A 49,914-nucleotide genomic window follows, 5' to 3' on the forward strand; every position below is an offset into this window, starting at 1 on the left:
GCCCGTGAAACCGACCCCCGGCAGCTCGCCTACGTCATGTTCACCTCCGGCTCCACCGGAACCCCCAAGGGCGTCGCCGTCACCCACCACAACGTGGTGGCGTTGGCGGCCGACCGTCGCTTCGCCGGGCACGACCGGGTGCTGTCGCACTCCGCGTTCGCCTTCGACGCCTCGACCTACGAGGTGTGGGTGCCGCTGCTCAACGGCGGGACGGTGGTCGTCGCCCCGCCCGGCGTACTCGACGCGCCCACCCTCGAACGGATGCTCCACGAGGAACGCGTCACCGGGGTGTTCCTGACCACCGGACTGTTCAACGTCCTGGCCGAGGACTCACCCGAGGTGCTGGCGGCCGTACCCGGACTGTGGACGGGAGGTGAGGCGGCCTCCCCCGCGGCGGTCGAACGTGTGCTGGACGCGGGCGGCGTCGTCACCAACGTCTACGGCCCGACCGAGACGACGACGTTCGCGCTGTCCCACCGGACGGCGAAGACGCCCGCGGGCACCGTCCCGATCGGCGGGCCGCTCGACAACACGCGCGCCTACGTCCTGGACGCCGCGCTGCGGCCCGTTCCCGCCGGGGTGCCGGGGGAGCTGTACGTCGCCGGAGACCACCTGGCCCGCGGCTACCTCGGCAGGCCCGGCCTCACCGCAGAACGCTTCGTCGCCGACCCCTACGGCCCGCCCGGCACCCGCATGTACCGCACCGGCGACCTGGTACGGCGCCGCGCCGACGGGAACGTCGAGTTCGTCGGCCGGGCCGACGGGCAGGTGAAGATCCGTGGATTCCGGGTGGAGCCCGGGGAGATCGACGCCGTCCTCCTGCGTCACCCCGACGTCGTCCAGAGCGTGACCCTGCTACGCGAGGACAACCCCGGCGACAAACGCCTCGTCACCTACCTCACCACCCGGAACCCCGTCGACCCCGGCCACCTGCTCCAACACGCCCGGCGAACCCTGCCCGCCTACATGGTCCCCACCGCCCTCGTCATCCTCGACACCCTCCCCCTCAACCACAACGGCAAAGTCGACCGCGACGCCCTGCCCGCCCCCGTGCGGGGGGAGGCGGCCGAGGAGAAACAGGGGCCGAGGACCGAGGCCGAGGAGCTGGTCGCGGAGGTCTGGGCCGAGGTGCTCGGGGTCGAGCGGATCGGCGTGCGCGACGACTTCTTCGCCCTCGGCGGCAACTCGCTGCTGGCCATCCGGGTCGCCGCCAGGATCAGGGCGGCCGTGGACCTGGAGATACCGGTCAACGCGGTCTTCACCGACCCCACGGTCGAACGGCTGGCCGACACCGTCGAGGCGCTGCTCATCAACGACATAGAAGGAAGAACCGCCTGATGACCGACCAGCTGTCGGAGCGTGCCGGCGCCCTCACCGCCGACAAACGCGCCCTGCTGTCACAGCGACTGCGCGGGCGGGCGGGGAGCGCGACCGTCCTGCCCCGTCCTCCGGGGACCGAACCGCCGCCGTCCAGCGGGCAGGAGCGGCTGTGGTTCATGGAGCAGCTCGCCCCGGGGAACGTCGCCTACACGCTTCCCGTCGCCATGCGCCTGAAGGGGGAGCTGGACGTCGCGCTGCTCGCCGAGGCTTTGACCGCGCTGGTGGCCGGGCACGAGGCGTTGCGGATGCGTTTCCCCGCCACCCAGGACGGGCGGCCGAGGGTCGTCGTCGACGAGCCGTGGCCCGTCACGCTTGAGGTCACCGAGGCGGAGGACGTGGAGCGGGCGGCCGAGATCCTCGGCGCGGAGGCGGCCCGGCCGTTCGACCTGACGAGCGACGCGCCGCTGCGGACGTCGCTGGTCCGCGTCGGGCCCGGCGACCACGTGCTCATGCTCCTCGTCCACCACATCGTGAGCGACGGCCGGTCGCTGGAGATCATGACGGGTGAGCTGCTCGCCCTGTACGGCGGGCTGCGTGAGGGCACCCCCGGTCCGCCGCCGGGCCCGGCCCTGCAGTTCGGCGACTTCGCCGTCTGGGAGCGGGAGCGGCTGGCCGGGCCCGCGGCCGAGGCCGACGGCGCCTTCTGGCGCGCGGAACTGGCCGGGCTGCCCGACCTGGAGCTGCCGACCGACCGTCCCCGGCCTCCCGAGCAGCGGTTCGAGGGCGCGGCCCACTCCTTCACCTGGGACGCCGAGCTGACCGAGACCGTACGCGAGCTGGGCAGGGCGCACTCCGTCACGCTCTACATGACCCTGCTGGCGGCCTACCACGCGGTGCTCGCCCGGCACGCGGGCCAGGACGACTTCGCGATCGGCTCGCCGGTGGCCGGACGGCCCTACCGGGAGCTTGAGGGGGTGGTCGGCGCCTTCGTCAACATGGTGACCCTGCGCGGCCGTACCGGGACGGACCCGACCGTGGCCGAGCACCTGCGCGAGACCAGGCAGACCGTGCTGGGCGCGCTGGCGCACCAGGACTACCCCTTCCACCGGCTGGTCAACGACCTGCGGGTCGAGCGGGACCCCGGCCGGTCCGCGGTCTTCCAGGCGACGTTCACGCTGGTCGACCGGGCGGTCCGTGAGACGACCGTCGCGGGGCTTGAGGTGAGCCCGTTCGACCTGCGGCTGCGCGCCACCCAGTTCGACCTGGCGCTGTACGTCAGCGAGACCCCCGAGGGGCTGAGCGGTTTCATCACCTACCGGACCGACCTGTTCGAGGCCGTGACCGTCGAGCGTGTCGAACACTCGATGCGGCGCTTCCTGCGGCAGGCCGCGGCCGATCCCGCGCTGCGCCTGTCCGAGGTGGACCTGCTCGGCGAGCGGGAGCGGCGCACGCTGCTCGGCGAGTGGGCGGGCACCCGTACCTGGCGGCCGCAGCATCGCACGCTCGGCGAGATGGCCGAGGCGCAGGCGGCGCGGACCCCGGACGCGCTCGCCCTCGTCGCCGGGGAACGGTCGCTGACCTTCGCCGAACTGCACAGCCGGGCCAACCGGCTGGCCAGGCGGCTGCGGGAGCTCGGTACCGGCCCCGAAACGCGGGTGGCGATCTGTCTCGACGAGACCGTGGAGGCCGCCGTCGCGATCCTCGCGGTGCTCAAGGCGGGCGGCGCCTACCTGCCGCTCGACCCCGAGCAGCCGCGTGAACGGATGGACCTTCTGCTCGCCGACGCCTCGGCCGTGCTGCTGGTCACCGACTCGGCGCTGCGCGAGCGGGCGAGCGGTTTCACCGGCCCGGTCGTCGAAATGGACCGGCTGGACGGCCCGGGCGACGACACGCCGCTCGAACCGGTGGCGGGCCCCGGCGACCTCGCCTACGTGATCTACACCTCCGGCACGACCGGGCGGCCCAAGGGGGTCGGCGTCCAGCACCGGCACATCGTGACCTACCTGGAGTACATCCGCCAGGAGTACGACATCGTGCCCGGCGCCACCTTCGGCCTGCTCCAGTCGCTCGCCTTCGACTTCAGCATGCTGATGTTCCACCTGCCGCTCACCGGCGGCGGAACCCTGCACCAGCTGCCCCGCCGCGGTTCCGGGCCCGAACTGGCCGAGGCCGTGCGGGGCCTCGACTATCTGAAGATGACGCCCTCCCACCTGGCCGCGCTCGGCGCGGAGGTCGAGCCGGAACGGCTGCTGCCGCGCCGGGCGCTCATCCTGGCGGGTGAGGCGTCCCCTGCCGCCTGGGTCCGTGACCTGGCCTCCCGCGCGGGCTGCGCGATCTTCAACAGCTACGGCCCGACCGAGACGGTCGTCGCGGTGACCGGCGAGCGGGTGGACCCGTCGGCCCTGTCCGGCGGTACGGCCTGGCCCGTCGGCCGCCCCTTCCCCGACGCCCGCGTCTACGTGCTCGACCGGGCGCTGCGCCCGGTGCCGCCGGGGGCCGCCGGTGAGCTCTACGTCGGCGGCGACACCCTGGCCAGGGGTTATCTCGGCAGGCCGGGCCTCACCGCGGAACGCTTCGTCGCCGACCCGTACGGCGAGCCGGGCGCGCGCATGTACCGCACCGGCGACCTCGTCCGGTGGCTCCCCGGAGGGCGCCTCGACTTCCTCGGCCGGGCCGACCACCAGATGAAGATCCGCGGCTACCGGGTCGAGCCCGGCGAGGTCGAGGCGGCGCTTGGCGTCCTGCCCGGCGTCGTCCAGGGTGTGGCCGGGCTGCGCGGCGACCGTCTCGTCGCGTGGCTCGAACGGGAACCGGACGCGCCGGAGACCGGCGCCGCCGAACTGCGGGCGTTCCTGCTCGACCGGCTCCCCGAGTACATGGTCCCCGGCCGGTTCGTCTGGCTCGACCGGCTCCCGCTCCAGGCGCACGGCAAGGTGGACCGCGCGGCGCTGCCCGACCCGGAGCCGGAACGGCCCGACCTGCGGCCCGGCTACACCGCCCCGGCCGATCCGACGGAGGAGGCCGTCGCCGCCATCTGGGCGGGAGTCCTCGACCTCGAACGGGTCGGCACCGGCGACGACTTCTTCGAACTCGGCGGCCACTCGTTGCTGGCCACCCAGGTCGTGGCCAGGATGCGCAAGGCCTTCCCGGAGAGCAGGCCGCCGATCGGCGTGCTGGAGATGTTCACCCACCCCACGGTCGCCGCCCTCGCCACGCTCGTCACCGAACGCCGGGCCGGGGCCGCCGCGCCGCGCCGCGTCCTGGCCGAGCTGACCCGCCCGGTCGCCCCCGAGGACCGGGTCGGCTCCGTCATCTGCGTGCCGTACGGCGGCGCGAACGCGGTCGTCTACCAGACGCTCGCCGACGCGATGCCCGCCGGTTACTCCCTCTACGCGGTCGCCGCGCCGGGGCGCGAGCCGGGCGAGGAGGGGCAGCTGCCCTTCGAGGAGGTGGCCAGGCTCTGCGCCGAGGAGATCGCCGAACGCGTCCGGGGCCCCGTCGTGATCTACGGGCACTGCGCGCCCGGCAGCGCCCTGGCCATCGAGCTGGCCCGCCACGTCGAGGCGTCCGGCCGTGAGCTCGACGCCCTCTACCTGGGCGGCATCTTCCCCTTCGCCAAGCCGAGGGGCCGTCTCCTCGGCCCGCTCAGCAGCCTCATCAACGACCGGCTGCAGGGCACCAGGAGGGTCGCGGCCGAACTGCGCGCCATCGGCGGCGACGTGTCCGGACTCGACGAGGAGCAGGTGGCCTTCACCGTCGAGCTGATGCGTGAGGACGGCCGGATGGCCGAGGAGTACTACACGCGGATCCTGGCCGCCGAGCAGCCGCGGCTGCGGGCGCCGGTCATCTCGGTCGTCGGCGAACGCGACCCGGGCACCGAGTTCTACCAGGAGCGCTTCAAGGAGTGGTGCTTCGTGTCCGAGTCGGCCTCGCTGGTCGTCATCGACGAGGCGGGCCACTTCTTCCCCAAGTACCGCGCCGGTGAGCTGGCCCAGATCCTGACGGGCACCCACACCGCCGACGAGGCCTGGCGCCGGGAGCACTCGCGGGAGGCGGGCGGCACCTGGTGGCTGCAGGACTCCGTGACGCGGCGGGCCACCGTACGGCGGGAGCGGGAGCCGGACGTGCGCCGCTTCCTGGCCGTCGCGCTCGGGCAGCTGGTCTCGCTGACCGGGTCGGCGCTGACCGAGTTCGCGGTGCCAATCTGGATCTACACGGTCACCGGGTCCCTGGTCCACTTCGGGCTCATCGCCCTGCTCGCCCTGGTGCCGGGAATCTGCGTCGCGCCGCTGGCGGGCGCCGTGGTCGACCGTCACGACCGGCGGCGGGTGATGATCGCCGGTGATCTGTGCTCGGGGCTGGCCCAGGCGGCGATGCTCGCCCTGCTGCTCACCGGCGGGCTCACGGTCGCCCCGCTGTACGTGCTGATAGCGGTCGTCTCGGTCTCCGCGACCTTCCAGCGGCTCGCCTACCAGGCGTCGATCCCGCAGCTGGTGCCGAAACGCTACCTCGGGCACGCCAACGGCATCGTGCAGCTGGCGATCGGCACCGCCCAGTTCCTCGTCCCGCTCGTCGCGGTCGGCCTGCTGGCCGCCATCGGCCTTGAGGGCATCCTGACCATCCAGGTGGCGGCCTACGTCTTCGCCGTCGTCGTGGTGCTGTTCGTCAGGTTCCCCACCACGCTGGGGCTGCGCCGCCGTGAGCCGATGTCCGCGGAGATCGCCAACGGTTTCCGGTTCTCGCTGGGGCACCGGAGCTTCCGGGCCATGCTCGCCCTCTTCGCCGGGGTGAACCTGTTCCTGGCGCCCATGTTCGTCATGGTCTCGCCGCTCGTGCTGTCCTTCTCCTCGCTGACCGCCGCCGGTGCCATGGCGGTCGCGGCCGGAGCGGGCGCGGTCGTCGGCGGCGTCACCATGAGCCTGTGGGGCGGCCCGACCCACCGCAGGCTGCGCGGCGTGATCCTCACCACGACGCTGATGGCGGTCTCGGGACTGCTGATCGGGCTGCGGCCCAACCTCTGGCTGATCGGAGCCGGGGCCTTCGGCATGTCCTACGCGCTGGCGCTGATCAACGGCGTCATCATGACGATCATCCAGGTGAAGGTGCCCTACCGCTTCCAGGGGCGCGTCATCGCGGTCAACACCATGATCGCCGCGGCGACCACACCGATCGGCTTCGGCGTCATCGCCCCGCTCGCCGCCCCCCTCCTCGACCCGCTGCTCGCCGCGGGCGGCCCGCTCGCCGGCACCCTCGGCGTGGTGATCGGCACCGGGCCGGGACGCGGCATCGGACTGCTCTACCTGCTGTGCGGGCTCGGCATCGCCCTGCTGACGGTCGCGGGCCTCCGGATCAGGACCCTGGCGCGTTTCGACGACGACGTGCCCGACGCCAGGCCCGACGACCTCGTCGGCATCGAAGAACTCGAAAGGACGCGCGCATCGTGAACACCACCATCGCCTGGGAGGTCGAGGACGGCCGCCCCGCCGCGGCCGACGCCCAGGGGGCCGGTCTGAGGGAGACCTGCGAGTGGCTGCGGGAGAACCGTCAGGCCCTCAGGGCGGGCCTGGACGTCCACGGCGCCCTCTACCTGCGGGGGCTGCCGCTCACGGGGGTCGAGGACTTCGCCGAGGTGCGTGACGCCCTGGTCTCCAGGCCCGCCGGGTATGTGGAGAAGGCCACCCCGCGCAGCCACTTCGGCAAGGACGTCTACTCCTCGACGGACCTGCCGCCGTCCCAGGCGATCCGCCCGCACAACGAGAACAGCTACGCGCTCAGCTTCCCCGGGCTGCTGATGTTCGGCTGCCTGGTCGCCCCCGACCAGGGTGGCGCGACCCCGGTGACCGACGTGCGCAAGGTGCTCGGGGACATCCCGGCGCCGCTCGCCGACCGGTTCCGCGCGCACGGCTGGTCCCTGGTGCGCAACTACGGCGACCACATCAGCCTCGGCTGGCGCACCGCCTTCGGCACCGAGGACAGGGACGAGGTCGCCGCGTACTGCGCGGCCAACCACATCGCCCACGAGTGGCTGGACGGCGACAGGCTGCGTACGACGCAGCGCCGCTCGGCGACCATCCGCCACCCGGGGACCGGGGAGGAGGTGTGGTTCAACCACACGGTCTTCTGGAACGAGTGGGCGCTCGACCCGGAGGTGCGTGAGGTGTTCCTTGAGGACCTCGGACACGACAACCTGCCCTTCAACACGGCCTACGGCGACGGCGAGCCGATCTCCAGGCAGGACGTGGAGACGATCGACGAGGCCTACCGGCGGGCGACGGTCAGGGAGACGTGGCGGCCGGGTGACGTCCTGATCGTGGACAACATCCTGTCGGCGCACGCCCGTGAGGCGTTCCGGGGCGGCCGCAGGATCGTGGTCGCGATGGGTGACCCGGTCGCCCTGGACGACTGCGCGCCGACGGTCCCGCCGCTGGGCGGCTTCGCGGCCCCGGCGGCCGGACCGGCGAAGAGGCGCCGCTGGTTCGGCCGCCGTTCCTGACTCCTCGGGAGGGGACCGGTCAGGCGCCGTCCTCCAGGTCCCCCTCCGATGCGAGGTAGACCTCCCGCAGCTCGCGCAGGACGTCCGGGTCGGGGTGTTCCCACATGCCCCGGCCCGCCGCCTCAAGCAGGCGTTCGGCGATGCCGTGCAACGCCCACGGGTTGGACTCGGACAGGAACGCCCGGTTCTCCGGGTCGAGCACGTAGGTCGCGGCGAGCTTGTCGTACATCCAGTCGGCCACGACCCCGGTGGTGGCGTCGTAGCCGAACAGGTAGTCGACGGTCGCGGCCAGCTCGAAGGCGCCCTTGTAGCCGTGCCTGCGCATGGCGGCCAGCCAGCGCGGGTTGACCACCCGGGCGCGGAAGATCCTGGAGGTCTCCTCGGACAGGGTCCTGGTGCGGACCGCGTCGGGGCGGGTGCTGTCGCCGACGTAGGCGGCGGGGGCCCTGCCGGTGAGCGCCCTGACGGTGGCGACCATGCCGCCGTGGTACTGGAAGTAGTCGTCGGAGTCGGCGATGTCGTGCTCGCGGGTGTCGACGTTCTTGGCCGCGACCGCGATCCGCCGGTAGGCGGCCTCCATGTCCTGCCTGGCCGGGACCCCCTCGACACCTCTTCCGTAGGCGAAGCCGCCCCACACGGCGTACACCTCGGCCAGGTCGGCGTCGTCGCGCCAGTTGCGGCTGTCGATCAGCGGCAGCAGCCCGGCGCCGTACGCCCCGGGACGGGAGCCGAAGATGCGCATGGTCGCCCTGCGCTCGTCGCCGTGCTCACGGGTGTCGGCCAGCACGTGCGCCCTGACGTAGTTGTCCTCGTCCGGTTCGTCCAGCCCGGCGGCCAGCCGTACGGCGTCGTCGAGCAGGGCGACCACGTGCGGGAAGGCGTCCCTGAAGAAGCCGCTGATGCGGACGGTCACGTCGATCCTGGGCCTGCCCAGTTCCCCGGCGGGGATCGCCTCAAGGCCGGTGACCCGCCGCGACGCCTCGTCCCACACCGGGCGCACGCCCAGCAGCGCCAGCACCTCGGCCACGTCGTCCCCTGCGGTGCGCATGGCGCTGGTGCCCCACACCGACAGGCCGACCGAGCGCGGCCAGTCGCCGTGCTCGGAGCGGTAGCGTTCGAGGAGTGATTCGGCCATCGCCTGCCCGGTCTCCCAGGCCAGCCTGCTCGGCACGGCCTTCGGGTCGACCGAGTAGAAGTTACGGCCGGTCGGCAGCACGTTGACCAGCCCGCGCAGCGGCGACCCGCTCGGTCCCGCCGGGACGTAGCCGCCGTCGAGGGCGTGCAGGATCGCGCCGATCTCGTCCACGGTGCGCGCCAGCCTGGGGACGACCTCCTCGGCCGCGAACCGCAGGACACGCCCGACCTGCTCCCGGTCGCCGCCCGTCACGGACGCGGCGACCTCGGCCGCGGCGGCCGGGTCCCAGCCGCGTTCCTCCATCGCCTCGACCAGTGACCTGGCCTCGGCCTCCGCCTCGTCGACGCCCAGGCGCCCGGCGGTGCCGTCCTCACGCAGGCCGAGCGCCTCGCGCAGGCCGGGCAGCGCCATGCCGCCCGCCCACATCTGGCGGGCGCGCAGGATGGCCAGCACCAGGTCGACGCGGACGGCGCCCTGCGGGGCCGCGCCGAGCACGTGCAGGCCGTCGCGGATCTGGACGTCCTTGACCTCGCACAGCCAGCCGTCCACGTGCAGCAGGAAGTCGTCGAACTCGGCGTCGTGCGGACGGTCCTCGATGCCGAGGTCGTGGTCGAGCCTGGCGGCCTGGATCAGCGTCCAGATCTGCGCCCGGATCGCGGGCAGCTTGGCCGGGTCCATCGCGGCGATGGAGGCGTGCTCGTCGAGGAGCTGTTCAAGCCTGGCCATGTCGCCGTAGATGTCGGCGCGGGCCATCGGCGGGACGAGGTGGTCGACCAGCGTGGCGTGGGCGCGGCGCTTGGCCTGGGTGCCCTCGCCGGGGTCGTTGACCAGGAACGGGTAGATCAGCGGCAGGTCCCCGAGGGCGGCGTCGGGGCCGCAGGAGGCCGACAGGCCCGCCGACTTGCCGGGCAGCCACTCCAGGTTGCCGTGCTTGCCGACGTGCACCACGGCGTGCGCGCCGAAGCCGTCGGACAGCCAGCGGTAGGCGGCCAGGTAGTGGTGGCTGGGCGGCAGGTCGGGGTCGTGGTAGATGGCGATGGGGTTCTCGCCGAACCCCCGGGGCGGCTGCACCATGACGACGACGTTGCCCGCGCGCAGCGCGGCCAGCACGATCTCACCGTCCGGATCGGCGGAGGTGTCGACGAACAGTTCACCGGGCGGAGGTCCCCAGTGCTCCTCGACCGAGGCCCGCAGGTCCTCGGGCAGCGTGGCGAACCACGCGGCGTACCGGGAGGCCTTGATCCGCACCGGGTTGCCCGCGAGCCGTTCCTCGGTGAGCCAATCAAGGTCCTGGCCTCCGGCGGCGATGAGGGCGTGGATCAGCGCGTCGCCGTCCTGCCCGGTGACGCCGGGCAGTTCGTCCTCGGCGCCGATGTCGTAGCCGTGCTCGCGCATCGCGGCAAGCAGCCGCACCAGGCTCGCCGGGGTGTCGAGGCCGACGGCGTTGCCGATCCTGGAGTGCTTGGTCGGGTAGGCCGACAGCATCAGCACGATCCGCCGCTCGGCGGGCGGGACGTGCCGCAGGACGGCGTGCCGTACGGCGATGCCCGCCACGCGGGAGGCCCGCTCGGGGTCGGCGACGTAGACGGTCAGGCCGTCCCCGTCGATCTCCTTGAAGGAGAACGGCACCGTGATGATCCGCCCGTCGAACTCGGGGATCGCCACCTGGGTCGCCGCGTCGAGCGGGGAGAGGCCGTCGTCGTTGGCCTCCCAGGCGGCCCTGCCGCCGGTCAGGCACAGGCCCTGCAGGATCGGCACGTCGAGTTCGGCGAGCGCGCCGACGTCCCAGGCCTCGTCGTCGCCGCCCGCGGACGCGGTGGCCGGGCGGGTACCGCCCGCGGCCAGCACGGTCACCACCAGGGCGTCGACCGTGCCCAGGGTGTCGAGCAGGCCCTGCTCGGCGCTGCGCAGGGAGGCGCAGTAGACGGGCAGCGCGCGGGCGCCCGCGTCCTCGATCGCGGCGCAGAGCGTCTCGACGAAGGCGGTGTTGCCCGCGACGTGGTGGGCGCGGTAGTAGAGCACGCCGACGACCGGGCCCTCCTCGCGGCGCGCCCGGCGTTCGAGCACGCCCCAGGCGGGCGTCGGGGCGGGCGGGGCGAAGCCGTGGCCGGTCAGCAGCAGCGTGTCCGACAGGAAGCGGCCCAGTTCGGCGAGGTTGGCGGCCCCGCCGTGGGCGAGGTAGGCGTGCGCCTCGGCGCACACCCCGCCGGGCACGGTCGACAGTTCCATCAGCTCGGCGTCCGGCGCCTGCTCGCCGCCGAGCACGACGACGGGCAGCGGCCCGGCGAGCAGGGCGTCCAGGCCCTCCTCCCAGGCGCGGCGCCCGCCGAGCAGCCGTACGACGACCAGGTCGGCGCCCTCGACGAGGGGAGGCAGGTCCCCCGCGGTGAGCCTGGCGGGATTGCCGAGCCGGTAGTCCGCGCCGCTGGCGCGGGCGCTGAGCAGGTCGGTGTCGGAGGTGGAGAGCAGGAGGATCATTCGCCACGCTCCCCGGCGGGGAGCGGCGCGGCCGTGAACGGCGGTGCGGGCTTGCGGCTGGGGAACGGCGAACAGCGCACAGGGCTTTCCTCCCTCGGGGTCCTCGCCCCGGGTCGTCGTCGGCTACGACGGCTGGAGTCTCCTGGCTCCCGGATCGATGCTCCCCCCGGCCTTCCCGCCCGTTGCCGGACCGTGGCTGGATGGGGTTCGCTCCCCGGTTACAGTGGCGGGACCGCGCCGGATTCACACCGGCTTCCTCCCTTTTGCCGTCGCCAACGATGAGACTACGGCAGCGAGGTCCCCGCAAGAAACTGGAGTTACCATCCTCAGCGTGTCAAAAGGTCACTTCTCCGGACGATCTCATCCCGACGCGTGCCCGGGGGCGCTCCAGGTGCATTCCGCGGCCGACGGCGGCCTGGCGCGCGTCAGGGTGCCCGGAGGGCGCCTGACGGCCCCGCAGCTGCGCGAGCTGGCCTCGGCCGCCGAGACCTGCGGCAACGGCGTCGTCGAGCTGACCTCCCGGGCGAACGTCCAGGTGCGCGGACTGGGCGCCGGGGACGACTTCGCGGCCCGCATGGCACAGGCGGGGCTGCTGCCCTCGGCCACCCACGAACGGGTCCGCAACGTCCTGGCCTCACCGCTGAGCGGCCTCGACGGCCGGGGGATTCTCGACGTGGGACCGCTGACCCGTGAGCTCGACCTGCGCCTGTGCGGCACGCCCGCGCTCGCCGGCCTGCCGGGGCGGTTCCTGTTCGCGCTCGACGACGGCCGGGGCGACGTGGCCTGGCTCGGGGCGGACGCCGCGATCCTGCCGACCGGCCCCGGCGAGGTGGCGTTGCTGCTGGCCGAGACCGACAGCGGCCTGCGGATGCCGCCGGAGTCGGCGGTCGCCGCGCTGCTGACCGCCGCCGAGGCGTTCCTGGCCGAGCCCGGGGTGCGGGAGGGCCGTGTGTGGCGGATCGGCGAACTGCCCGGCTGCGCGGAGCGCGTCGCCGCCCGGGTCGCGGCCGCCCTGGAGACGACCTCCGCCCCCGTACGGCGGGCCCCCGTCCCGGCGCCCTCCCACGGTCCCGTCGGGGCCGTCGAACAGCCCTCAGGCCTGAACACGCTCGGCGTCACGGTGCCGCTGGGGCGGCTGACCTCCGCCCAGGCCGCCCTGCTGGCCAGCCTGGCCGTCGAGGAGGTACGGCTGACGCCGTGGCGCGGCGTCGTCCTGCCCGGCCTGTCCCCGGCCGCTCTCTCCGAGGTCGCCGGGCGGCTCGTCGCCGCCGGGCTGGTCCTCGACCCGGCCTCGCCGTGGACGGGCGTGACGGCCTGCGCGGGACGGCCCGGCTGCGCGAAGTCACTGGCCGACGTGCGGGCCGACGCCGCCCGCTGGATCGCGGCCGAGAGCGACCCGCCCTCGGCCGTCCCCGCCCGCCCCGGTACGCTCCCGGTGCACTGGGCGGGCTGCGAACGACGTTGCGGCCGCCCGCGAGGACGGGCCGTCGACGTGGTCGCGACCACGACCGGCTACCGGGTCCTCCTGGAGGACAGCGGCTTGGACAGCGGCCCGGAAAGCGGCCTGAACTGCGCGGACACCGAGGAGACCACGGCCGCCGTGGCGGCTCTGAGAGGGGAAACGTGACCGACTACGTCCGGGACGGCGCGGAGATCTACCGGCGTTCCTTCGCCACCATCCGCGCCGAGAGCGACCTGGACGGCCTGCCGCCGGATGTCGCCCAGGTGGCGGTCCGCATGATCCACGCCTGCGGGATGGTGGACCTGGTCGCCGACCTCGGCTGGTCGCCGGGCGTGGTCGCCTCGGCCAGGGCGGCCCTGCGCGCGGGGGCGCCCGTGCTGTGCGACGCGATGATGGTCGCCTCGGGGGTGACCCGGCGCCGCCTGCCCGCGGGCAACGAGGTGCTCTGCACGCTGGGTGAGCCCGGCGTGCCCGAGCTGGCCGTACGGCTCGGCACCACCCGCAGCGCGGCCGCCCTCGAACTGTGGCGCGACCGTCTCGAAGGGGCGGTCGTCGCGATCGGCAACGCGCCGACCGCGCTGTTCAGGCTGCTGGAGATGGTCGAGGAGGGGGCGGGACGGCCCGCCGCCGTGCTCGGCGTGCCGGTGGGTTTCATCGGCGCCGCCGAGTCGAAGCAGGCGCTCGCCGGGCATCCGGCGGGTCTGGAGTACCTGGTCGTGCACGGGCGCCGGGGTGGGAGTGCGATGGCCGCCGCCGCGGTCAACGCGATCGCGAGTGAGGTCGAGTGAACGACACGTCAGCGGGACGGCTCAGGGGCGTCGGGCTCGGCCCGGGAGACCCGGAACTGGTGACCGTCAAGGCGGCCAGGCTCATCGGGGAGGCGGACGTCATCGCCTACCACAGCGCCCGCCACGGCAGGAGCATCGCCCGCTCGGTGGCGGCGCCGTACCTGCGGGAGGGGCAGATCGAGGAGGCGCTGATCTACCCGCTCACCACGGAGACCACCGACCACCCCGGCGGCTACCAGGGCGCCATCGACGACTTCTACGCCGACTGCGCGCTGCGGCTGGCCGCCCACCTGGACGCGGGCCGCGACGTGGTCGTGCTGTGCGAGGGCGACCCGCTCTTCTACGGCTCCTACATGCACATGCACAAGCGGCTGGCCCACCGCTACGTCACCGAGGTCGTGCCCGGGGTGACGTCGGTGAGCGGCGCCGCGGCCGTGCTCGGCAGGCCGCTGGTCGAGCGGGACGAGGTCCTGACGGTGCTTCCCGGCACGTTGCCCGCCGAGGTCATCGCCGAACGCCTGGCCGCGACCGACTCCGCGGCGATCCTCAAGCTCGGCCGTACCTTCACCAAGGTTCGCGACGCGCTGGCCGAGGCGGGCCGTCTCGACGAGGCGTGGTACGTGGAGCGCGCGACCACCGGCGCGCAGCGCCTGGCCCCGCTCGCCGAGGTGGACCCGGACAGTGTGCCGTACTTCTCGCTGGCGCTGGTGCCGAGCCCGGTCAACTCCGGCCTTCCCGGCACCCACGGTGAGAGCCGGGCCCCGGAGCGCGTCCAGGGCGGCGAGGTCGTCGTGGTCGGGCTCGGGCCCGCCGGGCGGCCCTGGCTGACACCGGAGGCTCAGGAGGCGTTGGCCGCCGCCGACGACCTCGTCGGGTACGGCCCCTACCTGGACCGCGTCCCGCCGAACCCGCGCCAGCGCCGTCACCCGACGGACAACCGGGTGGAGGCCGAACGGGCGGCGCACGCCCTCGAACTGGCCGCGGCCGGGGCGCGGGTCGCGGTGGTCTCCTCCGGCGACCCCGGGGTGTTCGCGATGGCCAGCGCGGTGCTTGAGGTCTCCTGCGAGCCGAGGTTCGCCGACGTTGCGGTGCGGGTGCTGCCCGGCCTGACCGCGGCGCACGCGGTGGCCAGCCGGGTCGGGGCGCCGCTCGGCCACGACTACTGTGTGCTGTCGCTGTCCGACCTGCTCAAGCCGTGGGAGGTCGTCGCGGACAGGATCAGCGCCGCCGCGCGGGCCGACCTGGTCCTGGCGATCTACAACCCGGCCTCCAGGAGCCGCACCTGGCAGGTCGCGGCGGCCAGGGACCTGCTGCTCGAACACCGCTCGCCGGACACGCCCGTGGTCGTCGGCCGTGACGTCGGCGGCGCCGGGGAGAGCCTGACCGTCACCACCCTCGGCGACCTCGACCCGGCAACGGTCGACATGCGCTGCCTGCTGCTGGTCGGCTCCTCGACCACCAGGGTCGCCGAAAGGAAGGACGGGAGGCGGGTGGTCTTCACCCCCCGCCGCTATCCCGCCTGACCGCCCGCCACGGCGTCCAGCCACGCCGTGGCCTGCTCGACCGTCTCGGCCGCCGGGACCCCGCCGGGTACGGCGGGGCGGCGCACGACGACGACGGGCAGCCCGAGCTCGCGGGCGGCGAACAGTTTGGCGGTCGTCATCCGGCCGCCGCTGTCCTTGGTGACCACCACCTCGACACGGTTGTCCCGCATGAGGTCGAGTTCCCCCTCGACGGTGAACGGCCCCCGGCTGAGCAGCACCTGGAGGTTGCGCGGCAGCGGCGGCTGGGGCGGGTCGACGGAGCGGGCCAGGAACCACAGGTCGTCCAGGCCCGCGAAGACCGGCAGGCTGCGCCGGCCCGTGGTCAGGAAGACCCGGCGGCCCAGGCCGGGTAGCGACTCGGCGGCGGCCTCAAGGGAGGGCGTCCAGCGCCAGTCGTCTCCCGGCCCCTGCCGCCAGCCGGGCCGCCGCAGGATCAGCAGCGGCACCCCGGCCAGGCCCGCCGCCTCGGCCGCGGACGCGGTCATCCTGGCGGCGAAGGGGTGGGTGGCGTCGACGACGACGCCGATCCCGTTCTCCTCGATCCAGGCCCTGAGTCCGGCGGGTCCGCCGAAGCCGCCCTCGCGCACCTCCCCGACCGGCAGCCTGGGGTCGCGGACCCGCCCCGCCAGGGAGGAGATCACACGTGTCCCCGGCCGGTCGGCGAGCGCGGCGGCCAGTCTTCTCGCCTCGTCGGTGCCGCCGAGCACCAGGACGTTCAGCGTGCCCGGGTCAGTCACGGCAGCGGGCCGCGGAGTACAGGTGGCTGTCGGGGAACTCCGAGGCGGTCAGCACCCTGCCGACCACGATCACCGCGGTGCGCACGACGCCCGCGGCGCGGACCTGCCCGGCGATGTCGGCGAGCGTGCCGCGCAGGATCACCTCGTCGTCCCTGCTGGCCCTGGCCACCACGGCCGCCGGGCAGTCGAGGCCGTACCTGGGGACCAGCTCCGCCACGACCTCCTCGGCGCGCTGCACGGCCAGGTGCAGGACCATCGTCGCCCCCGACCTGCCGAGGGTGTCCAGGTCCTCCCCCTCCGGCATGGGGGTCGCCCGCGCCGAGGTGCGGGTGAGCACCACCGTCTGGCCGACGCCGGGCACGGTCAGCTCCCGCTTCAGCGAGGCCGCCGCGGCGGCGAAGGCGGGCACCCCGGGAACCACCTCGTACGGCACGCCCGCGGCGTCCAGGCGCCGCATCTGCTCGGCCATCGCGCTGTAGACCGAGGGGTCCCCCGAGTGCAGCCTGGCCACGTCGTGCCCCGCCTCGTGGGCGGCGAGCATCTCGGCCACGATCTCGTCGAGGGCCATCCTCGCGGTGTCGACGAGGCGCGCGCCCGGCGGGCAGCACTCCAGCAGGGCCTCCGGGACCAGGGAGCCCGCGTACAGGCACACCGGTGAGGAGGCGATCACCCGCTGTCCCCGCAGGGTGATGAGGTCGGCGGCCCCCGGCCCCGCCCCGACGAACCGCACCGTCACCGTTCCTCCTGTGTCCCGGCGGGTTTGACCGCCGTCCAGATCGTCACCGGCATCATGGGCCGCCAGCCGGTGAAACCACCGACCGGGGCGGCCCTGCTGACCGCGAGCCTGACCATCTCGCTGTGGGAGCCGCCGATCCTGGCGTGCCAGGCGGCGACCGTGGTCTCCGACTCGACGGTCACCGCGTTGGCCACCAGCCTGCCGCCGGGCCGCAGCGCCCGCCAGCAGGCCTCGATCACGCCGGGGACGCTCACCGCGCCGCCGACGAAGACGGCGTCCGGGGCCGTGAGCCCGCCGAGCGCGCCGGGGGCGGCGCCGGTCACCACGTTCAGGCCGGGCACGCCGAGGGCGAAGGCGTTGCGGGTGAGCCGCCCGGCCCGGTCGCCGTCCCTCTCTACGGCGATCGCCCGGTTCTCCGGGTGGGCGCGCATCCACTCGATCGCGAGGCTGCCCGCCCCGGCGCCGACGTCCCACAGCAGTTCGCCGGGGACGGGCGCGAGCCGGGACATGGTGACCGCCCGCACCTCGCGCTTGGTGAGCTGGCCGTCGTGCTCGAACGCCTCGTCGGGCAGGCCGGGCAGGACCGGCAGCGGGACGGTCCCCGGCGCGGCCACGCACTCGACGGCCACGACGTTGAGGTCGTCGGCCTCGGTCAGGGACCAGCCGCCCGCCGTACCGGAGACCAGGCGTTCGGCCTCACCGCCGAGCCGTTCCAGGACGGTCATCGGGCTCGCGCCGTAGCCACGGGCGGTGAGCAGCGCGGCGACCCGGGCCGGGGTGCGGCCGTCGGCGCTGAGGACGAGCACCCTGCGCCCGTCGTGGACGGCGGTGTGCACGGCCTCGGCGGGACGCCTCACGAGGCTGACCACCTCGACGCGGTCGGCGGCCCAGCCGAGCCTGGCGCAGGCCAGCGAGACCGAGGAGGGGGACGGCAGCACCCTGACCCGTCCGGCGCCGAGCAGCCGCACCAGCGTCGTGCCGATGCCGTGGAACATGGGGTCGCCGCTGGCCAGCACGCACACCGCGCGCCCGCGACCGGCCTCGATCAGGCCGGGCAGCGCGGGCAGCAGCGGCGACGGCCAGGTGACGCGCTCGGCCGTACCGGCGGGGATCAGGGCGAGTTGCCTGGCGCTGCCCATCAGCACCTCGGCGGCGAGCAGCTCCTCGCGTGCCTCCGGAGACAGACCGGCCCAGCCGTCGGCTCCGACGCCGACGACGGTTATCCGGTCAGACATTTCCGAGAACTCGGGTGACGCGGATCTCGATCACGACGCGGGAGGGGTTCTCCCTGGGCTGCCGGTAGCGCTCGGCGTAGCGGCGCACACCCTCGGCGATCGAGCCGGGGTCCCTGCGGATGACCGCGCTGCCCTCCAGCGTCGACCAGCGCCCGCCGTCGACCTGGCAGACGGCGACGCGCGCGCCGCCGTCCCCGGCGGCCTCGATGTGGCGGACCTTGCGCGAGCCGTCCGAGGTGATCACCCGGGCGATCCCGGCCTCGGCGTCCAGCGTCACGCCGACCGGGATGACGTGCGGCGTGCCGTCGGCCCGCAGCGTGGTCAGCGTGCACAGGTGGTACTCCCGCCAGAAGGCGTGGAAACCGTCCTCGCGATCCGTCAACACCGGCTGTCCCTCCCCATGGCTGCTGTCTACGGGGCGACATGCTAGCCGGGAGGCCGGCCCGGCGGAGGACCGGCTCCACCGGGCCCGGGGCTCACTCCGCCGCGGATGCCTGCTCCCCCGCCGCCTCGTCGGCCGTCTCCTTGGACGCCTCGTAGGCCGCGAGGAGCTGCTGACGACGCTCGGCGGGAAGCCGGTCGATGTACAGCATGCCGTCCAGGTGGTCGGTCTCGTGCTGCAGGCAGCGGGCGAGCAGCCCGGTGCCCTCGACCGTGATCGGGGCGCCGGTGACGTCGAACCCGTGCACCACCGCCCGGTCCGGCCTGGCCAGGCTGGCCCGCTGCCCGGGAACGGACAGACAGCCCTCGTCGTAGTCGTCCAGGTTCCGCTCACCGTGACCGGGCAGCACCAGGGTCGGGTTGACCACGACGCCCTTGCGGTACTCCTCGGTCTCGTCCGGGCAGTCGTAGACGAACACCCGCAGCGGCACGCCGATCTGGTTGGCGGCCAGGCCGACTCCCTCCGCGGCGTACATGCTGGCGAACATGTCGGCCACGAGCGCGGCCAGCTCCTCGTCGAAGCCGGTCACGTCCTGGCACGGGCGGTGCAGCACCGGCTCACCCACGAACGTGATCTGCCTCGCCGTGCCCTCGCCGCTTGCTTCCATCCGTCATGCCTCCAGGGTCGCGGTGTGTGGTTCGCAGCAGACTACCGACGGCCGCGCGCTCCCCGTGACGGGCGTCAGCTGCCCCCGCTGTAGACGACCTGCTCGGGCCTGATCCTGACGGTGACGCGCTGCTCGCCCGGCTGGCGGTAGGGGTAGGTCTCCACCCCGAGGTACTTGTTGGCCAGGCCGTCGATGACCTCGTCGGCGCCGTCGAGCTCGAACTCGGCGACACCGGAGACGCTCACCAGGTGGAAGGCGTCCTTCGGGTCGAGCACGCTCACCGAGACCTGCGGGTTGTCGCGCAGGTGGCGCTCCTTGGCGCGGCCGACGGCGGTGTTGAAGATGACGTCGTCTCCGTCGACGTCCACCCAGACGACGGTGCTGTGCAGCGAGCCGTCAGGGCGCAGGGTGGTCACCCAGCCGTGAATGGGCTGGCTGAGCAGTGCCTTGGCGTCGTCGTTCAGCTTTCCCACGGGAACCTCCGCAGTCGCGTGATGTGCCTATCGACCCATCGAACATCACGGGTAACCGATCAATTCCACCGCCCCCCGCCGAGAGGTAACATCCGCCCAGAGACCGCCCACACGACGGAGGTTCCGCATGAGCTTCGACGAGGCCGCCTTCCAGGTTCCGGCGCGGGGACCCGTCCCGTCGCCCTGACCTGAGGCCGCCCCCGCGCGGTCCCGGTCGCGGCGGTCCGTGCTCCTCGCCCCGGAACGATCACCTTTTCCCCGATCGTTCCTTCCTTCCGAGGAGCTCTTTTGCGTGCTCGCACGTCCGCGCGTCTCGGCGCGGACTTCGGCAAACTCTGGACCGCCTCCGCCGTCTCCAACGTCGGCGACGGGGTCACCCTGACGGCCGGTCCCCTCCTTGTCGCCTCACTGAGCGACGACCCCGTCCTCGTCGCGGGCGCCGTCCTGGCCCAGCAACTCCCATGGGTGCTGTTCTCCCTGGTCAGCGGCGCCTATGTGGACCGGCTCGACCGGCGGCGGCTGATCGTCGCCGTCAACCTGGTCCGCGCCCTCGCCCTGGGGACGCTCTGCGCCGTCATCGCGGCGGGGGCGCTGACCGTTCCCCTCGTCTACGTCGTCTTCTTCCTGCTCGGCACGGCGGAGACCGTCGCCGACACCGCCTCGGCCGCCCTGCTTCCCGCCGTCGTCGCGCCGGAGCTGCTGGCCGGGGCGAACACACGGCTGATGGCCACCTTCACCGTCGGCAACCAGTTCGCGGCCAAACCGCTCGGCGGATGGCTGTTCACCGTCTCGGCCGCGCTGCCGTTCGGTTTCGACGCGCTGACCTTCGTGGTGGCCGCCGCCCTGGTGTCCGCCATGCGGCCCCTGCCTCTCGCCGCCCCTCCCGGGCCGAGCGGTGGTCTGCGCGCCGACATCGCCGAGGGGGTGCGCCGGCTATGGCGGCACCGGTTACTGCGGACCCTGGCGCTGAGCATGGGGGTGGGCAACCTGATGTTCTGCGGGGCCTTCGCGGTCTTCGTGCTGTACGCCCGGCAACGTCTGGGCCTGTCGGAGGTGGGGTACGGCCTGCTGCTGACCGCCTTCGCCGCCGGCGGCCTGCTCGGCACGCTGACGGCGGGCCGGTTGTGGTCGCGGTTCGGCGCGACCGCGCTGCTGCGCGCCGGGCTGCTCATCGAGGCGGCGACCCATCTCGTCCTCGCCCTGACCACGCGGCCGTGGGTGGCCGCGGTCATCCTGGTGGTCTTCGGCACACACGCGATGGTGTGGGGGGTGATCGTCGTGACGCTGCGCCAGCGGGCGGTGCCCGGCGGCCTCCTCGGACGGGTCACCAGCGCGTACGCGCTGCTCGACGTCAGCGGCGCCGCCCTCGGCTCGCTGCTCGGCGGCGTCGTCGCCCACGCGCTGGGGATCACGGCGCCGTTCTGGATCGCCGCCGGGACGATGCTCGTCGTCCTGGCCGTCGCCTGGCGCCCCCTGGGCCGGGCGGACGCCCAGGCCCCCGGCCCCGCCCTCGCCGGATAGGGGCCCGGGGTACGGCCCGCCCGCCCCGGGCGGGCCGTACGATCGGCGGATGACCGCCCGTCAGAGTCAGCTCGTCGTCGACTGCGCCCGCCCCGAGACGCTCGCCGTGTTCTGGAGCCGTCTGCTCGGCGGGGTCCCGGCGCACCGGGACCCCGCCTGGTCCAGTCTCGACCCCCCGGGCGGGCTCAGGATGGCCTTCCAGCGGGTTCCCGAGGCCAAGGCGGGCAAGAACCGGCTCCACCTGGACGTCGCCGTCGAGGACGTCGTCGCGGCTGCGGAGGGCGCGCTGAGCCTCGGCGGCCGCCGTTGCGGCGGGCCGGTGCGTGACGCGGCGGGCGTCTTCCAGGTGATGCTCGACCCCGAGGGCAACGAGTTCTGCCTCGTCGGCCCCTGAGGCCCCGCTCAGTGGACGGAGAGCCCGCCGTCCACGAAGATCGACTGCCCGGTGACGTACGCCGAGGCGCGGCTCGCCAGGAAGACCGCCGCGCCCGCGAAGTCCTCCGCCAGGCCGTTGCGGCCGATCATCGTCCGCGCGGCCAGCGCGGCGACCTGCTCGGGGTCGGACGACAGCCGCGCGTTGAGCGGCGTCATCACGAACCCGGGCACGAGCGTGTTGCAGGTGACGCCGTACGGCGACCACGCCTCGGCCTGGGAGCGTGACAGCGATTCGAGCCCTCCCTTGGAGACGCCGTAGGCGCCGCTCTGCACGAAGGCCCGGTGCGCCTGCTGGGAGCTGATGTGGATGATCCGGCCGAACCCCCGCTCCGCCATGCCCGGCCCGAAGCGCTGCCCCAGCAGGTAGGGCGCCTCCAGGTTGACGGCCATGGTGATGTCCCACACGTCCTCGCCCAGCTCCCCCATGGGGGGACGCTGGTTGATCCCGGCGCTGTTGACGAGGATGTCGGGCTCCCCGAAGGCCTTCACCGCCTCCTCCGCCGCGGCGCGCACGCCCTCGCGGGTGCTCAGGTCGGCGCTGACCCAGGCGGCGCGGCAGCCGTCGGCCTCAAGCTCGGCGGTCGTGGCGGCCAGTTCCTCCGGCCTGCGCGCCACGACCACGACGGCCGCCCCGGCGCGTGCCAGCGCCCCCGCGATGCAGCGGCCGATGCCGGAACTCCCGCCGGTCACCACGGCGACCCTGCCGTCCAGTGAGAACAGGTCCGACAGATACTTCTGCGTTGTCATGGCCGGAACTGTAGAGGAGTCCCACTCCGAGGCCCGGGAGCGGGGCGTGAACCCGATCGGGGGGTTGTGGCGAGACATCGCCGACCCCTGCCCCTACGGAAAGGCCGGCCCGATGCCATGGTGCCGACGATGACCGCACCGCCCACGACCGGCACGTGTGACCGCGACCTGGTACGCGAGTCCTGGACACGTCCTGAGGCGTTCGCCGCGCTGTTCGACCGCTACGCCGGCATGCTCTACCGGTACGTCTCCCGCAGGCTCGGCCCCGAGACGGCCGAGGACCTGGTCGGTGAGACGTTCCTGGTCGCCTTCGACCGCAGGAGACGCTACGACCTGGCCTACGCCGACGCCCGTCCCTGGCTGTTCGGCATCGTGACCAAACTCCTCTCCAGGCACCACCGCACCGAGGCCGCCAGGTACCGTGCGCTGCGGCGCAGCCCCGGGGAGGGCGTGGTCGAGAACCCGGCCGACCGGGTGGCCGCCGAGGTCACCGCCCTGGCCTGCAGGCCCGTGCTCGCGGAGGCGCTCGCGGGGCTGCCGCCCAGGGACCGTGACGTCCTGTTGCTGATCGCCTGGGGCGACCTGTCGTACGAGGAGACCGCCCGCTCCCTCGGTGTCCCGGTCGGCACCGTGCGCTCCCGGCTGAACAGGGCCCGCAGGAAGATACGCGCGGCGCTCGGCGAGACCAACCCGATGCACGAGGAGGAGTGACCATGGACGACCTGACGACGCTCCGCGCCCTCGGCGGCGAACTGGAGCACGAACCGTCCGCCGCCGCGCTCGACGGCCAGCGGCGACGCCTGCTCGGCGCCCTGGACGGCTCCCTGGACGGCGGGAGACGTGGACGCCGATGGCCGCGCAGGCCCGGTGCGCGCGGCGCGGTGATGCTCGCCCTGGCCGCCGCGGCCACCGCCGCCGTGCTCGTCGTCCCGAACCTGCTGCTGCGGGGCCACGAGGTGCCCTCCCCGGTGGGGGCGCGCCCGGTCAAGGCGAATGAGGCGATCAACGTGCTGGTCGCCGGGACCGACGGCCAGGCGGGGGCCAGGAGGAGCCGCGGGGAGGACGTCGGGGACCCCAGGGCGAACGCCGCGCGCGCCGACACACTGCTCCTGGTGCACCTGTCCGCCGACCGCGAGCGGGTCTCCGTCATCAGCATCCCCAGGGACTCGATGGTCCTGGTTCCCCCCTGTTCGAGTCCGGCGGGCAAGACCGTTCCCGCGAGGATCGAAATGATCAACGCCTCCTTCGCCGAAGGCGGCATGGCCTGCCTCTGGAAGCGGGTCGAGACCCTGACCGGGGTCCGCGTCGACCACGCGGTCGAGGTGGACTTCTCCGGCTTCAAGGGCATGGTCGACGCCCTCGGAGGGATCGAGGTCACCCTGCCCGCCCCGGTCGAGGACCGGAAGGCGAAGGTACGGCTCCCCAAGGGCAGGCAGGTGCTCAACGGCGACCAGGCGCTCGGCTACGTGCGGATGCGCTACAGCCTGGGCGACGGCTCCGACCTTGAGCGGATCGGCCGCCAGCAGCGGTTCATGAAGTCCCTGACGCGCAAGGCCGCGGGCCTGACGTCGGACCCCGTCCGCCTCGCCGCCTTCCTCGGCGAGGCCGCGAAATGGGTCAAGGCGGATCGCGGGCTCGACCTGGCGACGCTGCGGGCGATCGCCGGGAGCCTGGACGGGACGGCCCCCGGCTCCGTCGAGTTCCTCACGGTGCCCGTCCGCCCGTCCGCCGTGGATCCCATGAGGCTCGAATGGGACCGCGCCGCCGCGTCGCGCCTGTTCGCGAAGGTCCGCGACGACACCCTGTGAGCCGGACGGCCGTGCGGGAGTCCGTACCGGGGCGGGTGCGCGGGGCGCGCCTCGTTGCGGCCTCCCGCGCACCCGGCCGACAATGATCGAGTGATCACCCGTGTGCGTTCCGTGATCAGGGTCGAAGGTGTCGTGCAGGGAGTCGGCTTCCGCCCCTTCGTGTACGGCCTGGCGGTGCGGCTCGGCCTCGGCGGACTGGTCGGCAACGACGAACGCGGGGTGTTCATCGAGGTCGAGGGGGCTCCGGCCCTCGTGGCGGAGTTCACCGCGGCGCTCAGCGCGAGCCCGCCGCCGCTGGCCACGGTCGAACGGGTCAGCGCGCGGCCCGCGACGGCGACGGGTGAGACGCGCTTCGCCATCGCGGGCAGCTCCGGGGGCGGGCCGCGGCGGACGCTCGTCTCCCCCGACGTGGCCACCTGCGACGACTGCCTGCGCGAGATGGACGACCCGGCGGACCGGCGGTACGGCTACGCCTTCGTCAACTGCACCAACTGCGGGCCCCGGTTCACGATCGTGCGGGACGTCCCCTACGACAGGCCGAACACCACGATGGCGGGCTTCGCCATGTGCGCGGACTGCGCGCGGGAGTACCACGACCCGGCGGACCGGCGCTTCCACGCCCAGCCGGTGTGCTGCCCGGCCTGCGGCCCCCGGCTGCGGCTGCTCGGCCCCGCGGGCGGCCCGCTGCCGGGCGACCCGGTCGAGGAGGCCGTACGGCTGCTGCGCGGCGGCGGGGTGCTCGCGGTCAAGGGGCTTGGCGGTTACCACCTGGCCGCCGTCGCCTCCCGCGAGCCCGCCGTCGCGGCGCTGCGTTCCAGGAAGCACCGGATGGAGAAGCCCTTCGCGGTGATGGTGGCCGGCCTGGCGGCGGCGCGGGTGCTGTGCGAGGTGGACGAGGCGGAGGAGCGGCTGCTCACCTCGGGGGCGCGCCCGATCGTGCTGCTGCGCGGGCGCGAGGAGAGCGCCCGTCTCGTCGCCCCCTCCGTGGCCCCCTCCGGCGGCCCTTCCGGTGAGAGGCCCGGGAATCGGTGGCTCGGGGTGATGCTGCCCTACACCCCGCTGCACCACCTGCTGCTGCGCGGCCTGGACGCGCCCATGGTGCTCACCAGCGGCAACGTCTCCGACGAGCCGATCGCCTACCGCGACGAGGACGCGCTGGCCCGCCTGGGCGGGGTCTCCGACGCCTTCCTCGTCCACGACCGGCCGATCCACACGCGCACCGACGACTCGGTCGTGCGGGTCCTGCGGGGTCGTGAGCTGCCGCTGCGGCGCTCCCGGGGGTACGCCCCGCGCCCGCTGCCGCTCGCCCGCGCCCTGCCCGGGCCCGTGCTGGCCTGCGGCGCGGAGCTGAAGCACACCTTCTGCGTGGCCAGGGGCGCCCACGCCTTCGTCTCCCACCACATCGGCGACCTGGAGAACTACGAGACGTTCCGGTCCTTCACCGAGGGGGTCGGCCACTTCCTGCGGCTGTTCGACGTCGTCCCCGAGGTGGTGGCCCACGACCTGCACCCGGAGTACCTGTCGACCAAGTACGCGCTCGCCCTTGAGGGGCCTCTCGCGGGGGCCCGCCCGGTGGCGGTGCAGCACCATCACGCGCACGTGGCCTCGTGCCTGGCCGACAACGGGGTCGCGGGGCCGGTGATCGGGGTGGCCTTCGACGGGCTCGGCTACGGTCCGGACGCGACGTTGTGGGGCGGGGAGTTCCTGGTGGCCGACCTGGTCTCCTTCGAGCGGGCGGGTCATCTGGCCACGGTGCCGATGCCCGGCGGGGCGGCGGCGGTCAGGCAGCCGTGGCGGATGGCCGCCGCCTACCTCGACGCGGCGTACGGCGGTGCCGTACCCGGTGACCTGGACGTCGTACGGCGCAACGCCGAGGCCTGGGAGGGGGTCCTGGCGCTCGGCAGACGCGGGGTGAACGCCCCCCTGACGTCGAGCGCGGGCAGGCTGTTCGACGCGGTGGCCTCGGTCGCGGGCGTCCGGGACGTCATCGGCTACGAGGGGCAGGCGGCGGTCGAGTGGGAACGGCTCGCCGACCCGGCGGAGACGGGCCGTTACGGCTTCCGCCTGACGGGTTCTGCCCCCTTCGTCGTCCACGGGACCGACCTGGTCGCGGCGGTCGCCGAGGACGTCCGGGCGGGCACGGAGACCGGGGTGGTCTCCGCCAGGTTCCACAACACGGTCGCGCGGATCGTCGCCGAGGGCTGCGCCCGGGTCAGGCGGGCGGGCGGGCCGTCCACGGTCGCGCTCTCCGGGGGCGTGTTCCAGAACGCGCTGTTGCTCGTGCGGGCCGCCGCCCTCCTGGAGGAGGACGGCTTCCACGTGCTGACGCACGGGCGGGTGCCGCCCAACGACGGCGGCGTCAGCCTGGGCCAGGCCGTCGTCGCGGGCGCCCGCGACGTCCGGCACTGACGCGGGCGCCCGGTCCGGCACTGACGCGGGCGCCCGCGACGTCCGGCGCTGGCCCGTGCGTCCGTGGGCGTCTGGGCACGTCTGTGGGCGGCTGTGGGCGGCTCCCTCAGCAGATGCGGGGCAGCGGGTCGCCGACCAGCAGGTCCACGATGCGGGTGCCGCCGAAACCGGTCTTCAGCAGCACCAGCCCCGGGGGGTCCTGCCCGACGCGGCCGACGAGCGCGGCGCCCTCGCCGAGGGGGTGCGCGCGCAGGGCCGCCAGCGCGGCGTCCGCCACCGCGCCGTCGACCACGGCGACCAGACGTCCCTCGCAGGCCACGTAGAGCGGGTCGATGCCGAGCAGTTCGCACGCGCCGCGTACGGCCCGCCGTACCGGGACCGCGTCCTCCTCGACGACCACGGCGACGCCGGAGGCCCGCGCGATCTCGTTCAGGATCGTGGCGACCCCGCCCCTGGTCGCGTCGCGCATGCAGCGCACGGCGCCGGGGCAGGCGTCAAGGAGCGCGGCGGCCGGCCCGTTCAGCGGCGCCGTGTCGGAGACCAGGTCGGCCTCGATGTCCAGTTCGCCCCGGGCGAGCATGATGGTGACGCCGTGCTCGCCGACCGGCCCGGAGACGATGACGGCGTCGCCGGGGCGCGCCCCCGCCACACCCAGGGCGCCGGGCCGGTCGAGCAGCCCGACCCCGGCCGTGTTGACGTAGCACCCGTCGGCCTTGCCTCGCTGCACCACCTTGGTGTCGCCGGTGACGATCCGGACCCCGGCCGCCTGCGCCGCCTCGGCCATCGACGCGACGACGCGCCTGAGGTCGCCGACGGGGAACCCCTCCTCCAGGATGAAGCCCGCCGAGAGGTACAGCGGGCGGGCGCCGCACATCGCCAGGTCGTTGACGGTCCCGTTGACCGCGAGGTCGCCGATGTTCCCCCCGGGGAAGAACAACGGGGAGACCACGTAGGAGTCGGTGGTCAGGGCCAGGCGCTGGGTGCCGGCGTCGAACACGGCGCCGTCTTCGAGCGGTTCGAGCAACGGGTTGCGAAAGGACTCAAGGAAGACCGCCTCGACCAGGGACTGGGTCGCCTTGCCCCCCGCCCCGTGGGCCATGGTGATGTGTTCCTCCCGCACCGTGGCCTTGCGGCGGCGTGCCCGGTCGACGCGTTCGAGGACCTGTTCCTCGCGGCCCGGCCGTACGGTCTGGTTCTCGTGTTCGCGGACCAGGGCCTCGGCCCAGGCCGCGGTTCCCTCGGCGCCGGTCACCGTGTCGCCTCCCGCACCCGTTCCCGGGAGAAACGGCCGAAGTTGTAGTAGGCCGCGCAGGCCCCCTCCGAGGAGACCATGCAGGTGCCGATCGGGGTCTCCGGGGTGCAGGCGGTGCCGAACACCTTGCACTCCCACGGTTTGAGCACGCCCTTGAGCACCTCGCCGCACTGGCAGGCCTTGGGGTCGGCCACCCGGACGCCGGGGATGCCGAAGATCTGTTCCGCGTCGTGGACGGCGTAGCGTTCCCGCATGCCGAGCGCGGAGTGGGAGATGAACCCCAGGCCGCGCCACTCGAAGTAGGGCCGCAGCCGCATCACCTGGTTGACGGCGGCGAGCGCCCTGGGGTTGCCCTCCCACGGCACGACGCGGGCGTACTGGTTCTCCACCTCGGAGCGCCCCTCGGCCAGTTGCAGCAGCAACATGTAGATCGACTGCAGGAGGTCGAGCGGCTCGAACCCCGCGACGACGAGCGGTTTGCCGTAGTCACGGGCGATGAACTCGTACGGCCCGCAGCCGATGACCGTCGAGACGTGGCCGGGGCCGATGAACCCGTCAAGGCGCAGGTCCGGGGAGTCCAGGATGGCCTTGATCGCGGGGATGATCGTCACGTGGTTGCAGAAGACGGAGAAGTTGGTGATCCGCTCGGCCTCGGCGCGCATGACCGTCATGGCGGTCGAGGGAGCCGTGGTCTCGAAGCCGATCGCCATGAAGACGACACGTCTGTCCGGGTTCTGCCGGGCGATCTTGAGGGCGTCCAGCGGTGAGTAGACCATGCGGATCTCGGCGCCCTGGGCCATGGAGTCGAAGAACGAGCCCCGCCCGCCGGGGACCCGCATCATGTCGCCGAAGGAGGTCATGATCACATCTGGCCGCTCGGCGATGTGGATGGCGTCGTCGACCCGTCCCATCGGGATGACGCAGACCGGGCAGCCGGGGCCGTGCACCAGGGTGATGTTCTCCGGCAGGTGGTCCTCAAGCCCGTGCTTGTAGATCGTGTGGGTGTGGCCGCCGCAGACCTCCATGAACTTGTAGCGCCGCCCCGGTTCGCACAGGTTCGCGATCTTCGCGGCGAGGGCCCGCGCCTTCTCCGCGTCACGGTACTCGTCGACGAAACGCATCACGCCTCACCCCGGCCGATCGGATCGAAGGGGTCCAGCGAGGACTCCTTGAGTGCGGCGAGTTCGTCGTCGTACGCCTGGCCGATGCTCTCCAGGAACTCCATCGCGGCCTTCGCCTCGTCCTCGTCGATCTTCGAGAGGGCGAAGCCGACGTGGATGAGGATCCAGTCGCCCGGCCTGAGCTCCTCGCCTTCGAGCAGGCCGACGTTGATCGCCCGCCGTACCCCGCTCACGTCGACCCTCGCGAGGTCAGTGTGATCCGCCAGGATCTCCACGATCTCCCCCGGAATCCCCAGACACATGGCTCACCACCTCCTCAAGCTCGATGGATTCGAGGGTCAGCTCGTCGCCGCCCAGCAGGTCGACGTCGGTGCTCGCGCAGCCACCGCACACGGCCAGCGCGTCGTAGGTCTCCCGGTCCTCGCCGCAGGAGCGGCAGGTGAGCCTGGCGGGCACCACGACCAGGTCCGCCGTGGCGCCCTCCGCCACACTGCCCGGCGCGACCAGGGAGAACGCCTGGTCGAACGCGGGCCCGGTGATCCGCAGCATCGCCCCGGCCCGCACGCGCAGGCGCGCCACCTTGCGTCCCCGGGCCCTTCGCTCGACCGCGTCGAGCACCGCCTCGGCTATTCCGAACTCGTGCACGGCCCCGCCGCCTCTCGTGTCGGTCCTTCACCCCGGGTGGCCCGCGCGGGGCCGTACCGGCCGGTCACATCTCCCTCATCCGCTTGTAGCGCAGGATGTCGGGCAGGGAGACGGCGATCACGACCGCCACCCCCGCGGCGGCCGTCAGCAGCAGCACTTTCCCGATCATGTCCTTCCCCTCTCGATACGCGCGGCGCCTGACGCCGCGACCTGTTCCGCGACCAGCTCCCGGACGAGTCCCGCGGCCACGGGGACCGCGTGGGCGACCGGTTCGCTGAGTCCCATGCCCGGCGAGGTGTCAGCGGGCTCGCAGCCGACGAGCAGGACCGGCTCGGTGGTGACGCCGAGCGGGCCGAACAGCGCGAACAGCGCGTCCGGCGTCATGCCGTGGGAGTCGCCGAGCGCCCCCATGAGGAGCGGCGCCTCGTCCCGGGTCCCCCGGTCGATGCCGGGTTCGATGACCGACAGCGTCCCCGGCCGCTCCCCCCTGGGGACGGCGTCGAGGAGGATCAGGCCGTCGTACCCGGCCAGCAGCTCGTAGGCCAGGTGGACTCCGCGGATGCCGAAGTCGGCCACCACGGCGCCCTCCGGCGGCCCCTGCTCGCCGAGCAGCCTGACGACCTCGACGCCGAACCCGTCGTCGCCGAAGAAGACGTTGCCGACGCCCGCCACCAGGATCCCGCCGCTCATCGGCCCTCCCCCTCCGACGGGGCGCCGTCGAGCGGCTCGACCTCGTCCGGCGAGAAGTACAGGAAGCGGCCCTGGGCGCGTTGCAGGTCGGCTCCCGGGTCGTCCTCCAGGGTCACGGCCAGGTGGTGGGCGCCGTCCACGTCGAGCAGGACGGCCTCGACCGTCGCGGCCCGCCCGGTCAGGAACATGTCGTGGGCGTCCGCGCGGCGCCCGCCGGGCGCCCCCGGGCAGGCGCCCCCGCCGGGCAGCAGCCGGACCCTGCTGCCCCGGGCGAGGGTCACCCCCGCGACGACGACGCCGTCGCTCCCCGGGGAGACCGAGGTGTCCGCGCCGGGGTCCCACCACGGCACCGGCTGTCGCCCCCGTTCCTCCTGTACGGGCTCCGGCCCGCAGGAGCGCAGGTAGCGGATGGCGCCGTGCAGCCGTTCGAGCATCTCGCCCGGCATGTCCCCGGTCCGCTCGACGATGCGGGCGGCCCGCGGGTCAGTGGCCCTCGCCTCCCTCTTCTCCTCCTCGGTCAGGGTCATCGTCCTGAGGCTGAGGATCTCGTCGATCTCGGTGGCGTCGAAGAGGTCGCCGGGGCTCTCCGGGGCGACGGCCGGGTGGTCGTACAGGATGATCGGCGCGGAGAGCACGGCGTCGCGCCGTCCCGGCTCGCCGACGAGCACCGGCCAGGTGTGCAGGTTCCGGCAGGCGCGCGCCGCCTCTCCCGCCCATTCCGGCGGGTCGAGCAGGGACAGGAACTCCCCGCCCGTGACCGCGAGCAGCGTGTGGGCGGCGATCGGCGACCTGCGCAGCGCGTCGTCGCGGCCCGCCTCCGGCCCCGGCTCCCAGTCGCAGGTGTTCTCCACCCGCACCCGCAGCCTGACCGGCCCGTACGGCCCGGCGAGCCGTTCGGCGCCGATCCGCGCCACCGCCTCGACCGGCAGGTGCTCGCGCACGACACGGCCTGCGGCCCGCCCCGAGGGGGCCAGGAGCGGCTCGGCCGTACGGCCCCCGGGAAAGCCCGCCTCCAGGGTCCGCCCTGCCCCGAGCAGCTCCGCCAGCGGCAGGACGGCCTCGCACTCCCGCTCGACGGCCTCGTCGAAGCTCAGGTGGGTCTCCTCGCCGATCCGCAGGGAGGGAACCGGCCGGTGGGCGCCGTCGGCTTCGAGCCGTTCGACGGTCCTGGCGACCAGGTGCAGGAAGCGCAGCCTGACGTGGACCGTCGCCTCCTCTCCCGCCTGGAGGAGACACTCGGTCTGGCAGCGGGACGGTTCGGCGGTCGCGGTGTAGCCGGGCGGCACGAGCACCCCGAACTGCCAGCGTGTCCGGTTCTTCGCGGCCGACGCCCGGTAGGGGTAGAGCAGGTACCCCTCGTACAGCACGGTGTCGGCGACCTGCCGGGCGGTCTCCATCGGCGTGCTCATCCGGCGGCCTCCCTCGTCTGCGCGAGCAGCGCCCGCACGGTCTCGTCCCAGGTGGTCAGCGCCCTGGCGGACTTGAAGCGGCCGAGCTCGCGCAGAGTCTCCCGGTCGAGCCGCAGCCACCCCTGCCCGGGGAAGTGGCGGTCCATCAGCTCACGCCACACGGCCACCGGCAGCCGGTGGCGTGCCTCCCGGTCCCAGGGCACCTGCCCGGCGGACAGGCCCTGCGGGGTGCGGGTGAACACGGTGCCGCTGAACAGCAGGATCAGCGGGATCTCGCCGTCGTCGAGGGCCGCGAAGTACCTGGCCGCCGCGACCTCCAGGTCGTAGGTGACGGGCACCGGCAGGTCGATCTCGGTCTCGCCGGTGAAGCCGGGCACCGTGGCCGAGACATTGGCGAACTGCAGCGCCGTGAGCGTGGTGCCCCAGCGGGAGGGGTCGCCGAACAGGTCGCCGAGCAGTTCGGCCTCCCGGGGCGTGTGGCGGCGGCGGCGCGGCTCGACGCGGATCTGGCAGCGCAGCACGGCGGCCTGCACCCTGCCGCCGTCCGGCTCGGTCAGGCGCAGCCGGAAGAGCAGCGTCGGGGCGGCCGCGAAGGGGTCGGGGCGGGCGTCCAGGCAGGAGAAGCCGAGGTCAGTCACGGCCCCCGCCCCCTTCACCGGCGGGCCCACCGACGACCTGGCCGCGTTCACGCAGGTCCGCGAAGAAGGAGTCGATGGCCTCCCACGCCTCCTGTCCGCCGCCGAAGCCCTTCCACAGGGTCCTGACCAGGCCGACCAGCTCGTAGCAGGCGTCGATCGGCACCAGATGTCCCGCGAAGCCGTCCGGCCCCCGGTCGACGAGCAGCGCCTCGACGTCGGCCCTGACGCCGGCGAGGGCGGGGTTGGCCGCCAGGACCCGTTCCCAGGTCTCCGCGGGCAGTTCGGACTCGGTCGCCCCTCCGGGGCTCGGATAGAGGGCGACCGTACGGCCGAGTACCGAGTTGCGGAAGAAGAACGCCATCCGCACGGGGATCCGCAGCTCCTGCCAGTCGGCCTCCGACAGGGCGAGGCGGGGTGCGTACAGGTGACGGCCCGGCACCGCGAGGAACCTGCCCATGGCCGCCCCCTCGGTGGTGAAGAGCAGGTGGCAGCCGCGGCAGGCGCACATCAGGGCGCGGCCGCCGACGTCCACCACGTGGGCGTGCCGTTCGCCGATCGGTTCGGCGCACAGCTCGCAGCACCGCGCCCCCGGGCTTACCGGCGGCCCGGGGACGGCCGGCTCCCTGAAGCGCCGCAGTCCCGTGCTCACCGCGCCACCGTCCCCGCCCCTGACCGCGCGCCCGGCTGTGTTCCCGGTTCCGGGACCGGGCACGGCCCGGGAGGCGGCCTGGTGCCTATCTGCAGCAGCGAGCCGTCCCCGGCTGCGCCCTCGGCCGCGACCTCGACCATGCCCTCGACCTCGACACGGACCACCTCGGGGGCCGCCCCGGTCACCGCCCGCTCGATCGCGTGCCGCACCGTGATCCTGGAGGAGGGGCAGCCGTCGCAGGCGCCGCGCAGGCGCAGCCGTACCACGCCGGTGTCCTCCTCGACGGAGACGAGCTCCACGTCCCCCGAGTGGCCGCCCAGGTGGGGCCTGACCTCCTCAAGGGCGAGCCGTACCCGCTCGCCGGTGTCCAGCGGGTGCAGGTCGTGCACCGCCAGCAGCCCGCACAGCAGGGGGTCGCAGGTCACCCGGCGCAGCACCCCCGTGGCCTCCTCCTCTGTCACGATCTCCATGACGCGTTCGAGGCCCGCGCCGTACAGGCCGACCAGCGCCCGCACCAGTTCCTCGGCCCTGGCGCGGGCGAGGGGGTCGCCGAGCGCGGCCAGTTCGGCCAGCAGCTCCTCGACCCGCTCACCCGTCGCCTGCGCGCCGGTGGTCTCCGACATCCGCCCGCCCCCGTCTCAGGCGCCGAACGCGTGCGGGGTGTGCAGCCTGCGCAACTCGCCACCGCCGCCGAGGTACATGTGGACCCCGCACGGCAGGCAGGGGTCGAAGCTGCGCACCGCCCTCATGATGTCGATGCCCTTGAAGCGCTCGGGCGGGTTCTCCTCGAAGATCGGCGTGTTCTGCACGGCGTCCTCGTACGGCCCCGGCGTGCCGTGGCTGTCACGCACGCTGGCGTTCCACGGCGTCGGCGGATACGGGTGGTAGTTGGCGATCTTCCCGTCGCGGATCACCATGTGGTGCGAGAGCACCCCGCGGACCGCCTCGGTGAAGCCGCAGCTGACCGCCTCCTCGGGCACCGTGAACGGCGTCCAGGTGTCGCTGCGGCCCGCCCGCACCTCCGCCAGCCCCTGCTCGACGAAGTACAGCGCGCAGGCCGCGGCGTAGGCCTGGAAGTAGGTGCGCGCCCGGTTGCGTTCAAGGGCGTTCGACAGCGGCTGCCCGTTGTGCTCGGGGATCCTCCACTCGAAGCTCCTCTCCGGCTTCGTCGCGCTCTTGGGCAGGTTGATCTGCACACTGCGCCCGGTGGCCTTGACGTAGCCGATGTCGACGAGCCCGGCGAGCGCCGTGGCCCACAGCCTGGCGATGGGACCGCCGCCGGTGTCCAGGGCCAGCAGGTTCTCCCCGTCGTGCCAGCGCGGCGACATCACCCAGCTGTACTTGTCGGCGAAGTCCCGTTTCTGCGGGTGCGGGATGGTGTGCTGGTTCCACGGATGGCGGGCGTCGACCGGGTTGCCCAGCGGGTCGTGGGTGACGAACTTCTCCTGCCCCTCCCAGTCGTCGTAGAAGGAGCTGCCCAGCAGGATCCTGATGCCCAGGTTGATGTCCACCAGGTCGGTGGTCAGCAGTCTGCCGTCGACCACGACGCCCGGGGTGACGAAGGCCCGCCGCCCCCAGTCGCTCATGGTGCGGTAGTCGTAGTCGCAGTACCCGGGGTCCTGGAAGCTGCCCCAGCAGCCCAGCAGGACCCGGCGCCTGCCGACCTCCTCGTAGCCGGGCAGCGCCGTGTAGAAGAAGTCGAACAGGTCGTCGTGCATCGGCACGACCTTCTTCATGAACTCCACGTACCGCATGAGCCGCGACAGGTAGTCGGTGAACAGCTGCACGGTCGCCACCGTGCCGACCCCGCCGGGGTACAGCGTCGAGGGGTGTACGTGCCTGCCCTCCATCAGGCAGAACATCTCCCTGGTCAGCCTGCTCATCTGCAGCGCCTCGCGGTAGAACTCCCCTTCGAGCGGGTTGAGCGAGCGCATGATGTCGGCGATCGTGGCGTAGCCGTGCTCGCCCGCGTGCGGGGCCTCGGTGCGTTCGGCCGTCGCCAGCACGCCGGGGTTGGTCTCGGCGATCATCTTCTCGCAGTAGTCGACCCCCACCAGGTTCTCCTGGTAGATGTTGTGGTCGAACATGTACTCGGCGGCCTCGCCGAGGTTGACGATCCACTCCCCCAGCGCGGGCGGGCGGATGCCGTAGGCCATGTTCTGCGCGTAGACCGAGCAGGTGGCGTGGTTGTCGCCGCAGATCCCGCAGATCCTGCTGGTGATGAAGTGCGCGTCCCTGGGGTCCTTGCCCTTCATGAAGATGCTGTAGCCGCGGAAGATCGACGAGGTGCTGTAGCACTCGGCGACCCGGCGTTGCTTGAAGTCGACCTTGGCGTAGATGCCCAGGCTGCCCACGATCCTGGTGATCGGGTCCCAGGCCATCTCCACCAGTTCGCTGTCCCCCGGACCCGGTCCCGCCCCGGATTTCCCGGGTTTCGCGCCACCCTGGTGCGGTGTCGTCGTCATGTCAGCCCCGTCCCGCCCGCGTGCGCGCGGGCCTGCCCTCGCCGTGTTCGTTACGCCCGTGTCCTGCCGGACATCGCGGGCCGGTCACCCCGGTGCCGTTCACCAGGGCGCCCGGTAGCCGGTCAGCAGCTCGTGCCCCCGCCTGCGCCACTTCGGTTCCTTGTCCGCCGTCTTGAGGGTGATGGCGCGCAGCCTGCGGATCACCCCGCCGTAGGCGGCACTGGCCGTCGAGGAGATGAGCGCCCCCGGCGGCTCGTCCATGAACGGCATGAACTTGTCGGGGAAGCCCGGCATCGTGCAGGCGATGCAGATGCCGCCCACGTTCGGGCAGCCGCCCACCCCGTTCAGCCAGCCGCGCTTGGGCACGTTGCACTTGACGACCGGCCCCCAGCACCCGATCTTCACCAGACATCGTGGCGAGCCGTACTCGGTCGCGAACTGCCCCTGTTCGTAGTAGCCCGCCCGGTCGCATCCCTCGTGCACGGTGGCCCCGAACAGCCAGGTCGGCCGCAGGGCCTCGTCCAGCGGGATCATCGGGGCCTGGCCCGCGACCTGGTAGAGCAGGTACACGATCGTCTCGGACAGGTTGTCCGGCTGGACCGGGCAGCCCGGCACGTTCACGATCGGCAGCCCCGCCTTGGAGCGCCAGTCCCAGCCCAGGTAGTCGGCGACCCCCATGGCGCCGGTCGGGTTGCCCTCCATGGCGTGGACTCCGCCGTAGGTGGCGCACGTGCCGGCGGCCAGCACCGCGGTGGCCTTCGGGGCCAGCCGGTCGAGCCACTGGCTCGTCGTCATCGGCTGCCCGGTCTCCGGGTCGTTGCCGAAACCGCACCAGTAACCCTCCTGCTTGATCCCCTCGTTGGGGATGGAGCCCTCGACCACCAGCACGAACGGGTCGAGTTCGCCCCGTTCGGCCTTGAAGAACCAGTCGATGAACACGTCCGCCCCCTGCACGGGGCCGGACTCGAAGTCGATCAGCGGCCAGTGCACCGCGACCTTCGGCAGGCCGGGCAGCGCGCCGAGCACGATCTCCTCGATGCTCGGCTGGGTCGCCGCGGTCAGCGAGACCGAGTCGCCGTCGCAGCTCAGGCCCGCGTTGATCCACAGAATGTGAACGACCGGCTCTTGTGTTGTCTCCGCGTTGGTCGCCTTCGACCCGCTCTGCGTGGTCATGCGCCTCACCACCTTCGCGGGCTCCTGCCCGCCGTCGGACGAGTGCTTGTCAGCCTGGGCCGCTCCCGGCCGGAGTCCCGTGCCGGGAGAGCGCGTGCTGGGTGAGCTCCCACAGCACGTGGTAGATGGTCGTCTGGGCCTCCTGGATGCGGTGCACCGAGCTCGACGGCACCACGAACAGGTGGTCGACGGTGCCGAGCTCGGCCATCTGACCGCCGTCGTAGCCCGCCAGTCCCACCGTGGTCATCCCGCGCCGGTCCGCCTCCTCGAAGGCGGCGACGAGGTTGCGTGAGTTGCCGCTCGTCGAGAGCCCGAACGCGATGTCCCCGGCGCGTCCTGAGGCGGCGAGCTGGCGGGCGAACACGACCTCGAAGCCGACGTCGTTCGACAGCGCCGTCACCACCGCGACGTCCCCGGTGAGGGCGAAGGCGGGCAGCGGTTTCGTGGCCCCGCCGTCCGGCAGGAATCCGGGGCTGAGGAACAGGGCGGCCACGTCCTGCGCGTCGGTCGCGCTGCCTCCGTTGCCGAAGGCGAACAGTCTCGCGCCGCCGGCGAAGGCCTCGGCCAGGGCCTCGGCGCAGGCGGCGATCCCGGCGCCGTCGCGGTCGAGCACCTCCCGGCGCAGGGCGACGATCTCACCGGCCTTCTCCTCCGTCGAGCGGCGCACCGCCGCCAGCACGGCCTCCAGGTCCGTCGGGCCCGCGTAGAGGAACGGGTACAGCGACTCGACCGAGGTGTCCGGCGCGCTCATGTGTCCACTCCCCTGAGTACGGCGATGGCCTCCCTGGCGTGCACGAGCACGACGTCGCCGACCTGGGCGTCGACCAGGGCGACGCTGATCTCCACCGTTTCCCGCCCGGCGCCCCGCCCGGCCTCCGCCACGGCCAGGCCCGCGTCGAGCAGCCGTACCACCCTGGCCGGCACCGCCTCGTCGGAGCAGGTCAGGCACACCTCCTCGTGACACGGCTCAGGCGGGGTCCGGCCCCCGGCAGCGCCGCCCGCCGTGCCGCCCGCCGTGCCGCCCGCCCGCTCCCGGCCGGTCACGCGACCACCCTCGGGGCGAGCACGCCGGGCTGTTCGAGGAACACGTGCACCAGCTCCCACAGGACGTGGTACATCGTGACGTGCGTCTCCTTGACCACCCGGGGGTCGTGGGAGCGGGCGGCGAGCACGTGGTCGGCCGCACCGCTCTCCCGGATCGCCCCGCCGTCCCCGCCGACCAGCGCCAGCGTGAGCAGGCCGAGGGCCCTGGCGGTCTCCAGCGCCCTGAGCACGTCGGCGCAGTTCCCGGTCGCGGACACGCCGAGTGCCATGTCGCCGGGGACGGCCAGGTGGCGGAGCTGGTGGGCGAAGACCTCCTCGGCCCCCGCGACCGCGGTGATGCCGGTGATGGTCGCCACGTCGTTCGTCAGGGAGAAGGCAGGCAGGGCGCGTTTGCCCACGATCACCGGGTGGACGAACTCGACGGCGATGTGCTGGGCGTCGGTCGCGGCCTCCCCGCTGCCGAAGACGACGAGCCTGCCTCCGCCGTGGAAGCGTTCCGCCATGGCGTGGCAGGCCCCGGCCACCCGGCCCGCGTCCTCCGCCAGCGCGAGTGCAGGATCGACCCGGCGCGCGAACGCGTCCTGGGCACGGGCCAAAGGCGTCTGGTCCACGACCGGTTCTCCCCCCTCGCGCCGGACGTCATCCCTGTCCTAATGACCGTACGGCGGGGCTACCTGGGCGGGAGAAAACGACAATCGGAGATTTCGCAAAGATAATTCGGGATGCCTGACATATTTCTCAACATCCCCGGAAGAACCCATGAAGGGATATCTCTTGAGGTTTTTCCCGCGAAGGAAGCGGAAAGAGAACCTGCCCCCATACGGCGGTCGCACGGGGGCGGTCCCGTGCGACGGTCAGATCGGCGCCTCGACCCTGAGGATCTTCACGAACTCCCGCATCCAGGCCGGGTGGTCCGGCCAGGCGCGCCCGGTGACCAGGTTGCCGTCGATGTGCGCGGCGCTGTCGACCCAGGTGCCTCCCGCTACCTCGACGTCGGTCGCGCAGGCGGGGTAGGCGCTGCTCGACCGTCCCCGCAGGACCCCGGCCGCGGCCAGCACGAGCGGGCCGTGGCAGAGCGCCGCGATCGGCTTGCCCGCCTCGTCGAAGTGCCTGACGATCCGCTGGAGGTCGGCGTCGGAGCGGATGTACTCGGGCGCCCTGCCGCCGGGCACCACCAGGGCGGCGTACTCCTGCGGGTCGACGTCGGCGAAGGCCGCGTCGGCCGTCCAGGTGTGGCCCGGCTTCTCGGTGTAGGTGTCGAAGCCCTCGACGAAGTCGTGCACGACGAACTGCAGCCGCTTGACGCCCGGGGCGGCGATCGTCACCTCGTAGCCCTCCTCCTGCAGACGCTGGTAGGGATAGAAGACCTCCAGGTCCTCTGCGGCGTCGCCGGTGACGAGCAGGATCTTGGCCATGGTCGGGGCCCCTCCTGTGGTTCAGCTGGAAACGATGTCCTGCCGGTTGTGCCCGCTGGAATCGTTTCCCGACCCGGTTCCCACCGGACTTCTTCGCCACTCGCACGCCTTGCGTCGCGCCGCGGCGGCGACGTTGCGCGGCATCCTGCCGAAGATCAGGCCGTGGAAGGGCGACAGGGCGTGCCAGTAGAGGTGACCGGCCAGCCCGTGGGGGTGGAAGATCGCCCGCTGCAGGTACACGGTCTCCTCCCCGGCGCGGCCGACGCCGAGTTCGAGCCAGGCCAGGCCGGGCAGGCGCATCTCCGCCCGCAGCCGCAGCAGCCGTCCCGGCTCGACCTCCTCGACCCGCCAGAAGTCGACCGCGTCGCCGACGCGCAGGTGCCGTGGGTCGCGGCGGCCCCGGCGCAGCCCGACCCCGCCGACGAGACGGTCGAGGAAACCGCGGGCGCGCCAGGCGACCGGCAGGGAGTACCAGCCGCTCTCCCCGCCGACCGACTCGATCACCGCCCAGAGGGCCTCCGGCGACGCCCGGACACGGCGGGCCCGCCGGTCGGTGTAGAGGCTGCCGCCCGCCCAGTCGGGGTCGGTCGGCAGCGGGTCGCTCGGCGCGCCCGGCGTCGAGGCCGAGGACCAGCGGGTGGTGACCTTCGCCTCCCTGATCCGCCGCAGGGCGAGCGCGACGGAGTCACCGAAGCCGACGAGCCCTTCGGGTGGGTCGGGGATGTGACGGGCGATGTCGTGCTCGCGGCAGACGGTCTCGTTGCGCAGCGACTCGACCAGGGGCCTGGCGATGCCCGCGGGGACGGGGGTGACCAGCCCCACCCAGTGGCTCGACAGGCCGGGGCTGAGCAGCGGCACCGGGATGATGACGCGGCGGGGCAGCCCGGCGACGCGGGCGTAGACGCGCATCATGTCGGCGTAGGTGAGCACATCCGGGCCACCGATGTCGAAGGAGCGGTTCACCTCCTCCTCGACCGACGCCCATCCCACGAGGTAGCGCAGGACGTCACGGATCGCGATGGGCTGCGTCCTGGTCCGCACCCAGCTCGGCGTCGTCATCACCGGCAGCCGCTCGGTGAGGTAGCGCAGCATCTCGAACGACACCGAACCGGAGCCGATGACGACCGCCGCCCGCAGCACCACGGCGGGCACCGGGGCGTCGAGGAGGATGCGCCCGACCTCGGCGCGGGAGCGCATGTGCGGCGACAGCCCCTGCCCGGGCGCCGGCTCGCGCCCGGAGGCCGGCCCGTCCTCGGGGGCCGGCCCTCCCTCGGGAATCGGCCCGCTCTCGGGGGTCAGCCCGCCGAGGTAGACGACGCGGCGCACCCCGGCCCGCGCGGCGGCGGAGGCGAAGACCGTGGCGGCGCGGCGGTCGGAGGCGGCGAAGTCCCTGCCTCCACCCATGGCGTGGATGAGGTAGTAGGCGACCTCGACGCCGTCGAGGGCCCTGGCCGTGCTCTCCTCGTCCGTGGCGTCGGCCTGGACCGTCTCGACCCGGCCCGCCCACGGGTGGTCACGCAGCCGGGCCGCCGAGCGCGCCATGCAGCGCACCTCGTGACCCGCCTCCAGCAGTTCGGGCACGAGCCGCCCGCCGACGTATCCGGTCGCACCGGTGACAAGGCACTTCACTCGACCATGTTCGTACGGCGGGGCGCGCGCGGTTGCGACCCCGCGCCGTGTGTTACAGCTCTTCGCGGAGTTCGAGGAGCAGTTGCCTGGTGCGCCCGACCGGTTCGGCCTCGATGCACAGGCGCTCCATGACCTCCAGATAGCTGTCGACGTCGTCGCGCTTCTCCAGGTAGACCGCGCTGGTGAGCTGCTCCATGTAGACCACGTCGGGCAGGTCGGGCTGGGAGAAGCGCAGGATGCTGAAGGGCCCGCCCGCCGCGGCGTGACCGCCCACGCTGAACGGCACGATCTGGACGGTAACGTTGGGCAGTTCGAGCGAGTTCAGGATGTGGTCGATCTGGCCGCGCATCACCTCGGGGCCGCCGAGGGGACGGCGCAGCACCGCCTCGTCGACCACGGCCCACAGGCGGGGCGGATCCTGGGCGTGCAGGATGCGCTGGCGCGCCATGCGCAGCCGTACGCGCCGCTCGACCTCGTCCTCCGAGGCGCTGGGGTAGCCGAGCAGGACGACCGCCCTGGCGTAGTCCTCGGTTTGCAGCAGTCCGGGCACGAACTGGACCTCGTAGTTACGGATGACGGAGGCCGACTCCTCAAGGCCGACGTACGTCTCGAACCAGGAGGGCAGGACGTCGTTGTAGTTGTGCCACCACCCGGCCACGTTGGCCCGCTCGACCAGGCCGAGCAGCGCCTGGCGCTCGTCGGGGGCGGTCACGCCGTACAGGGTGAGCAGGTCGGCGACGTCTCTCACGCGGAAGCTGACCCTGCCCAGCTCCATGCGGCTGACCTTGGAGTGCGAGGCGCGGATGGTCCGCCCGGCCGCCTCCAGGGTGATGTGGCGCTCCTCGCGCAGGCGGCGGAGCTGGGCACCGAGCACGATCCTGAGCACCGTCGAGCTGCCTCGCGGCACGGCCATCGAGGTCGGAGGGACCGGCTCGCCCTCTGCGTGAGGTGTGATCATCTGGTAGTCCTTCAAGCGCGGAACGCGAGCCCCCGCCCACTCTTTGTGGCGATCGCGAGCCTTCACGGTACCCCCGTCAAGCCCTCCCGGCCACCCAGAATTTTGTTCTTTCAGTCGGCCGCGGCGATCAGGTCGTCGAAGTCGCCTCCCTTGATCCCCCGGACGAAGGCGCCGAGTTCCCGGGAGGTGTAGATCAGGGCGGGCCCGAGGGGATCGCGCGAGTTGCGGATCGCCACCCCGCCGCCTGGAAGTACGGCCAGCTCAACACAGTTGCCGCTGGGATTGCTGAACCGGCTCTTGCGCCAGACGACTCCGTCCAGCAGGGCCGCCGACATGCCGTTGTGCAACTGACTCATCCTCGCCTCTCACCTGTCCAGGGAGGGAAACTCTCGTACGATCATACTTCTTTGTGCAGATGCACGTGCATCTGTACTTGCCTATGCACATCACGCCGTGCAAGATGACTAGACGGATTGCCCTCGCAACGCGATCGCCACGCCTCCCCAAGGTCGCAGATGACTGCTCGCCAAAGACATCAAGCCACATCCATCCGGACAGAGATCGGTGGGTGGGAACGGTGGTTGTCAATGCTTGATCACGTGCTCCCGCCGAGCGGCCTGCCGCCGTGGACGGAGGGCGAAGGTCAGTCGGCCCATCTCCAGATGGCCGCCCGCAGCCTTCTTCACGACCCCTACGCGGCCAGGACCGCCAGGGAGTTCACCTCGACCGCCCTGCGCGCCTGGCAGCTCGACCCGCTCATCGACGACACCGGCGTGGTCGTCTCCGAGCTGGTCACCAACGCCGTACGGCACGGCGTCCGCGGAGTGGTCGGCACCCACCGGGTGCAGGAGGTCCGGGTGATCCTCTGCTGCACGGAGAACACGGTGCTGTGCGCGGTCACCGACCCCAGCGACCAGGGCCCGAGCCTGCGCGAGCCCGACTACGAGGCCGAGAGCGGGCGGGGGCTTCAGGTGATCCAGGGGATCAGCCAGACCTGGGGCTGGGCCCCGCTGGCCAGCCGCGGCAAGGCCGTGTGGGCCGCCTTCGCCCTCCCCTCGGGAGAGGGACGGCGCCTGGAGCCCTGCCACTGACATCGGCCCCGGCGGACCGGGACGTCGGTGTGGCATATCCGAAAACACCCTTTAAGTGCGTCAAATCACGAATGCCATGCGATAAATACTGAATAGTTATCACTTTTCCCCATTGCCAGGGAGTAGGCGTCTACCAATGGACGGCCTGATTCCTTAGTCTCACAGGCAACCGGGGAGGTGACGCATGAGCGACTCGGTCAGGCGGTTCCCGGCGGCTCTGGACACGAGCGTGCCGAACGTCGCGCGGATGAACGACTACTTCCTCGGCGGCAAGGACAACTTCGCCGCCGACCGCAGGGCCGCGGAACAGGTACTGGCCGTGGCCCCGGAGATCAGGACGATGGCCAGGGAGCGGCAGGCCTTCATCGCCCGCGCGGTCGGCTACCTCACCGGGCAGGGCGTGGACCAGTTCCTCGTGCTGGGCGCCGGGCTTCCCACGCGACGCAACGTCCACGAGGTCGCCCAGTCCCGGTTGCCCGGCGCCCGCGTGGTCTACGTCGCCGACGACCCGGTCGTGCTCTCCCACGCCAGGGCGCTGCTGGCGACCGACCCCAGGACCGCCGTCGTCATGGGGGACGCGCTCAGGCCGGAGGAGGTACTCGCCGATCCCGACCTGCGGTGCCTGATCGATCCGGGCCGCCCCGTGGCCGCACTGATCCCGCACACGCTGCAGTTCACCCCGGACGAGGACGACCCCTTCAAGAGCGTGGCGCTGCTGCGCGACTCGCTCGCCCCGGGAAGCCACCTCGTCCTCGCCCACGTGGTCTTCGACACCCGTCCCGAGGTCGCGGGGCCGATCGTCGCCGTCTACCAGCGGGCCCTGGGCAGGAGCGAGGACACCAGGCGCACCCGGGGACAGGTGCTGCGCTTCTTCGACGGGCTGGACCTGGTCGATCCCGGCCTCGTCCACCTGCGGCACTGGCGCCCGGACAATCCGCTCACCACACGGGGACCGGACAGGACGTGGGCGGTCGGCGGCGTCGGCCGTAAACCCACCACCTGAAAGACCCGGACAGCCCGGTGAGGGGCACCGGCGGCGGATGCCCCTCAGCCGTACGGCCGCCGGTCACTGCGGCGGGGTGAGCACCTTGTCGATGAGGTAGATGACGGCGTTCGCCGTGGGCAGGTTGCCGCAGACGACCTTGGCGTCGTTGACCGTGTACTCCCCGTTCTCCTGCTTCACGGTGAGCTTGCCGCCCTCAAGCGTCTCAAGCGAGCCGCTCTGCAGCTCCGAGGGCTTCACCTTGCCGGAGACGACGTGGTAGGTGAGGACCTTCTTGAGCTGGGCGGGGTCAGCCTTGAGCTTGTCCTTGACGTCCTGCGGCAGGACGGAGAACGCCTCGTTGGTCGGCGCGAACACCGTGACGCCCTCGGAGGAGTTCAGCTGCTCGACCAGCTCCGACTTCTTGAGGGCCTCGGCGAGCTGGGACAGCAGGGGGCTCTGCTCGACGGCGGTCGCGACCTTCTCCCTGGCGATCTCGGCCGGACTGCCGGGACCGCTCTCGGGGAGCTTCCTGCAGCCCGGCCCGAAGGGCACGGCCACGGCCCCCTCGGACGGACCTTCCGAGGGGCCCTCTGAGGGGCCTTCGGAGGCTCCCTCGGACGGGCCCTCGGAGGGCGCGCCCGAAGGCTCGACGGGAACCATCTCGGACGGTTCCGGTTCCGGCGCGGGCGTGAAGGTGAGGACGGAACCGGCGGCGCTCGCCTGGGCGGCCACCGGGAGGGCCGCCAGGGCCACCGCGGCGAGAGCGGCTGCGAGAAGAGAGGACTTCACGTTGATCTCCTTGGTTGGACGGATGGGCCGCCCGGGCCCACCGGACGGGTCCCGATGCCTCATCGCTCTGTCGTAGATCAATGCCCCCTCCTTTCGCGACAAATGCCCCAATGAGTGAATCTTGACTACATATCTCCCATGTACCTCCAATAGTCACAGAAACCTGACACACCCCTACAGAGCACGCTTAAGCCTGTAGATCACGAATAATCTGGAGATCATTCTCTAAATGCGGTCATCTCCGCCGTACGACTCCGGTGTTCACCCTGATCTCCCCGCCGAGCCGGAAGCCCTCGGCGAGCCTGAGGTCGTCCCCGCTCCAGAAACGTCCCGGGTCGTACCAGTTGGGCCTGCGGTCCGCGGGCAGCAGGCCCATGGCCTCGTAGGTCACGGCGACGACCTCGGCACAGTAGGCGCTCTCCAGCGCGTCCTGCGAGGCGCCCCTCTTGAAGATCCTCGGCACCCTGCCGCGAATCCAGCGGCCCGCGAGCCTGGCCGTCGAGGGGAACGGCGTGCCGTCCAGAAGGGCGACCGTACGCAGCGCCGCGTCCTCCATCTTCCTGGTCGCCTGCGGTTCGAGCTGGCGCAGCCACGCGCGCTGGCCGTACCGGGTGGCCCAGACGCCGACCGCGTCCCGCAGGTCGTGCAGCTGGACCCCGCGCTGGTTGGTCCCTGACCACATGTCGGGCAGCGACCGGCCGAGTTCCGCGTGCCACATCAACGGGGGCATGTCGTCGATGACGACGGACATTCCGACATGGTTGACCGGGCTGTTCGTCATGGTCTGAATGGCTCTGTCGGGGACGGTACGGCCGCGGAACAGCCACACGTCGCCGGTACGGGTCAGATCGACCGCCTCATCGAGGCTGATGCTCTTGCCGGACATTTCTGTAGCCTAGGCATATGCGGTGGTGGAAGATACTCGGTCTCGCCGGGGTGGCGGGCGTCGCGGCGACCGGCGTGGTGATCGCCAGAGCCGAGCGGCGGCGGCGCGCCTACACCCCCGAGGAGATCCGGGACCGCCTCCGCACCCGCCTCGCCGAGGGTTCGGGCGACGCCGAGGGCGGCGTGCCCGCGGAGGACCAGGCCTGACCGGTCTGAAGGCCGCGGGAGGACCGCCGGTGACGCCTGCCCACGGGGTCACGGGGTGGGTGCCGTCCGCCATGCTCAGGGCGTAAATCATGACTTTTCCGTGCACGACCGCTGCATAAAGCCGTCACGGACGACGCCGGAGAGAGAGGGTGGACGGAATCGGCCTGATCCCCGATGAGATGTGGAGGAAGACGTGACACCAGAGGTACCCGGCGGCAAGCGGGGAACCATGACTCTGGAGATCGCCGACGGGGTGCCGCTCACGCTCCTGCCGTACCTGCGTGAGAGCGCCGACAGACTGCTCCAGGACGCCGCGGACCTGCCCGAGGCCGAACTGCGCGCCCCGTCACGACTGCCCGGCTGGACCCGGGCACACGTGGTCGCCCACCTCACGGCGGGCGCCGAATCCCGTTTCAGGCTGCTGGTCGCCGCGCGGACCGGCCTGCCCATCCCGCGCTACCCCGGAGAGCGCGACCGGGCCGAACAGGTCGAACGGGACGCCAGGGGCCCCGCGGCCGACCTCATGGAGCGGCTGCGCTCCTCGGTCACCAGGGTGCTGACCGCCATCCGCGAGCATCCCAGGGCCGCCTGGCGCCGCCCGGTCCGCTGGCCGGACGAGTCGGGGCGCCCCGTGCACGAGACGGTCTCCAGCCTGCTGCAGGAACTGGAGATCCATCACGTGGACCTGGGCACCGCCTACACGCCCGACGACTGGCCCGGCTGGTTCGCCGCCGACGAGTGCCGCAGGGTGGTCGCCGACCTGGCGGCCAGGCGCGACGTTCCCGGTATGCGGATCGTGGCGACCGACGGGGAGATCAGGCACGACTTCGGCCCCGGACCGCTCGTGACCGGCAGGAGCCGGGCGCTGCTCGCCTGGCTGATCGGCAGGAGCGACGGCGCCGGGCTCACGGTCAGCCCCGCGGGACCGCTGCCCGCTCCGCCTCCCTGGCTGCGGTGACGGCCCCTGCCACGCGACATCTCCCATGGTCGGGGTAAATAAGCATTTGCCAGAAATGACATGAGGAGATGACGATGACGCACGATCGCGCGGGGCAGCCGGCCCAGCCGTCCGACCTGGTCGACGTGGCCCGCCTGGTGACCGCCTACTACGCGCTGCACCCCGACCCCGGGGAGGCGGGCCAGCGGGTGTCCTTCGGCACCTCGGGCCACCGCGGCTCGTCGCTGAACGCCGCCTTCAACGAGGACCACATCCTGGCCACCAGCCAGGCCATCGTGGAGTACCGCGCGGCCCGGGGGATCGACGGCCCGTTGTTCCTCGGTGCGGACAGTCACGCGCTCTCCGAGCCCGCGCGGGTGTCGGCGCTTGAGGTCTTCGCGGCCAACGGGGTGCGGGTCCTGGTGGACAGCCGGGACGGCTACACGCCGACCCCGGCGGTCTCACACGCCATCCTCACCCACAACCGGTCGGGTACGGCGGGCACCGCGGACGGCGTGGTCGTCACCCCCTCGCACAACCCGCCGACGGACGGCGGCTTCAAGTACAACCCGCCCAACGGCGGCCCCGCGGACACCGACGCCACCTCGTGGATCCAGGACAGGGCCAACGCGCTGATCGCCGACGGGCTGAAGGAGGTCAGGCGGCTGCCCTACGCCAGGGCGCTGGCCGCCGACACCACCGGCCGCCACGACTTCCTGGCGGCCTACGTCGACGACCTGCCCTCCGTGCTCGACCTCGACGCGGTCAGGGAGGCGGGGGTGCGCGTCGGCGCCGACCCGCTGGGCGGGGCGAGCGTGGCCTACTGGGCCGAGATCGCGCAGCGGCACCGCCTCGACCTGACGGTGGTCAACCCGCTGACCGACCCGACCTGGCGTTTCATGACGCTGGACTGGGACGGCAGGATCCGGATGGACTGCTCGTCGCCGTACGCGATGGCCTCCCTCATCGCGGGCCGGGACGCCTTCGACGTCTCGACGGGCAACGACGCCGACGCCGACCGGCACGGCGTCGTCACCCCGGACGGCGGTCTGATGAACCCCAACCACTACCTCGCCGTGGCGATCTCCTACCTGTACTCCCACCGGCCGCACTGGCCCGCGGGCGCGGGCGTCGGCAAGACCATGGTGAGCAGCGGAATGATCGACCGCGTCGCCGCGGACCTGGGCAGGCGGTTGTACGAGGTGCCCGTCGGGTTCAAGTGGTTCGTCCCCGGGCTGCTCGACGGCTCCCTCGGCTTCGGAGGCGAGGAGAGCGCCGGGGCGTCGTTCCTGCGCCGCGACGGCTCGGTGTGGACCACCGACAAGGACGGCCTGATCCTGGCGCTGCTGGCCGCGGAGATCATCGCGACCACGGGACGCTCGCCGAGCGAGCACTACGCCGGCCTGGTGTCCCGCTTCGGCGACCCGGCCTACGCCAGGGTGGACGCCCCGGCGACCAGGGAGCAGAAGACGGTGCTCGCCGGGCTCTCCGCCGACCGGGTGACCGCCACGACGCTCGCCGGGGAGCCGATCACCGGGATCCTCACCTCGGCGCCCGGCAACGGGGCCGCCCTCGGCGGTGTCAAGGTCTCGACGGACAGCGCCTGGTTCGCCGCCCGCCCCTCGGGCACCGAGGACGTCTACAAGATCTACGCCGAGTCGTTCAAGGGGCCGGAGCATCTCGCGCTGGTCCAGGAGGCGGCCAGGGAACTGGTCTCGGAGACGCTCGGCTGAGCCGCCGGAGAGGACGGGGTCAGGGGAGGCGCCGCCAGCGGCGGATGCCGACCCACACCCCGGCGATCAGGCCGAACAGGACCGCCAGGACGTAGACGCCCCTGGTCGAGGCCTCGGAGACGTAACCGCTCCCCCCGACCAGGACCGCCATGATCAGTCCGCTCAGCACGCAGACCAGCGCCGCGGCGCCGAACCCGAACGCCAGGGCCCGCAACAGGCGCCCCGGCCGCCAGGTACGGCCCTGCGAACGCCCCATCACCGACATCAGGCGCTCGACGACGACCTCGGGGTCGTCGTCGAGCTGGCCCGCGGCGAACTCGGTGACGGGCGCGCCCCGTCCCGGTTCGCTCAGGTAGATCCACTGGCGCCCGTCGAGGAAGAGCGCGGCGTCACTGGCCCCGGGAAGGCGCAGCCGCAGGAACGGCGTGCCTTCGGGGAAACGCCTGAGCCGATGCCGGATCACGGGCGCGTTCGCGTCGAGCGCCGTCCCCAGGGCTCGCAGCGCCCGTTCCTCATCAGGGTCCTCCACCCGCGGGAACTCCCTTCGCGTGACCTCTCACACGGTTTGTTCCCAGCTCACAGCCCTGAACCGAATGTTTTCCAAGAAATACGATCATTCAGCCACGGAGCGGTGGCACCGGAGTCACATGGGACCCCTACCCGGCGGGCCGGACGCCCAGGGCGGGGGCGAGTTCGGCGAGCTGGACGACCGCGCCGTCCAGGTCGACGGGAAGCGGCTGAAGGGCGACGTGGTCGGCTCCGGCGTCCAGGTGCGCTCTGACCCGCGCGGCGACGGTCTCCACGTCACCCCAGGCCACGATCGCGTCGACCAGGCGGTCGCTGCCGCCGTCGGTCAGGTCGTCCTCTCCGTAACCGAGGTGCAGCAGGTTGTTGACGTAGTTGGGCAGCTTGAGATAGCCCGCCATGTGCTCACGGGCGATCCGCCTGGCCTCGGCGGGGTCGGTCTCCAGGACCACGGCCTGCTCGGGGGCGAGCAGAGGGCCCTCCCCGAGGATCTTCCTGGCGAGCACGGTGTGCTCCGGCGGCACGAAGTAGGGGTGGGCGCCGTCGGCCCTGTCCCTGGCGAGTTCGAGCATTCTGGGCCGCAGCGCGGCCAGCAGGCGGGGGGTGGGCGGCTCGGCGGCGAAGGGCAGCTCACCTGTCACGGCGTCCATCGCGTCGAGGTAGGCGCTCATCGCGGCCAGCGGGCGGGCGTAGTCGTGTCCCCGCTGGGAGACCAGGGGGGCGTGGCTGACCCCGATGCCCAGGGCGAACCTGCCCGGGTAGGCCTCGCCGTACGCCACGGCCCCGGCCGCCATGGCGGTCGCGTCCCGGACCCAGATGTTGGCGATGCCGGTGCCGACCACCACCCGCTCCGTCGCCGCCAGCAGGATTCCCGAGGTGGCGAACGCGTCCCTGGTCCCCGGCGCCTCGCCGAACCAGAGGGCGCCGTAGCCCAGCCCCTCGATCGCCGCCGCCGTCCGGCGCACGGCCGCCGCCTCGCCCCTGCCGAACAGCGGATGCCACACGCCGACCTGGCCGATGCCCATGTTCTTCTCCGATCAACCCCGTGGAACGCGCGGGATCCGCTCCGGACCCCGCCCGCGCCCGCGTACGGCCGGGCGACGGTTTCCCGATCATCCCATGTTCGGTGAGGAAGATCACGCAGGGGCTCAGGCCTCGCGGGCGGCGGTGAGGTCGCCCCCGTGGCGGTCCAGCAGGGCGTCGGGCGCGCCCGGGGCGCCCCCCCCCCCCGCCCCCCCCACCCCCCCCCGCACCCCCCCCCCCCCCCCCCCCACCACCGCCGGGGGGGCCCCCCCGGGCCCCCC

Annotated in this window: 47 protein-coding genes and 1 riboswitch; of the genes, 16 read left to right on the top strand and 31 right to left on the bottom strand. The window is 72.8% G+C overall.

Going from position 1 to position 49,914, the window contains the following annotated elements:
• From ACIBVQ_RS39020 to ACIBVQ_RS39030, 3 genes are all read left to right on the top strand, one after another.
• Window positions 1-1,338 (top strand): amino acid adenylation domain-containing protein (locus ACIBVQ_RS39020; RefSeq protein ID WP_399183902.1); only part of this gene is annotated, 1,338 nt, incomplete at its 5' end.
• Entirely contained in the window at window positions 1,338-6,764 is a 5,427-nt protein-coding gene (locus tag ACIBVQ_RS39025; protein WP_399183904.1) for an amino acid adenylation domain-containing protein, read from the top strand. The genes ACIBVQ_RS39020 and ACIBVQ_RS39025, both read left to right, overlap by 1 nt.
• Window positions 6,761-7,813 carry a TauD/TfdA family dioxygenase gene (locus ACIBVQ_RS39030; RefSeq protein ID WP_362911830.1) on the top strand — a complete coding sequence of 351 codons (1,053 nt, stop codon included), beginning with the start codon at window positions 6,761-6,763 and terminating at the stop codon, window positions 7,811-7,813. The genes ACIBVQ_RS39025 and ACIBVQ_RS39030 overlap by 4 nt, the downstream gene beginning before the upstream one ends.
• A 19-nt stretch (window positions 7,814-7,832) precedes the next feature.
• On the opposite strand, the gene cobN is transcribed toward ACIBVQ_RS39030, so the two are convergent.
• Window positions 7,833-11,426 carry a cobaltochelatase subunit CobN gene (gene cobN, locus ACIBVQ_RS39035; protein ID WP_399183906.1) on the bottom strand — a complete coding sequence of 1,198 codons (3,594 nt, stop codon included), beginning with the start codon at window positions 11,424-11,426 and terminating at the stop codon, window positions 7,833-7,835.
• 116 nt (window positions 11,427-11,542) lie between these two features.
• A riboswitch (cobalamin riboswitch) is annotated at window positions 11,543-11,746 on the bottom strand.
• An 11-nt stretch (window positions 11,747-11,757) separates the two neighbouring features.
• Between cobN and cobG the strand changes: the two genes are divergently transcribed.
• From cobG to ACIBVQ_RS39050, 3 genes are read left to right on the top strand one after another with little or no spacing between them, the layout of a single operon-like run.
• Window positions 11,758-13,053: a precorrin-3B synthase gene (cobG, locus tag ACIBVQ_RS39040; protein WP_399183908.1), complete on the top strand. Its 1,296-nt coding sequence runs from the start codon at window positions 11,758-11,760 to the stop codon at window positions 13,051-13,053.
• Window positions 13,050-13,676, top strand: a complete 627-nt coding sequence (locus tag ACIBVQ_RS39045) for a precorrin-8X methylmutase (protein WP_352016482.1) — start codon at window positions 13,050-13,052, stop codon at window positions 13,674-13,676. Before cobG ends, ACIBVQ_RS39045 begins: the two co-directional genes overlap by 4 nt.
• Window positions 13,673-15,199, top strand: coding sequence for a precorrin-2 C(20)-methyltransferase (locus tag ACIBVQ_RS39050; RefSeq protein ID WP_352016483.1), 1,527 nt, complete (start codon window positions 13,673-13,675; stop codon window positions 15,197-15,199). Before ACIBVQ_RS39045 ends, ACIBVQ_RS39050 begins: the two co-directional genes overlap by 4 nt.
• Here the strand turns inward: ACIBVQ_RS39050 and ACIBVQ_RS39055 are convergent.
• The 6 genes from ACIBVQ_RS39055 to ACIBVQ_RS39080 all read right to left on the bottom strand — a co-directional run bounded on the left by ACIBVQ_RS39055 (window position 15,187) and on the right by ACIBVQ_RS39080 (window position 19,450).
• Window positions 15,187-15,957: a cobalt-precorrin-6A reductase gene (locus ACIBVQ_RS39055; protein ID WP_352016484.1), complete on the bottom strand. Its 771-nt coding sequence runs from the start codon at window positions 15,955-15,957 to the stop codon at window positions 15,187-15,189. The genes ACIBVQ_RS39050 and ACIBVQ_RS39055 overlap by 13 nt on opposite strands.
• Window positions 15,950-16,693 carry a precorrin-4 C(11)-methyltransferase gene (gene cobM / locus ACIBVQ_RS39060; RefSeq protein ID WP_399183911.1) on the bottom strand — a complete coding sequence of 248 codons (744 nt, stop codon included), beginning with the start codon at window positions 16,691-16,693 and terminating at the stop codon, window positions 15,950-15,952. Before cobM ends, ACIBVQ_RS39055 begins: the two co-directional genes overlap by 8 nt.
• Window positions 16,690-17,928: a precorrin-6y C5,15-methyltransferase (decarboxylating) subunit CbiE gene (gene cbiE / locus ACIBVQ_RS39065; RefSeq protein WP_362784687.1), complete on the bottom strand. Its 1,239-nt coding sequence runs from the start codon at window positions 17,926-17,928 to the stop codon at window positions 16,690-16,692. The genes cobM and cbiE overlap by 4 nt, the downstream gene beginning before the upstream one ends.
• Entirely contained in the window at window positions 17,921-18,313 is a 393-nt protein-coding gene (locus ACIBVQ_RS39070) for a TIGR03618 family F420-dependent PPOX class oxidoreductase (RefSeq protein ID WP_352016487.1), read from the bottom strand. Before ACIBVQ_RS39070 ends, cbiE begins: the two co-directional genes overlap by 8 nt.
• Before the next feature lie 91 nt (window positions 18,314-18,404).
• Window positions 18,405-18,977, bottom strand: coding sequence for a peptide deformylase (gene def / locus ACIBVQ_RS39075; protein ID WP_362784690.1), 573 nt, complete (start codon window positions 18,975-18,977; stop codon window positions 18,405-18,407).
• Window positions 18,978-19,051: 74 nt separating this feature from the next.
• Entirely contained in the window at window positions 19,052-19,450 is a 399-nt protein-coding gene (locus tag ACIBVQ_RS39080) for a TIGR03618 family F420-dependent PPOX class oxidoreductase (RefSeq protein ID WP_362784693.1), read from the bottom strand.
• A 288-nt stretch (window positions 19,451-19,738) separates the two neighbouring features.
• Here ACIBVQ_RS39080 and ACIBVQ_RS39085 point away from each other — a divergent pair, with 288 nt between their 5' ends.
• Window positions 19,739-20,971 carry an MFS transporter gene (locus ACIBVQ_RS39085; protein WP_399183914.1) on the top strand — a complete coding sequence of 411 codons (1,233 nt, stop codon included), beginning with the start codon at window positions 19,739-19,741 and terminating at the stop codon, window positions 20,969-20,971.
• A 49-nt stretch (window positions 20,972-21,020) separates the two neighbouring features.
• Complete coding sequence (locus tag ACIBVQ_RS39090; RefSeq protein WP_399183916.1) at window positions 21,021-21,365, top strand: VOC family protein; 345 nt, start codon at window positions 21,021-21,023, stop codon at window positions 21,363-21,365.
• 8 nt (window positions 21,366-21,373) lie between these two features.
• Here ACIBVQ_RS39090 and ACIBVQ_RS39095 read toward each other — a convergent pair whose 3' ends face one another.
• Window positions 21,374-22,153: an SDR family NAD(P)-dependent oxidoreductase gene (locus tag ACIBVQ_RS39095; RefSeq protein ID WP_399183918.1), complete on the bottom strand. Its 780-nt coding sequence runs from the start codon at window positions 22,151-22,153 to the stop codon at window positions 21,374-21,376.
• Between the two features lie 129 nt (window positions 22,154-22,282).
• Between ACIBVQ_RS39095 and ACIBVQ_RS39100 the strand changes: the two genes are divergently transcribed.
• The 3 genes from ACIBVQ_RS39100 to hypF all read left to right on the top strand — a co-directional run bounded on the left by ACIBVQ_RS39100 (window position 22,283) and on the right by hypF (window position 26,370).
• Window positions 22,283-22,864 carry a sigma-70 family RNA polymerase sigma factor gene (locus ACIBVQ_RS39100; protein ID WP_362911820.1) on the top strand — a complete coding sequence of 194 codons (582 nt, stop codon included), beginning with the start codon at window positions 22,283-22,285 and terminating at the stop codon, window positions 22,862-22,864.
• A 2-nt stretch (window positions 22,865-22,866) separates the two neighbouring features.
• Window positions 22,867-23,961, top strand: a complete 1,095-nt coding sequence (locus ACIBVQ_RS39105) for an LCP family protein (RefSeq protein WP_399183920.1) — start codon at window positions 22,867-22,869, stop codon at window positions 23,959-23,961.
• A 90-nt stretch (window positions 23,962-24,051) separates the two neighbouring features.
• Window positions 24,052-26,370: a carbamoyltransferase HypF gene (gene hypF, locus ACIBVQ_RS39110; protein ID WP_399183922.1), complete on the top strand. Its 2,319-nt coding sequence runs from the start codon at window positions 24,052-24,054 to the stop codon at window positions 26,368-26,370.
• Window positions 26,371-26,476: 106 nt separating this feature from the next.
• Here the strand turns inward: hypF and hypE are convergent, their stop codons facing one another.
• The 19 genes from hypE to ACIBVQ_RS39205 form a co-directional block, all read right to left on the bottom strand.
• Window positions 26,477-27,622, bottom strand: a complete 1,146-nt coding sequence (gene hypE / locus ACIBVQ_RS39115) for a hydrogenase expression/formation protein HypE (RefSeq protein WP_352016496.1) — start codon at window positions 27,620-27,622, stop codon at window positions 26,477-26,479.
• Window positions 27,619-28,743: a hydrogenase formation protein HypD gene (gene hypD, locus ACIBVQ_RS39120; protein WP_352016497.1), complete on the bottom strand. Its 1,125-nt coding sequence runs from the start codon at window positions 28,741-28,743 to the stop codon at window positions 27,619-27,621. Before hypD ends, hypE begins: the two co-directional genes overlap by 4 nt.
• Window positions 28,743-29,018 (bottom strand): HypC/HybG/HupF family hydrogenase formation chaperone, encoded by a 276-nt coding sequence (locus tag ACIBVQ_RS39125; protein WP_362911817.1) that lies wholly within the window; start codon window positions 29,016-29,018, stop codon window positions 28,743-28,745. The genes hypD and ACIBVQ_RS39125 overlap by 1 nt, the downstream gene beginning before the upstream one ends.
• Window positions 28,993-29,388 carry a hydrogenase maturation nickel metallochaperone HypA gene (locus ACIBVQ_RS39130; RefSeq protein ID WP_352016499.1) on the bottom strand — a complete coding sequence of 132 codons (396 nt, stop codon included), beginning with the start codon at window positions 29,386-29,388 and terminating at the stop codon, window positions 28,993-28,995. The genes ACIBVQ_RS39125 and ACIBVQ_RS39130 overlap by 26 nt, the downstream gene beginning before the upstream one ends.
• A gap of 64 nt (window positions 29,389-29,452) precedes the next feature.
• Window positions 29,453-29,557 (bottom strand): DUF6893 family small protein, encoded by a 105-nt coding sequence (locus ACIBVQ_RS39135; RefSeq protein WP_386196579.1) that lies wholly within the window; start codon window positions 29,555-29,557, stop codon window positions 29,453-29,455.
• Window positions 29,554-30,078 (bottom strand): hydrogenase maturation protease, encoded by a 525-nt coding sequence (locus ACIBVQ_RS39140; RefSeq protein ID WP_362911816.1) that lies wholly within the window; start codon window positions 30,076-30,078, stop codon window positions 29,554-29,556. The genes ACIBVQ_RS39135 and ACIBVQ_RS39140 overlap by 4 nt, the downstream gene beginning before the upstream one ends.
• Window positions 30,075-31,487, bottom strand: a complete 1,413-nt coding sequence (locus tag ACIBVQ_RS39145) for a hypothetical protein (protein ID WP_399183925.1) — start codon at window positions 31,485-31,487, stop codon at window positions 30,075-30,077. Before ACIBVQ_RS39145 ends, ACIBVQ_RS39140 begins: the two co-directional genes overlap by 4 nt.
• A complete protein-coding gene (locus ACIBVQ_RS39150) occupies window positions 31,484-32,125 on the bottom strand; it encodes a DUF6084 family protein (protein WP_362911814.1) in 642 nt (213 codons plus the stop codon). Before ACIBVQ_RS39150 ends, ACIBVQ_RS39145 begins: the two co-directional genes overlap by 4 nt.
• The gene (locus ACIBVQ_RS39155; protein ID WP_399183927.1) at window positions 32,118-32,774 is read right to left on the bottom strand and encodes a DUF5947 family protein; all 657 of its coding nucleotides are present in this window, start codon (window positions 32,772-32,774) and stop codon (window positions 32,118-32,120) included. Before ACIBVQ_RS39155 ends, ACIBVQ_RS39150 begins: the two co-directional genes overlap by 8 nt.
• Window positions 32,771-33,397 carry a NifU family protein gene (locus ACIBVQ_RS39160; RefSeq protein ID WP_399183930.1) on the bottom strand — a complete coding sequence of 209 codons (627 nt, stop codon included), beginning with the start codon at window positions 33,395-33,397 and terminating at the stop codon, window positions 32,771-32,773. The genes ACIBVQ_RS39155 and ACIBVQ_RS39160 overlap by 4 nt, the downstream gene beginning before the upstream one ends.
• A gap of 15 nt (window positions 33,398-33,412) precedes the next feature.
• The gene (locus ACIBVQ_RS39165; RefSeq protein WP_399183933.1) at window positions 33,413-35,239 is read right to left on the bottom strand and encodes a nickel-dependent hydrogenase large subunit; all 1,827 of its coding nucleotides are present in this window, start codon (window positions 35,237-35,239) and stop codon (window positions 33,413-33,415) included.
• Window positions 35,240-35,338: 99 nt separating this feature from the next.
• Window positions 35,339-36,412 (bottom strand): hydrogenase expression protein HypE, encoded by a 1,074-nt coding sequence (locus tag ACIBVQ_RS39170; RefSeq protein WP_362911811.1) that lies wholly within the window; start codon window positions 36,410-36,412, stop codon window positions 35,339-35,341.
• A 49-nt stretch (window positions 36,413-36,461) separates the two neighbouring features.
• Window positions 36,462-37,163 (bottom strand): SIS domain-containing protein, encoded by a 702-nt coding sequence (locus ACIBVQ_RS39175; RefSeq protein ID WP_362911810.1) that lies wholly within the window; start codon window positions 37,161-37,163, stop codon window positions 36,462-36,464.
• A complete protein-coding gene (locus ACIBVQ_RS39180; RefSeq protein ID WP_399183936.1) occupies window positions 37,160-37,456 on the bottom strand; it encodes a HypC/HybG/HupF family hydrogenase formation chaperone in 297 nt (98 codons plus the stop codon). Before ACIBVQ_RS39180 ends, ACIBVQ_RS39175 begins: the two co-directional genes overlap by 4 nt.
• Window positions 37,453-38,067 carry an SIS domain-containing protein gene (locus ACIBVQ_RS39185; protein ID WP_386196567.1) on the bottom strand — a complete coding sequence of 205 codons (615 nt, stop codon included), beginning with the start codon at window positions 38,065-38,067 and terminating at the stop codon, window positions 37,453-37,455. The genes ACIBVQ_RS39180 and ACIBVQ_RS39185 overlap by 4 nt, the downstream gene beginning before the upstream one ends.
• A 243-nt stretch (window positions 38,068-38,310) precedes the next feature.
• Complete coding sequence (locus tag ACIBVQ_RS39190; RefSeq protein WP_362784731.1) at window positions 38,311-38,871, bottom strand: DJ-1/PfpI family protein; 561 nt, start codon at window positions 38,869-38,871, stop codon at window positions 38,311-38,313.
• A gap of 21 nt (window positions 38,872-38,892) precedes the next feature.
• Window positions 38,893-40,500, bottom strand: a complete 1,608-nt coding sequence (locus ACIBVQ_RS39195) for an SDR family oxidoreductase (protein WP_399183938.1) — start codon at window positions 40,498-40,500, stop codon at window positions 38,893-38,895.
• A gap of 52 nt (window positions 40,501-40,552) precedes the next feature.
• Window positions 40,553-41,458 (bottom strand): helix-turn-helix transcriptional regulator, encoded by a 906-nt coding sequence (locus ACIBVQ_RS39200; RefSeq protein ID WP_362911807.1) that lies wholly within the window; start codon window positions 41,456-41,458, stop codon window positions 40,553-40,555.
• A 110-nt stretch (window positions 41,459-41,568) separates the two neighbouring features.
• Entirely contained in the window at window positions 41,569-41,814 is a 246-nt protein-coding gene (locus ACIBVQ_RS39205; RefSeq protein ID WP_352016513.1) for a DUF397 domain-containing protein, read from the bottom strand.
• 231 nt (window positions 41,815-42,045) lie between these two features.
• Between ACIBVQ_RS39205 and ACIBVQ_RS39210 the strand changes: the two genes are divergently transcribed.
• Both ACIBVQ_RS39210 and ACIBVQ_RS39215 read left to right on the top strand, forming a co-directional pair.
• On the top strand, window positions 42,046-42,549 hold the full coding sequence (locus ACIBVQ_RS39210; protein WP_352016514.1) for an ATP-binding protein: 504 nt from the start codon (window positions 42,046-42,048) through the stop codon (window positions 42,547-42,549).
• A gap of 184 nt (window positions 42,550-42,733) precedes the next feature.
• A complete protein-coding gene (locus ACIBVQ_RS39215; RefSeq protein ID WP_362784741.1) occupies window positions 42,734-43,552 on the top strand; it encodes an SAM-dependent methyltransferase in 819 nt (272 codons plus the stop codon).
• A 63-nt stretch (window positions 43,553-43,615) separates the two neighbouring features.
• Here ACIBVQ_RS39215 and ACIBVQ_RS39220 read toward each other — a convergent pair whose 3' ends face one another.
• Window positions 43,616-44,323, bottom strand: a complete 708-nt coding sequence (locus ACIBVQ_RS39220; RefSeq protein WP_362911806.1) for a fasciclin domain-containing protein — start codon at window positions 44,321-44,323, stop codon at window positions 43,616-43,618.
• Window positions 44,324-44,558: 235 nt separating this feature from the next.
• On the bottom strand, window positions 44,559-45,209 hold the full coding sequence (locus tag ACIBVQ_RS39225; RefSeq protein ID WP_399183942.1) for a hypothetical protein: 651 nt from the start codon (window positions 45,207-45,209) through the stop codon (window positions 44,559-44,561).
• 17 nt (window positions 45,210-45,226) lie between these two features.
• On the opposite strand from ACIBVQ_RS39225, the gene ACIBVQ_RS39230 reads away from it, so the two are divergent.
• From ACIBVQ_RS39230 to pgm, 3 genes are all read left to right on the top strand, one after another.
• Window positions 45,227-45,415 carry a hypothetical protein gene (locus ACIBVQ_RS39230; RefSeq protein WP_352016518.1) on the top strand — a complete coding sequence of 63 codons (189 nt, stop codon included), beginning with the start codon at window positions 45,227-45,229 and terminating at the stop codon, window positions 45,413-45,415.
• A 193-nt stretch (window positions 45,416-45,608) separates the two neighbouring features.
• Entirely contained in the window at window positions 45,609-46,373 is a 765-nt protein-coding gene (locus ACIBVQ_RS39235) for a maleylpyruvate isomerase family mycothiol-dependent enzyme (RefSeq protein ID WP_399183944.1), read from the top strand.
• A gap of 74 nt (window positions 46,374-46,447) precedes the next feature.
• Window positions 46,448-48,085, top strand: coding sequence for a phosphoglucomutase (alpha-D-glucose-1,6-bisphosphate-dependent) (pgm, locus tag ACIBVQ_RS39240; protein WP_399183946.1), 1,638 nt, complete (start codon window positions 46,448-46,450; stop codon window positions 48,083-48,085).
• Window positions 48,086-48,104: 19 nt separating this feature from the next.
• On the opposite strand, the gene ACIBVQ_RS39245 is transcribed toward pgm, so the two are convergent.
• Together ACIBVQ_RS39245 and ACIBVQ_RS39250 are read right to left on the bottom strand one after the other, a co-directional pair.
• The gene (locus ACIBVQ_RS39245; RefSeq protein WP_399183948.1) at window positions 48,105-48,614 is read right to left on the bottom strand and encodes a hypothetical protein; all 510 of its coding nucleotides are present in this window, start codon (window positions 48,612-48,614) and stop codon (window positions 48,105-48,107) included.
• A 127-nt stretch (window positions 48,615-48,741) separates the two neighbouring features.
• Window positions 48,742-49,635, bottom strand: coding sequence for an LLM class F420-dependent oxidoreductase (locus tag ACIBVQ_RS39250; protein ID WP_399183950.1), 894 nt, complete (start codon window positions 49,633-49,635; stop codon window positions 48,742-48,744).
• Between the last annotated feature and the right edge of the window lie 279 nt (window positions 49,636-49,914).

Origin of the sequence: Streptosporangium sp. NPDC049376, from assembly GCF_044466505.1 — a bacterium.
In the GTDB taxonomy this organism is placed as follows: Bacteria; Actinomycetota; Actinomycetes; order Streptosporangiales; family Streptosporangiaceae; genus Streptosporangium.

Coding starts and splice junctions, on each gene's coding strand:
- ACIBVQ_RS39170 (WP_362911811.1), bottom strand. CDS start 36,412: ATGACCACGCAGAGCGGGTCGAAGGCGACCAACGCGGAGACAACACAA.
- ACIBVQ_RS39225 (WP_399183942.1), bottom strand. CDS start 45,209: ATGTCCGGCAAGAGCATCAGCCTCGATGAGGCGGTCGATCTGACCCGT.
- ACIBVQ_RS39100 (WP_362911820.1), top strand. CDS start 22,283: ATGACCGCACCGCCCACGACCGGCACGTGTGACCGCGACCTGGTACGC.
- cobN (WP_399183906.1), bottom strand. CDS start 11,426: ATGATCCTCCTGCTCTCCACCTCCGACACCGACCTGCTCAGCGCCCGC.
- ACIBVQ_RS39165 (WP_399183933.1), bottom strand. CDS start 35,239: ATGACGACGACACCGCACCAGGGTGGCGCGAAACCCGGGAAATCCGGG.
- ACIBVQ_RS39230 (WP_352016518.1), top strand. CDS start 45,227: ATGCGGTGGTGGAAGATACTCGGTCTCGCCGGGGTGGCGGGCGTCGCG.
- hypD (WP_352016497.1), bottom strand. CDS start 28,743: ATGCGTTTCGTCGACGAGTACCGTGACGCGGAGAAGGCGCGGGCCCTC.
- ACIBVQ_RS39145 (WP_399183925.1), bottom strand. CDS start 31,487: ATGAGCACGCCGATGGAGACCGCCCGGCAGGTCGCCGACACCGTGCTG.
- ACIBVQ_RS39200 (WP_362911807.1), bottom strand. CDS start 41,458: ATGATCACACCTCACGCAGAGGGCGAGCCGGTCCCTCCGACCTCGATG.
- ACIBVQ_RS39090 (WP_399183916.1), top strand. CDS start 21,021: ATGACCGCCCGTCAGAGTCAGCTCGTCGTCGACTGCGCCCGCCCCGAG.
- ACIBVQ_RS39140 (WP_362911816.1), bottom strand. CDS start 30,078: ATGAGCGGCGGGATCCTGGTGGCGGGCGTCGGCAACGTCTTCTTCGGC.
- ACIBVQ_RS39210 (WP_352016514.1), top strand. CDS start 42,046: ATGCTTGATCACGTGCTCCCGCCGAGCGGCCTGCCGCCGTGGACGGAG.
- ACIBVQ_RS39025 (WP_399183904.1), top strand. CDS start 1,338: ATGACCGACCAGCTGTCGGAGCGTGCCGGCGCCCTCACCGCCGACAAA.
- def (WP_362784690.1), bottom strand. CDS start 18,977: ATGGAAGCAAGCGGCGAGGGCACGGCGAGGCAGATCACGTTCGTGGGT.
- ACIBVQ_RS39205 (WP_352016513.1), bottom strand. CDS start 41,814: ATGAGTCAGTTGCACAACGGCATGTCGGCGGCCCTGCTGGACGGAGTC.
- ACIBVQ_RS39215 (WP_362784741.1), top strand. CDS start 42,734: ATGAGCGACTCGGTCAGGCGGTTCCCGGCGGCTCTGGACACGAGCGTG.
- ACIBVQ_RS39160 (WP_399183930.1), bottom strand. CDS start 33,397: ATGTCGGAGACCACCGGCGCGCAGGCGACGGGTGAGCGGGTCGAGGAG.
- ACIBVQ_RS39095 (WP_399183918.1), bottom strand. CDS start 22,153: ATGACAACGCAGAAGTATCTGTCGGACCTGTTCTCACTGGACGGCAGG.
- cbiE (WP_362784687.1), bottom strand. CDS start 17,928: ATGTCTGACCGGATAACCGTCGTCGGCGTCGGAGCCGACGGCTGGGCC.
- ACIBVQ_RS39190 (WP_362784731.1), bottom strand. CDS start 38,871: ATGGCCAAGATCCTGCTCGTCACCGGCGACGCCGCAGAGGACCTGGAG.
- ACIBVQ_RS39175 (WP_362911810.1), bottom strand. CDS start 37,163: ATGAGCGCGCCGGACACCTCGGTCGAGTCGCTGTACCCGTTCCTCTAC.
- ACIBVQ_RS39135 (WP_386196579.1), bottom strand. CDS start 29,557: ATGATCGGGAAAGTGCTGCTGCTGACGGCCGCCGCGGGGGTGGCGGTC.
- pgm (WP_399183946.1), top strand. CDS start 46,448: ATGACGCACGATCGCGCGGGGCAGCCGGCCCAGCCGTCCGACCTGGTC.
- ACIBVQ_RS39105 (WP_399183920.1), top strand. CDS start 22,867: ATGGACGACCTGACGACGCTCCGCGCCCTCGGCGGCGAACTGGAGCAC.
- ACIBVQ_RS39250 (WP_399183950.1), bottom strand. CDS start 49,635: ATGGGCATCGGCCAGGTCGGCGTGTGGCATCCGCTGTTCGGCAGGGGC.